This is a genomic window from Chryseobacterium sp. Leaf394, assembly GCF_001424105.1.
Lineage (GTDB): Bacteria > Bacteroidota > Bacteroidia > Flavobacteriales > Weeksellaceae > Chryseobacterium.
On record NZ_LMQH01000004.1, the window covers coordinates 261030 to 318700 of the forward strand.

Genomic DNA, 57671 nt, shown 5'->3' on the forward strand with positions numbered 1-57671 from the left:
AAAGGTTTTTTCGTCAGGATTGGTTTTCGGTAGATTATCCTTATGAAAAAGGTTTGTTAGACGATATTATTGTTTTTAGAATGTTTGATTTCTAAGAACGACCACACGAAAGGATTCGTGCGGCAACGGGGTGCCAGCGAGGGGAATAGTCACGGATTGCAAATCCGCGACATCGGTTTATTTTATAGAATGCAAAGAAAGCTTAGGTAAGGGTGTTTTAAATAGTGGCAAATTTGAAAATCAGATGTTGAAATATCTTGAGAAGAAAAACTCAGATTTTATGAATTTAGGCAATAAAAAAGTAGTTGTGGCAGTAAAAAGTATGGGAAAAGGTGTTAATCTGAAAGATCCTAATCTTAAAAGACTTTTTGAGCTAGCAAAAAAAATAATATCGAATTGGAGTTTATAACAAATATTAATCAAATTAAAAGACTAAAATAATGGCACACTCATTAGACGTTTTAAGTAAAACATTTTTAAATAAAAACGAAATCATAAGTAAAATGCGGATTATCTCGCAAAAACAAGGAAACAATTTTTCTATTGAAGAGGATAATCGGGTAGATATCTGGAAAGCTGAAAGCTATACTTTAGAAATTCATTTTTTAACTCAGGATAAGTTTAGTGAATTAAAGGAAGATGATTTTTGGGGTAAAGAGTACGCTGTATTATTTTATATTACTATTTATGGTATAGATGACACAGAAGATAGGGTGACTTTTCCTTTTTTAAGAGAGTTACTAAAAGACTATCCAGATTTGTTGGTTTTTAATGAAGAAATAGGTGGTGGAAAACCTTTTGTATATAATAAGATGCATTTAGCTGCTTTTTCTGGTAATTCTTTTGCTGGTATTTTCGCAAAACCACCACAAGATCTAAGTAATTTGGCTTAAAGATAAACTGCTCAATTTTCAGAATGAGCCCCCGCTGCCGCACGAACAATGTCATTAAGTTAGTGATTTAAATTATTGATTTTCAATGAATGATTTTATGGTAAAATGACCAATTCGTTTTCAGATTATGTAGAAGTATATATAGAAAACTACGATCCAAACTACGATTAAATTTTTAGCCGCCTTCGCAAGAGGCGGTTTTTTTTACTTGCAAACAGAAAATTTTTATACCTACACCCGCTCAATCTGGTTAGAAAATTTCGTTTTTAATAAATTTATGGCTGAAAGAAAAAAAAATATTCAAAATTTGGCTGAAAGAAAAAAACAATATAGTGCACTAGTTTGGGCAAAGAACAACCCTAGCTTTGACTTTCGAACTTGTTGGCATGAAAATATTCCTTTCAAAAAAGTTGAAGTCTTTGACCTGCTCATGAAATTAAAAGAATTTTATGAAGTAGATAAATATGAACTTTTAACTGATGATAGGAAAAACAAAGATGGGTGGGAATTATAAGAAGAAGCTTGAGGGCTTCTTCTCCATTAGACCAACAAAAAATATATTATTTACCTTTTAAGAGATTTTTACATATTCTCATAAGAAATTCTTATTACACCCCGCTGCCGCACGAATCCCTTCGTGTGGCTTTTTTCTTTTAACAAAATTTTCTAAAATTGCAATTTTATTTATCTTTATAAAAACATAAAGATGAGCAGAAACTATAAATTCCACAATATCTAAAGTTCATGTGGAACAATTAGTTCATTGGCAAAAAAAATCACATAATACAAATCAAAACGCCGTAGAAGCAGGTCTTGTTTTTCGTGCAGAAGTTTACAAAAACAGTAGTGCGGTAGATTATTCTGATGAAAAAGGTCTGCTTGATTATATTGTTGTTTTCAAAATGTTTGGTTTCTAAGAACGACCACACGAAAGGATTCGTGCGGCAGCGGAGGGGAATAGTCACGGATTGCAAATCCGCGACATCGGTGTCTCATAAGGAATTTCAGATTGCAATAACCAGTGAAAAAGGAGCAAAAATTCTCACTAAATATTTAAAAAAAATAAAAAATATTGTAATAAAATGAAACCTATCAAGAACAGTAAATTTATATTTACCGATACAGATGACGGGATAAAAAAAATTTTTCTTAGAGAGAAATATTTTGAATTTGTATGTTTATTAATTACAGATTATTATCATGAAAAAATTGTAGAAAATGATTTTTATAAGTATTTTGTCAATTTATTAAATGATTTGGATGAAGATTATGGAGTGTTTTTCATTGAACATCATATGCCTCCCCATTGGGCGTTAAGTATTATTCAAAATAAACATACTACAGATGCTTTCGATTATGATGAAAGAATGAAAAAGATCACAACAAAATTTGAGAGAAAAAATAATCTAAAATCATTTGTTATAGATTATAGTATCATGACATAATTATTTAATTTACCGCTTATTAATTTAGCGGTTTTTTTACATTGAACAGCGGAGCTTTCAAAAGAAAGGATTTGAGGTTGTTTTAGCAAACAGAATGAGTAATCCCCACGCTGCCGCACGAACCCCTTCATGTGCCTTTTTCTTTTATAAAACTTGTAAAATTGTATTACTTTTTATCTTTCAAAACATACAATGATAAGTACAAATTACAAATTCCCTCAGCTGCCGCACGAATCCCTTCGTGTGGTCAATTCTACAAACCAAAAATCCTAAGACTAAACTTTAAATTTATCTGAAAAAAGATATAAAAACCAAAACTCAATTATACTTCACCAAATATCTTCCGAATTATTTATCAATTCTTTACAATAGTTCTGAATCTTCATTTTAAACAGAAATTAATTATTGATGCAAGTTATTTAGAATCCTTAAATTTGTGCAAAAGCAAAAAGATTATGTCAACAGCAGAACAAACAAAAGATTCACAATACTTCATCGAGCTCGAAGAAAAACATGGCGCACACAATTACCATCCGCTTCCTGTGGTTTTAGACAGAGGTGAAGGTGTATTTGTCTGGGACGTTGAAGGCAAAAAATATTACGATTTCCTTTCAGCTTACTCCGCTGTAAATCAAGGGCATTCTCATCCAAAAATTGTAGAAGCTTTAGTTAATCAGGCTAAAAAATTAGCTTTAACTTCCAGAGCATTTTACAACTCAAGCTTGGGAGAGTATGAGAAAAAGATCACTACCCTTTTCGGTTTTGATAAAGTTTTACCGATGAACTCAGGAGCCGAAGCGGTTGAAACTGCAGTAAAATTAGCCAGAAAATGGAGTTATGAAGTAAAAGGAATTTCAGAAAACGCAGCGAAAATTGTGGTTTGTGAAAACAACTTCCACGGAAGAACAACAACGATTGTTTCTTTCTCCAATGATCCTGACGCCAATAAAAATTACGGGCCTTTCACTCCTGGGTTTGTGAAAATTCCTTACAATGATTTGAATGCTTTAGAGGAAGTTCTGAAAAATGACGCTCAGAATATTGCTGCATTTTTAGTAGAGCCCATTCAGGGAGAAGCAGGTGTTTACGTTCCGGATGAAAATTTCCTTAAAAATGCTTCAGAACTATGTAAAAAACACAATGTTCTTTTCATCGCTGATGAAGTTCAGACCGGGATTGCAAGAACAGGTAAACTGATCGCATGTCATCACGAAAATGTACAGCCTGATATTTTAATTTTAGGAAAAGCCCTTTCAGGAGGAATGTATCCCGTATCAGCTGTTTTGGCCAACGATGAAATTATGAATGTGATTAAGCCTGGACAGCACGGTTCTACTTTTGGTGGAAACCCGATTGCCTGCGCTGTTGCCATTGCTGCATTAGACGTTGTTGCCGAAGAAAACTTATCAGAAAGAGCCGAAGAATTAGGAAAATTATTCAGATCCGAAATTGAAAAAGTGATTGAAAAATCTGATTTGATTACCAAAGTGAGAGGTAAAGGTTTATTAAACGCCATTTTAATCAACGACACACCGGAAAGTTCTACCGCCTGGAATCTATGTTTAAAATTAAAGGAAAACGGATTGCTTGCAAAACCAACCCACGGAAACATCATCAGACTCGCTCCGCCATTGGTGATCACAGAGGAGCAGTTGTTGGATTGTGTGAAGATTATTGAGAAAACTGTTCTGGAATATTAAACTATTTTAGATTTTGATTAGGAAAACTTTTCAGTATTAATGATATAAATAACACTCTTTTGGGTGTTATTTTTTTGTAAAGGATTTAGTTTTAAAATAAACTGTATTTTTGCTGAAATTAGTTGGTTAAAAATGAAGCTTTCGGTTGCTATTATTACTTTCAACGAAGACAGAATCATCGAAAAAACACTCAGTTCGGTTTATGATATTGCAGATGAAATTGTCGTGATCGACAGTTTTTCGACTGACAGAACGGTAGAGATTTGTCAGAAATTTTCTAAAGTAAAACTGATTCAGCAGAAATTTCCTGGTTTTGGAAAGCAGAAAAATTTTGCTATCAGCCAATGCTCTGGAGAGTGGATTTTGTTTTTGGATGCTGATGAAATTCCGGATGAAACTGCAAAAAAATCAATTCAAAAAATCGCAAATCAGAACCATTCAGATTTTTCGGTATTCAACATTGCATTTAATAACATTTTCCTTGGCAAATCGCTTAAATACGGCGGTTGGGGAAATCTTAAAAGAGAAAGATTATTCAGAAAAAACGCAGGAAAATATTCTGAAGACATCGTACACGAAATGTTTTTAACTGAAGAAAAAATTGGACTTTTAGAAGGAAAATTAAATCACTACACCTACAAAGATATTCATCATCACATCGAAAAATCAAATAAATATACGACGATGATGGCCGAAAAAATGTATAGCCGCGGTAAGAAATCAAGTGTTTTGAAAATTATTTTCAGTCCGATTTATCAGTTTATCAAATCCTATTTTATACGCCTTGGTTTTCTTGATGGCTTGGTGGGTTATTACGCTGCAAAAACTGCTGGCTTCTATACTTTTCTGAAATATCAGAAACTCTACGAATTACACAAGGTTAAAAAGTAATGTTGCTCAATTTCATTAAAGGTATTTTTGGAATAAGGTTTTCCAATGACCTAAGAATTTTAATGTACCATCAGATCATGCCTGAAAAAGACAGGATCGATAACGACATTGTTATTTCGGCAGAAAAACTTGATGAGCAACTGAAATATATTGCGGAAAATTTTGAAACTGTATTTTTCAGCGAGCTTGAAGAGAAAAAAGATGTTAAGAACAAAATTGTCATCACGTTTGACGATGGTTATTACAACAATCTGGTTTATCTAGTTCCGCTTCTTATTAAATATCGACTGAAAGCTACGATCTGCATACCGACCGAACTTATTGAGAAAGATCTTGAAAACATTCCAGGTACTTTTATGAGTTTTGATGAAATTAAATCTTTGCCACAGGAAAATGTAGAAATTGCTTTGCACAGTCACAGTCACAAAAACTACGCTGAAATGAGCCTTGAGGATGCGGAAAAAGACATCAGAGAAAACATCGCAACGCTGGAAAAACACCAGATTCAGTTTACTAATGTTTTGGTTTATCCGTATGGGAAATTTCCAAAAAAGGGAATTCCGAAAAGGAGATTTTTTGAGCTTCTTGAAAAACTCAATATTTCTGCAGGATTGCGAATTGGGAATGATCTCAGTTCTTTTCCGTGGAGGAAAAAGTTTGAGATTAAAAGAATCAATATGAAGGGCAGCGACAGCTTTTCTGTATTTAAAAGAAAACTGCGTTACGGGAAAATAAAACTTTAGGAAAGCAGTTTTTTATACAGATTTTGATAAGATTCTGCCATCGATTTGTAGCTGAATTTCAAAGCATGCTCACAAAGTTTTTGAGGCATTTTAGCATCGTTTTCATATTGTTGAATGCCTTTCAGATATACTTCATTCATTTTTTCAGCATCGAAATTATCGAAATAAAAAGCGAGATTTCCACCGATTTCCGGGAGACTTGTAAAACGGCTGAGAAAAACAGGCTTTCCAAAATACATCGCTTCCACAGGCGGAATTCCAAATCCTTCAGCTAACGATGGATGACAATATGCTTCACAGTTTTTCAGGAAAAAATATTTCTCTTCATTGGTTACATTCTCCAGAATATGAACTCTGTTTTCCAGTTTTAAATCTTTTATTTTAGCTAAAAAACTTTCTTTGTAATCTGACTTCGCAGCAGAGGTAATTAAAACCAAATCCCTGTCGTTATGAGCCATCATATCCAGCAAAACGTTTTGATTTTTCTTTGGATAAAGAACTCCAATCGTAAGAATATATTTTTTTTCAGCTAAATTTAAGTTTTTAACTGAACTAAAAACTTCGTTTTCAGGAAAAACCAGTCCGTTGTAAATCACATCGATTTCGACATCATCTTGAAGCTGAAACAAGTGTTTATTTTTAATAAAATCATCTTTCACAAATTCTGAAATACACACAATTGCATCTGCATTCCCGACATTTTTCTGGACTAAATTTGTAAACTTTTTAACTTTTTTATCCGAACTTTTGTCATGAAGAAAGTTAAGATCGTGCAGCGTAACTACTTTTTTCTTTGATTTTTTAGCGTGAAAATACTCTGAAAGCTGATGTGTCGTATGGATCAAATCAAATTCCGAAGTGTTGACAGGAAGTTTTTTTTGCCAGAATTTCCAGTTGATGATTTGAAAACGTGATTTTGTTGCAGGAATATTTTTTGCCGGTCCGTAAAATGTATAATTCAAATCAGATTTTAACCCGTCTAAGCCCTTGATCAGGGACAAACAGACGTTTGCAATTCCCGATTTCGGATATTTCAGGCGTTCAACGTCAATCAGGATTTTATTTTTCATAGCGAAATACGACTTTGAGCCAAAAATATAAATTTAAACTTTAAAATCTTTACTTTTGTTATATGAAATCGCTACACTCTATAAAGATGAAAACAAACAAATCTTCCGCGATTGCATGTGACCATAAAAAAATAAACAGCTGTACATGAAAATTTGTTTGATCAGTTTTGATTTCTGGCATTATGACGAGCATATCGTAAATAAACTGAAGGAAAAAGGCGTTGATGCGCACCATATCAATATTGGCGCATTCACGCACAAAAATTTGTCTGCGAGATTAAAAAACACCTTCAGTAAAGTTTTTTTAGGTAAAAATCTGAAGAACGGGCAAAGACAAAATTTCATTATTGATTCATTACAGAAGATAGGAAAACAAAACCAGATTCTTGTAATCAACCCTGAAGCTATTGAAGAACGTGTACACCAAGTTATCAGAAGCAGCACAGACCGGAATATCGCTTACCTCTATGACAGCATGCAGAGAAATCCTGCTGAGCATATTCTGCACTATTTTGATCAGGTTTTTTCGTTCGATGACAATGATGTGACGAAATTTGGTTTTGAGAAAATCAACAATTACAACTATTTAAAATACACTCCCGCCGAACAGCAAAATCCCGAACTGGAGCTTTTTTATATTACTTCTTTCGATAAAACCAGAATTGAAAGACTTGTCAACCTCAGCGAAAAGCTTAGAATTTTAAATATTAATTTTAAAGCCATTATCGCCGGAAAAAAGAGCTGGAAAAAACGTTTGCAGCAAATTCTTGACAAAAAACTGGATAAAAATTTTCAGTTCAGAAGAGGAAATATCCCGCAGACTGAAGTTTTGAAACAGTACAGCAAATCCAAAGCGATTTTAGATTTCCAGAGAAACAATCAGGCAGGGCTGAGTTTCAGGGTTTTTGAAGCGATGGCATTGGAAAAGAAATTTGTAACTGACAATCAGGATATTAAAAACTACGATTTTTATAATCCTGAAAATATTTTAATCCTGAACAAAGATTTCAGCAACATCGAAAAGTCTTTTTTTGAAACTGAATATCAAAAGCTACCGGAAGAGATTTACTATAAATACACCTTGGATTATTGGGTGGAAAAAGTTTTTGGGCTATGAAGCAAATCAAAAATATTTTGCTGATTACAAAAGAATTTCAATCTGAATTTCAGGGAAATGTAGGAGGAACTGGCGTTTTTTACAAGAATATTTCAGAAGGTTTGATAGATCGGGGAATCAATGTTTTTGTTTTTGGTTCGGCCAAAAAGCCTTTTGATATTCAGAAAGAAAAATTATCGGTGCACTTTGTAAAGGATTATTTCAAAAAATATTTCCTGATGGAATTACTCCGTTCAGTAACCGGAAAAATTTCATTTCTTGAAAAGCTACACTATAAAATTTATGATTCAGAAGCAAAATATTTAGAGAAAGAACTATCAAAATTTATCGCAGATAAAAACATTGACATTATTGAAACCCACGACTGGGAAGGCATCAGCAGAATTGCGAAAGGATTAAAAATACCTTACGTTATAAGATGTCATGGTTCCTGGTCTGTTCTCAACCGTTTTTTTGGCTACGGAGCTGCGAAAGGTAAAATTTACAGTGAAAAAAAAGCTTTTGAGAATGCTGAAAATATAATTACTGTTTCGCAAAGCAGTCAAAAAATGGTGCGTGAAATTTTCGGAAACAAAGATTATCACTTGATTTACAACGGAATAGATACTGATTTTTATCAACCTCAAAACTCTGAAAAGATCAGTAAATCTATATTTTTCATTGGAAATATTTCGACAGAAAAAGGAGCAGATACTGCATTAAATGTTTTTATAAAAGTTCATGAAAGGGAGCCTGCAACTACGCTGCATTTTATTGGAAAAGATACAGAATTAACAGAACAGCTGAAACGGAAAATTGCTGAAAATCAAATTGAAAGCAAAGTGATATTTTACGGTAAAAAAAACCGGAATGATGTAAAAGATCTTCTTTCAAAAGCTGATGTTATAATTTTTCCTTCGCGCGGAGAAACTTTTGGCTTGGCACTTATTGAGGCGATGGCTTTGGAAAAACCTGTAGTCTGTTCGAATCTTGAAGTATTCAGTGAAATTATTACAGAGGGAATGAATGGTTTGATTGCTCAAAATGAAATCGAGTTTTCTGAGAAAATTTCAGAATTATTCTCCGATAAAAATTCAGCATTAAATTTATCACAAAATGCACGAAAAACAGTGGTGGAAAAGTTTTCTTTAGACCAAATGATCGGTAAAACTTTGCATTACTATCAGAAAATCAGCAGCTAATTTTTAATTTTTGTAAAAGATTTAGTCTCTTTTTTCGAAGCAAACAGATTCAGAAAATTGACACAAATTTTAAGCAGCTTCCACAGAAAGGGATGATTGCTGTGTATGTTTTCAATCTGAAGCATCCGTCTTGAACTTGCAAAATGCAGTAATTTCAGTTCATTGCGAAGGTGCGGGAAATATTCATTGTAAACGGATTCCTTTTCTTCCTGCATGAGCAGTTTATTCCCGTCACTGCTTGATATCCCTGAATTATCAAAGTCACTTACAGTGATGTTAATATGTCTGTACTTCGCCTGATAAATCACTATCGCTTTCAGAAAAAACTCCCAATCTGAAATTATTTTCAGATTTTCGCTGTAAAGACCTGCAGTTTCAAAAAGATTTCGCCTGATAAAACTTGAGGGATGCGGCAAGAAAGAATGAAGAAAATAAGTAAGATCTACACTTTCGGGAGGTGTAAATAATGTTTTGGGAATACCGTTTAAACTGTAAATCAAATTTCCGCTGATAATATCGGAAACATTATCAATAAACGGAAAAACTTTAGCAATTACCTCATTGTCTGCCAAAATATCACCGCTGTTGAGAAAAAGCAGATAATCTCCCGAAGCCATTTTAATGCCCTTGTTCATTGCATTGTATACGCCGGTATCAGGTTCGCTAATCCATTTCTGAACTATTTCACTGTTATGCTCAATTATTTTTTTGCTGTCATCACCGCTGTTGCCATCAATTACAATATATTCAAAATCTCTGCACGATTGCGTAGCTACGCTGTGTAGTGTTTTTGCAAGACCGTTTTGGTTATTGTAGTTGATTGTAATGATTGATAGAGTCATAGCTGCAATTTAATAACTGAGATTTTTAGAAACATTTTTGAATCAGTCTGTCTTTAATCTGAACTTAGGTAAAAACAGAAGGAAAAAACCAATAATCCATTTAAAAAACCTCCATGCAACAGGAAATTTTTTGATGTGAAAAACCTGCTGTATTCTCTTGGCTTTGGATTCCTGACTGAATTTTAAATCTTCCAAAAAAGCTGAAAAATATTTCTGAAGTGTGATTTCTCTCTCTTTAAAATAAACTGCAAGGTTTTCCGGTTTTGCAGAAATTCCTGAAAAATCGTAATAGCAAATGGTCTCTTCTAAGTGCTTGTATGATACATTGTATAAACAAATTGCAACGATAAAGAATTCCCAGTCTGCACAGATTTTATAGTCTTCGTTGTACAAAAAATAATCTGTAAAGAGTTGTCTTTTTATAAATGCCGCCTGATGATTGATACCACCCGAATACATAAAACTAAACGTAATTTTTTTTGGCGGACTTTCAATTCTGTGATAACCTTCGTCATTAAAATAAACTGAATCTCCATAGAGAATATCAGTCTCAGAATCAAAATGAGGTGCTGCTTTTTCGAGAACATTGCTGTCATAGAAAAAATCACCGCTGTTCATGAAAATGATATATTTGCCGGCAGCCATTCTGATGCCTTTATTCATCGCATTGTAAACACCGGAATCTTTTTCGCTGATCCATTTGGTGACATCAGCGTTCTGCTCTGTTAATTCTTTACTTCCATCAGTGCTTCCACCGTCCACAACAATGTATTCGAAGTTTTTCCATGTTTGATTTTTAATGGAATCAAACGTTTTGACCAAGCCTGCTTTGTTGTTGTAATTTATTGTAATTATCGTTAGTGAAACACTCATCTATTTTGCTAAAATTTATTAATTTGCTTTTGCAGCATCTTTGTAAACCTGGAGACACTGCTCGGCAGCATCATTCCAGTCGTATTTTTTTACATGCTCAAGCCCTTTTTTTGCATATCCAGCTCTCATTTCAGGATTGTTGATCAGCTCTTCAATTTTTTCTTTTAAATCATTCTCAGATTCAGAATCGAAATAAATTCCCGCATCTCCGGCAATTTCCGGCAAAGAACCATGTTTTGAAAGTATTATCGGGCAACCACAAGCCATAGATTCTACCACAGGAATTCCGAAACCTTCATACAAAGATGGAAAAACAAAACATTTGGCATTTTTATAAAAATGCCCCAACTCATTTTCTTCAAAACGTTTTTGCACAACCTGTTTTTCAACACCGAGACCTTTCAGAAAAGCAATTTCCTCATCATCGAATTTTCCTCCGCCGGCTGCGATGAGCATTAACGAACTGTCCTTTTTTAATAATGGTTCAACCGATCTGACTAAAAATTTAAAATTTTTATAATTGGGTCTTGCTCCAACATATAAGACATAATTTTCGGGTAAGTCAACTCTTATTCCGCTATCTATTTTTATGGATGTTCCGTGATAAACAACAACAATTTTATCTGGGTTGATGTGAGGATAAACTTTTACAATATCCTTTTTTGTATTGTGTGATACCGCAATAATCTTCGTTGCTTTGTCCAATAATAATGCCTTTCTTTCTACCACCCGAAACTCATCATCTATAAAATACTCAGGGAGCAGCTCGTGAATCATGTCATAAACAGTAAGAACGAAAGGTTTCCCGTTGATTTTTTCTAAAAAATAAGGATTGTAGTAAGTGGGCACCACAACATCATAGTCATTTTCCTGAAATTTGGTTTCCAGAAGCTGATCAGATTTTCTTTTTCTTAAAGATCTTGTGCTGATTCTGAAAAATGACAGTACTTTATACAGAAGATGTAAGCTTTTATTTTTTGCCGGAAGATCTGTTTCTTTTAAATATGCATTATCAGAATTGTAAATAGGCAAAATAACCTCAACTCCCTTCTTTTTTGAAAGTACAGAAAAAACTTCGGTGTAATATCTGGAAATACCGCCGTAAGTCTGCTGGTAAAATATTTGGGGATCAAGTAGTATTTTCATCTATTTTGGCTATAAAACTCAGTGATTTTATCATTGGTAAACTTCAGCTCTCTTTCGTTATAAGCCAACACATCAAAATAAAAAATCGTAGAATGACGGTTTAGTACCTGCGAACGTATAAGATATTCGTTGAGAGTCTTAATCTCTTCAATAGAATCAGTAGTTTTCACGAAGGTTCCGAAATTATCAAATAAACTGAACTGGGTATAACCTAAATCTTTCAATTTTGATAAAGCTTCCAGGTAATTATTATTCATTTCAGTCCGCTGAAGTGTTTTACCTGAATCATTGTTCAGAAAAGTCTGCATTTCAAAAAACACAAATCTAGGCAAGTACTCAGAAGCCTTGCCAAGTTCAGAAAACGTGTTGATCACATCCCAGTCATATCCGTCGGTGTCAATTTTAAGTACATCAAATTTTTCAGCTAAATCTTTTGGAATTTCATTCAATAAATCTTTAAATGAAATGGTATTATCCTGAACCTCCGTTGCACTTATATTAATTGAACCTGTAGAAGATGTTTTATCTTTTTCAATTACGAAAGCCCCTTTACGGGTAGAAATAAATTTCTGCACGCCCAAAAATCTACTGCTGAGATTATTCAGACTGATACTTTCCAGACACTCCTTGAAAAATTCTGCATCTGGCTCTACACCTACAATGAAACAATTATCATTTTGGCTGAAAATCGCTACACTGGTATCTCCAATATTTGCACCGATGTCTACTATCAAACCATCAAAAAAACCGCAGAAGTAAGGTAAAAATCTGTCATACAAAGGATATTGTGCCTGGTATTTCTCCAGCATATGATTATCTTTCAAGACCAGTTTATACTTTCCAACTGCATAATCCACTGTGATATTATCTTCCCGTGTGATTTCTGCTTTTTTCTTCTGCCCAAAAAAACTAAAATTTTTCATTAAGATGTTTTTTGAAATTTGTGATACAAGTTTGAATTATTGATCCTCAGGAGTGCTTTCAATTCTGATTATTCTATCCAATCTCCGATGATCTCTTTGCAAAATAAATTTTAACAGTATTCCTCAGATTTCAGGTAAATTTTTAAATTCTAAACTTGTGCAAATGTAAATATTATCACCAAAAAACCAACATCCAAAACTTCAAACTTTTGAAAACACTTAATTTTCAGTAATTTTGCGCAAAATTAAATTTAAACATGAGCAAAGTAAGAGTACGTTTTGCACCAAGTCCTACTGGGCCATTGCATTTGGGAGGCGTAAGAACAGCATTATATGATTATCTTTTTGCTAAAAATCAGGGTGGCGAGTTTGTATTGAGAATTGAAGATACAGACACGGCAAGATATGTGGAAGGGGCGGAAGATTACATCGAAAAAGCTTTGGAATGGTGCGGAATTATCCCCGATGAAAGCCCTAAAAAAGGCGGAAAATTTGCTCCGTACAGACAGTCAGAAAGAAGAGATATTTATGACAGATATACCGAGCAGATTCTTAAAACAGATTACGCTTACATTGCTTTTGATACTGCTGAGGAATTAGATGCCATCCGTGCTGAATACGAAGCAAACGGTGAAGTTTTTTCCTATGATAACAAATCCAGAAACCGTTTAAGAAACAGCATTGCTCTTTCTGAAGAGGAAGTTCAGAAGTTACTCGACGGGAAAACACCTTACGTGGTAAGATTTAAAATGCCGGTTGACCGCACTTTGGGTCTTGTAGATATTATCAGAGGAAATTCTGCAGTTAATACAGATACTTTAGATGATAAAGTTCTTGTAAAAAACGACGGAATGCCGACGTACCATTTTGCCAACATCATCGACGACCATGAGATGGAAATCACCCACGTAATCCGAGGTGAAGAATGGCTGCCTTCTTTAGGTTTGCACACTTTATTATACGAAGCAATGGGTTGGGAAGCTCCTGAATTCGCCCATCTTTCATTAATTCTAAAACCCGACGTTTCTACATTAATTAACAGAGAAAATATTGACAGCATAACAAAATCTTTTACAGAAGAATTTGTGACAAAAAACAGCCAGTTTTCTTTTGAGGAGTCAGCAGCATTAATAAAATCATTATTTTCAGAGGTGAAGAGTCCGCGATTTAAATCGATGTTGCCAGAAAATGAGAAAGACAGCGAAATAACAGCTTCTGTAAAACAGTTTTTAAAGAAAGGACTTTCAGGAAAACTGAGTAAAAGAGACGGTGATAAATTTGGATTCCCTGTCTTTCCTTTAAATTTTACAGATCCTGCGACAGGGAATGTTTCCAAGGGTTATAGAGAAAGCGGATATTTGCCTGAAGCATTCATCAATATGGTAGCACTTTTGGGATGGACTCCCGCAGATGATAAAGAGATTTTGTCTCTGGAAGAAATGGCTAAAGAATTTGATCTGAATAAAGTTCATAAAGCAGGAGCAAGATTCAGTAAAGAAAAATCTGAATGGTTCAATCATCAGTATATTCAAACGAAATCTGATGAAGAACTGCTTGAGATTCTAAAGAATTCAGATTTAAATTTAAACACTGAAGATGAAAAATTATTAAAAATCATTCATCTGATGAAAGAGAGAGCAACGTTCCCTAAAGATATTTATGAAAACGGAAAGTTCTTCTTTGAAGCTCCGACGTCTTACGATGAGAAAGCTTCAAAAAAAGCGTGGAATGATGAGACTTCTACTCTTTTAACTGAATTTTCTTCTGTTTTAAACGACACTGAAGCATTTACTTCAGAAAATATCAAACAAAAATTACATGATTTTGCCGAAAGCAAAGGCGTGGGAATGGGGAAAGTGATGATGCCGCTCCGTTTGGCTTTAGTAGGAGAATTGAAAGGCCCTGATGTTCCCGATATCTTGGAACTTGTTGGAAAAGAAGAAAGTATCGCCAGAATAAGCAATGCTGTAAATAATTTTAAATAGATTTTCATAATTTTTCATACATTTGAAAGATTTAATTTACTTCAAGAATGGAATATTTAAGTTTCGAACTTCCTATAAAAGAGCTGATGGATCAGTATCAAACCTGTTCATTGGTAGGAGAAGAAAGTGGTGTTGATGTAAAATTAGCATGCAGCCAGATCGAGGATAAGATTATAGATACCAAAAAAGAAATCTATGGCAACCTTACACCTTGGCAGAGAGTACAGTTATCCCGTCATCCGAACCGTCCGTATACTTTAGATTACATCAATGGTATGGTAGACAAAGGAAGCTTCCTTGAGCTTCACGGTGACAGAAATTTTGCTGATGACCCTGCATTGATTGGTGGTTTGGCAACATTGGATGGCCAGAGAATTATGATTCTCGGGACCCAGAAAGGAAGAACGACCAAAGAAAGACAGCACAGAAGATTCGGAATGCCGAATCCTGAAGGATACAGAAAAGCTTTAAGATTAATGAAACTTGCAGAAAAATTCAAAATTCCTGTAATTACTTTAGTTGATACACCGGGAGCCTATCCTGGTCTTGAAGCTGAAGAAAGAGGTCAGGGTGAAGCGATTGCAAGAAACATTTTCGAAATGACCATGCTAAAAACTCCTATTTTCACATACATTATTGGTGAAGGAGCGAGTGGCGGCGCATTGGGAATTGGTGTCGGAAACAAAGTGTACATGCTTGAAAACACGTGGTACACGGTAATTGCACCGGAAAGCTGTTCTTCAATCTTATGGAGAAACTGGGATCATAAAGAAGATGCAGCCAATGCATTAAATCTTACACCAAAAGATGCTTTAAGAGAAAAATTCATCGACGGAATTATTGAAGAGCCACTTGGTGGAGCACATTACGATCCGGAAGTAGCTTATTTAAATTTGAAAGCTTCAATTTTACAGAATATCAAGGCTTTCTCTAAATTTACCGGCAAAGAACTTGAAACGCACAGACAGGACAAGTTTATTGCAATGGGACAGTTTAAGGGATAGATTTAAACTTAAAACATAAAAAAACGCAGCGAAATAATTTTCAGCTGCGTTTTTTTTATTGAGTTTTGAAATATTAATCACTCACACTTAACTCCAGTTCGATGTCTTTTGCAATTCTTTTCAGGGAAGAATATTTTGCATCGCAAACCATTGTAGTCAAAACATATTCGCCTTTATCAACCTGCACGTAATTTTGTCCGTTGGCAGGAACATTGAGGTTGTAGTATTTTTTTCCGGTAATTTTTACGATGAGATTACATTTTGATCTGTTTTTAATATTAATGTAAGCTGTAGGATCAGAATCATCCTGATTAAAAATGTGCGACAGATAATCTGCAGTTCTCTTGTGCTCTTCGCTCGTCCCCGCTTTTTTACTTCCGACACTGGCATAATTTACAGTACGTTTCGGAGCTGAATTGGATGCGACAGATTTACTTGCCAGATCCTGATTTTTGGTGATTTTCTCCACCTTGTCCTTACTCATCGGTGTGATGGTAGGCTTGGCTTCCGGTGAATTGTCTGCCATGATAATTCCAATGAGCTTTCTTTTGAAATATTCCGTTTTTTCGTGTCCCGGATTCTGTTTCAGAAAACCTGCTATAATTCTTGCTTCATTTGAAATCTCGGCGTCCTGCTCTGTGTATATGATCAATGTTTCCTTTTCTGCAACTGCCTTGGCTTTCGTTTTAGATTTTTTCTTCTGAGCAAAACCTAAGCTGAAAAGACAGACAAAAAGGATGAGAAAAATTTTCTTCATTAAAGTTATTATTAAAAATTTATCAAATAAATACTATAACGCAAAAAGTCATTTTTTAGTTTATCATTAAAACATTATCTTTGCGCCACAAAATTTAAACGAATATAAACATTTATAAATTTAAATAAAAAATAATAGATATTATGTCTTATACACCAGTAGCTGCAGACGTAGCAAAATTGAGAAACCAAACCGGTGCAGGTATGATGGACTGCAAGAAAGCTTTAGTAGAAGCTGAAGGAGATTTCGAAAAAGCAGTAGATATCCTTAGAAAAAAAGGACAGAAAGTAGCTGCAAACAGAGCAGACAGAGATTCTTCTGAAGGTGCTGTAATCGCAAGAGTAAACGAAGATAACACTTTAGGTGTTGTAATCTCTCTAAATTGCGAGACTGACTTCGTTGCTAAAAACGAAGCGTTCATCGAGTTGGCTTACGAATTGGCTGAAATGGCTATTTTCGCTGCTACTAAAGAAGAATTATTGGCTACAGATTTCCACGGAATGACTGTTGCAGACAAATTGATCGAGCAAACTGGAGTTATCGGTGAGAAAATTGAGATTGGTGCATTCGAAAGAATCACAGGTCCTTTCCTTGGAGCTTACATCCACGCTGGAAACAAAATCGCTGCAATCACTGCACTTTCTGCTAAAGTAGACGGAGCTGACGAAGCTGCAAAATCTGTTTCTATGCAGGCTGCTGCTATGAACCCAATTGCTCTTGACGAAACTAAAGTTTCTCAGGAAACAATCGACAAAGAATTGGAAATCGAAAGACACAAACTTACTGAAGAAGGTAAGCCTGCAAACATTATCGACAATATCCTTAAAGGTAAAATGCAGAGATTCTACAAAGACAACACTTTGGTTCACCAGGATTTCATCAAAGACAGCTCAATGTCTGTTGCTGATTACGTAAAATCTGTAAACGGAGATCTTAAAGTAACTGGATTTATCAGAGTTAGCTTATAAGAACTTTTTAAGTTTAAAAATATCAGTCCCGATGAAGTTTTTCGCCGGGACTTTTTTATTATCGAATCTGTTATTATATCAAAGAATTATTATATTTAAACTAATCAATTCCCTTCTGAATGAAAACAAATAAAAAGATGTAAAAAATTGATTATTAATATGTAAATTTGCCTCCCTATAATTTCTGTATGAAAAGATTTTTACTAAGTATTTTTGCATTTTTGTGTTTATCCCTTAATGCTCAGCTTGATACCGATCACTGGTTTGCCCCGATGGCAGCAAAGGCAGGAACTGCTAATTTACAGAGCGTACTCTATCTTTCTACTAATGAAACGACGCCATTCAGCGTTCAGATTTATAATAACAATACCGTTTTTACAACAGTCCAGGTGAGCAAAAATAATCCTGCTCAGGTAAGTATTCCCGAAGGATTTATGTTTGCCACCGATCAGGCAGATCTTTTCACCCCTAACTCCATGGGTATTTTTGTGAAAGGAAGTAAAAGATTTTTTGCCAATTTCAGATTTTCTGTAACCAATCACGCGGAAATCATCACTTCGAAAGGTCTTGCGAGTCTTGGAACCACTTTTTATGCAGCTATGGCTCCGCTCACGGGAAACAACTACTACATCAATTCCATGATCGGAATTACAGCTACGGAAGACAATACAAATGTTGTAGTTTCAGGATATAATCCCAACGTACTTTTCAGCGACGGAATTTCGGCACCAACCAGAACATTTACTTTAAATAAAGGACAGTCGTATATCCTGGATGCTGTAAGTTCTGATGCAGCTGAAAACATGAACGGACTTGTAGGAGCAAAAATCGAATCTACAAAACCAATCTCTGTTACCAACGGTAATTTTAACGGGATTTACACCAATAATAATTTCACAAACAACGATATTTTGATGGATCAGGCTGTTCCGGTGGATAAGCTTGGAAAAGATTTCGCTCTGGTAAAAGGCAATGGTTCACTTACAACAGGAATGGAAACGGCTCTGATTGTAGCCACAGAAAATAATACAACATTTACCATTAACGGAACGGCGTCGGGCGTGACTTTAAATGCGGGACAATATTTCCTGCTTCCTGTTAACTATTATATTCTTCAGGGAAATGGAGTGTATAATATGGGAATCACAGCTACCAAAAATGTTTATGTTTATCAGCTGCTTGCCGGTGCGAGTTCCGGAACGGAATATGCTACAGGAGGTTTTAATTTTATTCCGCCATTAAGCTGTTTTATGCCCAATCAGATTGATGAAATTGCTCAAATCAACAGAATCGGCAACACGACTTACGCTACAAAGCTCAATATTCTTACGCAGACCGGAGCAACAGTTACAATAAATGGCGCCAATGTAGCTGCAACGACCGGCCCTTATCCGGTACCGGGAAATGCAAATTGGGTAACTTATTCTGTCCCGAACGTAACAGGTAATATCACTGTAAACTCTACAAAATCTGTTACAGCTGGAATTGCAGCAGGAAGCGGTGCCGTAGGTTACGGTGGTTACTTCGCAGGATTTTCTTCTGTACCGGCGATTACAAAAACAGGAGACTGTTATTTGGGTGTAGTACTTCAGGTAGACAGCAGTTATGATGCTTATCAGTGGTTTTTAAACGGGCAACCTATATCAGGAGCAACATCGTATTCAATAAATCCTGAAACATATGGGCCTGGCAATTACACCTGCCAGATTACTAAAAACAACTGTGAGACAAAGCTGACAGCAATCTACGCCTACACAAGCTGCCCGGCGATTCCTACAGCAACCTACACGATAGGAAGCTGCCAAAACAAACAGATTAGTCCAACACTTGTGATTTCCACTCAAACTATGGTTCCTTCAAGCGTTACTGTGGTTCAGACACCTGTTTCCGGTGCAACATCTGTAAATTCTTCTACAGGACAAATTACTTATACGCCAAACGCAACTTTAACAGCGGATGTGGCAGACAGTTTTATCTATTCAGTTCAGGGAAATGGCAACCCTGCTGACATTGAATATTTTAAAGTCATCATTAACGTTGATGTATTGCAGATAAATAATGCAACATTATCTGTCTGCACCAATGCCAACGGAGCAGGAACTTTTAACCTGAATTCGGCCGTTTTAACTTCGGATACAGGCACCACAACAACCTATTATGCAGATTCGGCACTGGCCATTCCTATCGGAAATGCCAACAGCTACAGCAGCAGTGCAACAACAGTTTACGCGAATGTAACCTCGCAATATGGATGCTCGAAAGTGGCTCAGATTACCCTTGATTTAAATCAATCACCGAATATCAATACAGCAAACTTCAATGCCAATCTGTGTGATGATAATTTAGATGGAATTATTAACGTTAACTTCACAACTGTTACACCGCAAATAGTAACCAACTCAGCCAATTTCACAGTAAAATATTACTTAAGTCAGGCTGATGCAACTGCAGGAAATAATACAAACCTTCCAAACAACTGGACCTACACTGCGAATACTACGGTTTACGTAAGAGTGGAGTCTACAAACGGCTGTCCACCCGCCTTCGGACAGATCAACTTCACCATTGGAACGAAAATTACATTACTCACACAGGATTACAGCACTTTAGTCTGTGACACCAACTGGGATGGGACTGAGAATGTAGATTTAAACAATTTCAAAAATAATTTCACTGCTGATCCTGCTGTTTCTCTTTCTTTTTACAGCACTTTAGCAAATGCTCAGAATGGAACCACTGCGATCAGTTCAAATCAGACAATCGCACCTTCGCAGGTTTTTTATGTGAGATTTCAAAGCACAAACGGTTGCCCGAATGTAGCGAAACTTACTTTAACTTTAGATCAGATTGTAACATCAAATGCTACATTAACTGCTTGTGGTGACGCTGCCGGAAATGCAAGCTTTAACCTTACGACTGCAGTTGTAACAAGTACGGCAGGTACTGCAATTACCTATTTTGGCGATGCCGCACTTACAATTCCACTTTTACCACCTACAAATGTTGTTTCCTGGGGTACGACTGTATATGCCAAAGTAACTTCAACATTCGGGTGTACCAGAGTGGCACAGATAGCTTTAGTCGTTAATCCTTCACCTAACATCAATACCGCCAATTTTAACGGAGCTATTTGCGATGACAATCTTGACGGAACTGTAAATGTGACTTTCTCTGCGATCACGCCTCAGATTGTAACCAATTCAGGAAGTTTTACCGTTAAATATTACCTCACGGCGGCAGCAGCTACAGCCGGAGGAAACAATAATCTTCCAAATAACTGGACGTACACTGCAAATCCAACAGTTTTTGTAAGAGTGGAATCTGCAAATGGATGTCCACCTGTTTTCGGGCAAATTAATTTTACTGTTGGAGCAAAAATTAATTTAATTACGAACAATGTAATCACTCAGGTGTGCGATCTTGATTTAAGCGGATCTGAATCTGTTAATTTAAATGACTACAAAAATCTGTTTACGGCAGATCCTTCAGTTTCATTAACCTTTTACTCAAGTTTAGCCAATGCTCAGAATGGCACGGCTGCAATTAATGCGATTCAGAACATCACCGGTTCACAGATATTTTTTGTAAGATTTACCAGTGCAAATGGTTGTCCTGTAGTTGGTCAGATAAGCATCACAGTGAAGGCAGGAAAAAAATCTGATATTCTGAAAAATCAAATCGTCTGTCCGGGACAGCGGGCTGTTTTGGATGCCGGAGCAGGATTCACTTCATATTTATGGAATACAGGAGCAACCACACAGACAATCTTGGCTGGCGAGGGAAATTATTATGTTGATCTGACATTCAATGGATGCGTTTACAGACAAAATGTAACAGTAACGACTTCGGTTTTACCAACGATCACAGGCATCAATGTAACAGCAGGAACAGCTACAATCAATGTAAGTGGCGGAACACCTCCGTATCTATATTCCATCAATGGATTTGACTATCAGACCAGCAATATTTTTACCGGACTTTCGAGAGGACCATACAAAGCATACGTAAAAAGCGCAGACGGCTGTGAGCCAATCGTAAAAGATTTCCTGATCATCAACCTTATCAACGCCATCACACCCAACGGCGATGGACATAATGATTACTTGGATTACACCGATCTTCAGATAAAACAGAATGTAAGTATTGAGGTGGTGGACAGATACGGCGCACCACTCTACAGATCCACAGGCAAGAATTACAAATGGGACGGAAGAGCCGGAAACAGAAACCTGCCAACCGGAACCTACTGGTATGTGATCAAATGGACAGAGCCTGATACGAAGCTGCCGGTTTCTTATTCTGGATGGTTATTAATAAAGAATCGAGAATAATCTTTAACTTTTTGTTAATATATTTTAATTATATCTTAATTTTTTGTGTTACTTTTGTAGAAATCCTAATTCCAACTCCTATGAAAAAATTTCTACTAAGTTTTGCATTAGTGTTTCTGACGTTTACCAGTCTGTTTGCCCAAAAAGACACTGAGCACTGGATTGCACCATTTTATGACAGTTCCTTAACTTCATATAATCATGCTTTGTATTTTTCAACTGATCAGACAACGCCTTTTGAGGTGAAAATTTACAGCAATAATGTGCAGATTGGTGCTGTTACAATTTCTAAGGGTAATCCCCAGCACTTTAATATTCCGACAGTATCAACTGACATTGTCGAGGTTTCAACTCCTGCAGATGCTTTTGTACCCATAAATAAAGGTATTTATACACAAGGTGATAAAGGATATTTTTTAACCCTGAGAATTTATAATGGTTCGCATGGTGAAATTTTAACTTCGAAAGGAAAAGCCGGTATCGGAAAAACTTTCTATGCAGCGAATGCCCCTATAACCAACACTACTGTATCAAGTTATAATTTCACAACAGGAATTATGGCTACTGAAAACAATACTGCAGTAACAGTGTCAGGTTTTGATCCGGCAGTTAATTTTATCAATAACGGTCCAGTAACCGGCAACATTACTTTCACGCTTAACAAGGGACAGTCTTACATTCTTGCAGGAACAGCAGGCACATCTGCCAATCATACAGGATTCATTGGAGCAAAAATTTCGGCTGACAAGCCAGTTTCGGTAACTAACGGAAATTCTAATGGATTTTACGCAAACGGAAGCGGAACAGACGGATCCGACTTAATCTTAGACCAATCTGTACCTATAGACCGTTTAGGAAAAGAGTTTGCTATGATCAGAACATTAGGCGCACATGGTACGGGATTCAACATGGAGGGCGGTCTTGTAATAGCAACCGAAAATAATACAGAAGTATATTTAAATAATGGTTTAACTCCAGTGGCAACTCTTAACGAAGGAGATTTCTACCGAATTCTGGATTCCGGATATGTACAACAGGGTACTTCCACCCATTACAACATTTATGTGCGAACTACTAAAAATGCTTATCTGTATCAATTTGTTTCAGGAAATAGTAATACAAGAAACAATGGTGGCTACAATTATATTCCACCATTGAACTGCTTCCTACCTAGAAAAATTGAAGAGATTGGAAAGATCACAGAAATGCCGACAAGTGCCCTAGGATCAGGCACTCCAACATCTACGTTTCTTTTAAAACTTAATATTATTACCGAAGCAGGAGCTACTGTTACTTACAGCGTCGATGGCGGAGCACCTATTACTCCGACCGCAGCGCAGGGACCGTACGCACTTTTGGGAAATTCGAACTGGGTAACCTACGATATTCCGGGAATTACCGGTAACTTAACGATCCAGTCTAATAAGGCAGTAACTGCGGGTGTAAACGGAGGATACAGCTCGGCGGGATATGGTGGCTTCTTTGCAGGCTTCAATTCAGTTCCTGTAATCGCAAAGCAAACAGGAGACTGTATTCCGGGGATTATTCTTGAGGTTGACAGTGGCTACGACACTTATCAATGGTACCTGAACGGAGTTGCTGTTCCGGGAGCTACTTCCAACACATACACACCGACAGCATCAGGAAACTATACAGTAACGGTTACAATGGGAACATGTCCACCATTGACGACGCCTATTTATAAAGTGTTTACATGTTTAACGCAAACAGTAAAGAATTTAAACATCTGCGGATCTACAACAATTACTCCTACTTTCTCAAGTTCTACGCAAACGCCGGTAGCCGGTAGTGTTACAATAATTACACAGCCTACTCACGGTACAGCCACGGTGAACACTGCGACAGGAGTTATTACTTATGTACCAACTGCAGGATATTTAGGCCCAGATACCATTGTTTATCAATTTTGCGGAAATGCAGCAGAATTTGTAGACTGTGAAAAGATTACTCTCAATCTCACATTAGTTCCATTTGTTGTGAACGATAAAACCTTAACATCCTGTCAGTATACTGATAAAGCAAGTTTTGATCTAACCACTGCAAATGTTATTGATTACACTGGTGTTACTAAAACATATTATCCAACACTCAACGATCTTAATACAAATCAAAATGTTATTACAGATCCAACGGCGTACCTTTCTGCAGGAGGCTTTGTTTACGTAAAAGTTACTACACCGGAAGGCTGTAAAGCAAATGCAAAAATTACGCTGATCGCTATTCCGATCAAGAAGTCAGCACAATTGGTAGACAAAGTTATTTGTATTGACGGAAGAACAGATCTGGATGCAGGCCCGGGATACAGCAGTTATTTATGGAATACGGGAGCTACTACCTCATCTATTCTTGGAGTTCCGGTAGGAGAATATTGGGTAAAACTTGAAAACAACGGATGTTTTGTACAGCAGTTTGTGAGAGTAATCAAAGCTCAGGAGCCGGTTATCACATCAATTGATATCAACAACACAACAGCTACTGTAAATGTCAGCGGAGGAAAAGCACCTTACAAATATGCAGTTGACGGAGCAGCGGCATGGCAGGATTCTAATGTGTTCACAGGTCTTTCCAGAGGGCAGCATACCTTCTATGTGAAAGATTCTTATAACTGTGCTCCGGTGGCAGTAGAAGTTACAGTTCCTAATCTGATCAACGCCATCACACCTAATGGAGATAATGTAAATGATTTTATAGATTACAGCGCATTGAAATACAAAGAAAACTTAAGCTTTGTTATCTACGATCGTTATGGCAACAAAATCTTTACAGGAGACAAATTCAACAACTATAAATGGGATGGTAAATTCTTTGAAAAAGGCGTGGTAACCGGAACTTACTGGTATCACATCAACTGGAATGAGCCAAATACACAGAAAACGCCAATCAAGTATACCGGTTGGATCTTAGTTAAGAACCGAGAATAATAAATAATAATTTTCTGAATAAAATTAAATGCCGTGGTCTTGATCACGGCATTTTTTTAATGTTCACTTTTTCAGATATTAAATGCTGACTTAAGTTAATTTTTTATTTAAGTATAATAAACTTTATTTAAAATATACTTTGTGTTCAAACCACTTTATTTACAATCATGTTTAAATTTTAAACCTAAAAATTCAATTTTAATCTCGCATTATTTAAAATTAAAAACATATTATTACGGAAAATTCATTATTTTTGCGAAAATCCTAATTCTGCTTATGAAAAAATTTCTACTAATTCTATTATTGATGATCTCCTCGGTCAATCTATTTGCGCAGCGAGATACAGAGCACTGGATTGCACCTTATTATGCAACCACAGCCGTTACCAGACAGTCACTTTATCTTTCTACAGATTCGGTGACACCTTTTCAGGTAACAATATACAGCAACAATGTCGTTTTGGGAACTGTAACAATCAGTAAAAACAATCCGGAAACTTATGTAGTTCCTAATTCAAACATGTCCGCGACAAGTGTAAGTGAAGGTTTTGCAGTAATTAACAAAGGTCTGTACCTTAATGGTACGAAGCCATTTTACTGCACGCTAAGGATGGTGAACGATACACAGCATGCCGAGGTTCTTACCAGCAAAGGTAAGGCTGGAATCGGTACAGAGTTTTTTGTTGCCAGCACTCCATCCACACAATTGGCATCTAACAATTTTTCTGCCGGCGTTTTGGCTACAGAAGACAACACAACAGTCACTGCTACCTGGAGCGCTACCGCGTCATTTACTTTTTTTGGAGCTACTCCTGCAACGAACACACATACTTTTGTACTAAATAAAGGCCAGTCTTTCATTTTTGCGGGGCCAATATCTCCTACTGTTCCATTCATGGGAGCAAAAATTGTATCAGACAAGCCAATTACACTCACCAATGGCAACGTAACAGCAAACTTCGGAAACAATACCAATTCCGGAAGAGATATCATATTAGATCAATCTGTACCTACAAGCAGGCTCGGAAATACCTTTGCTATGGTAAGAACAAGATCTACACTGGCAGACCTTGAAGGGGGTATTATTGTAGCAACAGAAAATAATACTGAAATATATCTGAATGGTTCAGCAACTCCAATAGCTACTTTAAATCAGGGCCAGTGGTACAGAATTTCCGGAAGCAACTATGTTGTGCAGGCAGGAGGATCGCATGCGAATATGATGATCAGCACTACAAAAAATGTTTATTTATATCAACTTGTTTCTGTTGATAATGACAGTGCTACATGCGGATTCAATTATATACCGCCATTAAACTGCTTCTTACCGAGAAAAATAGATGAAATTGGCAAGGTTGGGCAAATGCCTACAGGAGCTTTAGGAGCAAGTGTGATTCCTACCGGGACCATTGTAAAACTGAATATTCTAACTGAAGTGGGAGCTACTGTAACCTATACCGTAAATGGAGGCGCCCCCTTGACTCCAACAGCAGCACAGGGTCCCTTTCCTCTATCCGGAAATACAAACTGGGTAACGTATGCAATTCAACCCATCACAGGAAATATTGCAATTCAGTCGAACAAAGCTGTTACAGCCGGAATTAACGGTGGACACAGTACTTCGGGTTACGGAGGATATTTTGCAGGGTTCTCATCAATACCTTTGATTGCGAAGCAGACCGGAGACTGTATCCCGGGGCTTGTCCTGGAAGTGGATGACGGTTATGATACATATCAATGGTACAGAAATGATGTTGCAATTCCGGGGGCGACTGCTTACTCATATACACCAACAATTGCCGGAAATTATACAGTTAGAATCACAGTAGGCTCATGTGCACCGGCAACTACTCCTGTGTATAAAGTTTTCACATGTTTACAGCAGACTACAGATGCAAAAACGGTTTGTGAAGGGTATTATAATGTTGTACCTCAGTTTACAAGTTCAACACAGACTTATGTACCGTCAACAGTTACAATCGTAACACCTCCAACAAACGGAACGGCAATCATTAATCCAACCACCGGTGTGATAGGATATACTCCGAACTTCGGATACGTAGGAACAGACACAATAACTTATAAATTCTGCGGAAACGACCCTGAATTTGTAGACTGTGAGCAAATTACGCTTACGTTCACAATTTCAGAAAGCCCGACAGTAACTAATGCTACTTTGAGATCTTGTTTCTTACCAAACAATGTTTCTACAGCATTATTTGATCTTACAGCGGCAAACGTAACTCTTCAGACAGGAACATCTAAGAAATACTACCCTTCTTTAACGGATGCTCAGAATCAGACTAATGAAATTACAGTTCCTGATAATTATGTTGCACCAAACGGAGTTGTTTATGTACGGGTGAGCAATACCAACGGATGCTACAGAGTTGCCGTTATTACATTAATTGTACTTCCTCCTGTATATTCTACAGTTTTGGTGGATAAAGAAATATGTATTGAAGACAGAACCACACTTGATGCCGGAGCAGGCTTCGACGGATATGCGTGGAGCAACGGAGATACTACACAAACTATCAGCAACATTACAGTAGGTAATTACTGGGTTGATCTGCAGACAGGTGACTGTACTACAAGACAGAATGTAACGGTTTATCCTACGCAACAGCCTGTAGTTACAAATATTGAAGTGTCAGGTACAACGGTTACTGTAAACGTTGTGGGAGGTACTGCCCCATATCAGTATTCAATTGATAATATCAACTGGCAGGATTCTAATGTCTTCACAGATATTACCAGAGGGGATATAACTGTTTATGTGAAAGACAACTTCAATTGTGTACCTCAACAGGTGAACGTTACAGTACCAAATATTATCAACGTAATTACTCCGAATAATGACGGTGTAAATGATGTTTTAGATTATTCATCATTAGCTCATAAACCTAATCTTACCTTCTCGATCTTCGACCGTTACGGTGTGAAAATATTTGAAGGAAACAAAGACAAAGGTTATAAATGGGACGGAACGGTAGTTGGCAAGAGAATCTCTACCGGAAATTACTGGTTCAGCATTTCATGGAACGAAAACAACAGAACTCAAACTCCTGTGAAATTCTCAGGTTGGGTTCTTGTAAAAAACAGAGAATAGTAATTAATTTTCATCAATAATTAAAAACCACAGTCTTCAGGCTGTGGTTTTTTGCGTTATTTTAAACATTTAATAAAAATTAATTATTAAATTTGTAGAAACCGTATCTCCGATGAAGAAAATTCTATCCTTTTTTCTTTTAATCTTCATATATTCCGTTTCGCTGGCACAGCTTGACCGTGAGCATTGGTTTGCACCGATGGTAGACCGTACCGGAAATCCTAATCCATATCAGACTTTATATCTTTCAACCAGCAGAACTACGCCGTTTCCTGTAACTATTTACAACAACAATACGGTAATCGGTACAGTGATTATCAGCAAAAACAATCCTCAGAAGTTTGATGTTTTACGGAATTATATTATTACGACGGTTCAGACAGACTTATTTACTACTACAACAAAAGGTTTATATCTAAAAGCAGAATTTCCGTTTTATGCCAACTTAAGATTTTCTGTATTTAATCACGGAGAAATTATTACTTCTAAAGGAATTCCTTCTACAGGAACCACCTTTCATGCGGCGAGCGCTCCCATTACTGTCAGCAATGGGATACTCAATTTTATGACGAGTGTACTTGCCACAGAAGACAATACTACGGTAACGATTTCGGGATATAAAACTACTGTGCAGTTCTCCAATGGTACTACCGGCACTACCAATCCCACTTTAACATTTACTTTAAATAAAGGTCAGTCCTACATCATTGACGGAAACGGGACTTTTCCAGGAAACTGGGATGGTTTTATCGGAGCTAAAATACAGTCCAACAAACCAGTAAATGTCACCAACGGAAATTTCAACGGACAGTATGCCGGAAATATTCCGCTGAGTTCAGATATTCTGATGGATCAGTCTGTTCCTGTAAGCCGTTTGGGAAGCGAGTTTGCCCTTGTAAAAGGAAACGGTAGCATCGGTTCAAATATGGAAGGTGCACTGGTGATTGCAACGGAAAACAACACACAGATTTTTGTGAATAATGAAGGGTTACCGCTTGCGACACTTAATACCGGACAGTATTTTGTAGTTCCGAGTTCAAAATATATTTTACAGGGCTCCGGACATTATAATCTCTATTTAAAAACAACTAAAAATGCCTATGTCTACCAGACTTTAGCCGGAAATTCTTCGGCTGCTGATGAGGTAGCTACCGGTGGCTTCAATTTTATTCCTGCATTAAACTGTTATCTGCCTAAACAGATCAATGAGCTCGGATTTATCAATGAAAATTTCGTTCATACCGGAGTCAATCCTTCGGGGATACTAAATATTCCGACAAAATTAAATTTAATCACTGAAAGAGATGCCGTTGTTACCATTAACGGAGTTCCACCACCAGCAGGAACAGGCCCTTTTACCATGACAGGAACTTCAAGCTGGGTAACTTACGGAATTCCCAATGTTACAGGAACACTCACAATAGTTTCTACAAAAGCCATTACTGCAGGAATTAATGCGGGAAGTGACGCCGTAGGTTACGGTGGATTTTTTGCAGGATTTCCCACTCAACCGGTTATTTTAAAATCCGGCACATGTATTCCGGGAGTTGTGCTCACGGTAGATCCTATTATTTATGACACCTACCAGTGGTTCAGAAACGGAACTGCAATTCCAGGTGCTAACGGAACTTCTTATACCCCTGTCCAGTCAGGAAATTACACCGTGTCGGTAACGATGGGTAGCTGTGCTCCTTTGGTTTCAGTGGCTATCCCAATACAAAACTGTACAAAACTGACCAGTGAAAGTTTTAACATCTGTACTGCGAAAATATTTACTCCTGCGTTTTCAAGTTCCACTCAAATGCCGGTTCCATCTACGGTCTCTATTGTTACCAATCCTTCGCTTGGAACAGCAGTACTTAATACTACTACAGGAGTCATCACCTACACCGTTACCAATCCTACAACTGCCGGAACAGACACATTCTCCTATACTTTCTGCGGTAATGACCCAGATTTCCCTGATTGTGAAACAGTGACGGTAACTTTAAATATTGCACCTGTGACTGTGACCAATACGACACTCACAGCCTGCAGTGTAAACGGGATTGCTACATTTGACCTCACTACCGCCAATGTAACCACAAACACACCGGTTGTAAAGACTTATTATACAAGTTTGGCAGCAGCTCAGACAGAGAATCCAGCAGGACTTATTTCTCTTCCGACAAACTATCCCGCATCAGCAGGAACAATTGTCTATGCACTTGTAAAAAATAATGCCGGCTGCAGCAATATCGCACAGATAACACTCAATCATTTTCCCACCATCAATATTATACCTAATCACAACAACGCTCTCTGTGATGAAAATTTAGATGGAACAGTAAATGTTGTTTTATCAGACATCACCCCTATCATCCTTACCAATTCTGCCTATTTTACTAATGTAAGTTACTACGCAAATCTTAGCGATGCGATGAATGGAAACAACAATACTTTGCCAAACAACTGGAGCTATTCTGCCAATACAACAATCTACGTAAGAGTTACATCTCCCGATGGCTGTGGCTCTGTGGTACAGTGGGTTTCTTTCAGTATCGGAACCAAACTTTCATTACTGGCAACATCTGCGAGCCAAAATTATTGTGACGATGATTTAGATGGTTCAAAACAACTGAATCTTTCGCAGTTTGTAAGTCAGTTTACGACTGATCCGTTAGTTGCCGTGAGCTATCATGCAACTTTGGCCGATGCCCAAAATGATGTGTCACCAATCAGCAGTACCGTTATTCTTACAGGAACTCAGACTTATTATTTAAGATTCAAAAAAAGTGGATTCTGTTCAAATGTTGCGTCAATCACATTAACTTTAAAAATTCCGAAAAAATCGGATATTCTGGCTGATAAAACAATCTGCCCTAAAGCAACCACTACATTAGATGCAGGATCTGGTTTTACTTCTTACAACTGGAGCACGGGTGCAACAACACCGGCTATTTCAAATGTTACTGTAGGTAATTACTGGGTGGATCTCACTTTTGACGGCTGTACATACAGACAGTTTGTAAGCGTGTCTGAATCTTCCCCGCTAGTGATCACCTCACTGGATATCAACGGAACAACGGTTACCGTTACTGCAACAGGTGGAAATCCTCCTTACGAATATTCTCTCGATGGTTTCAACTGGCAGGCATCGAATGTTTTCAAAGAAGTGCCTACAGGTAACCATATTCTTTATGTGCGTGATTCTCAGCAATGCGAAGTGGTACAGCAAACTTTTGTGATCATCAATCTGATCAACACCATCACTCCAAACGGTGACTCTGTAAATGATGTAATAGACTATTCAGCTCTGATGAATAAAGAAAACCTTGTCTTCAGAATCTTCGACAGGTATGGAGCCGAACAGTTCCGCGGAACACCGCAAAACAGGTTTACATGGGACGGAATGGTGAAAGGAAGACACGTTTCTACAGCCACATATTGGTATTTCATTTCATGGACTGAAAATAAAATTGTCAATGTGAAATACACGAGTTGGCTGCTTGTAAAAAACCGAAATGACAGCCTCTGGGATAAATAATCCTGCTTAAATAACAATAATTAACAGTTTGCCGCGAAGTTTAATATAACTTTAACCCCTTTTTCGTCTGTATCAGGCAAAAAATAAATATAATGTTATGTAATTTTGCATCATTATATGAAGAAGATTATTACTCTTTTGTTTCTGGGTTTCATCGCTCAGATCAATGCGCAACTCTATTCCGGTGAAGTTTTTTTAAGAGACAATTCGCAGATGTATCTTAATCAGGTATACGTTACCAATCTGAAGACCATGCAGACTGTACTGGCCAACTATAACGGTAATTTTCAGTTATCTGCCAGTGAAGGTGATGTAGTGAGATTTACCAGCATTGTTACCGAAAGAAAAGATATAAAAGTTACAGCCAATATGCTTTCAGGAAAAAATCTTGTCGAACTGATGATTGCGTACTACGACATTCAGGAAGTTGTGATCAGCAGATTCAGACCGACAGGAAATCTGAGGTTTGATGTAAATTCAATCCGGAAAGAAGACAAAAAATACGCACTTAAAAAAGTAATCGGACTTCCCGAGCCTAAAGGTGACGGAACTTCCCCTGAACTTCCTGTTGCAGGATTCCGCGATGGCGGACTTACATTCAGTATCGAAAGTATATTTGACATTCTTTCAGGAGAAAGAAAGAAAAAACAGCGATACGTAGCGTATGAGAGAATGAATTCTTCGGTGAATGAAATAAAAAATGTTTTAGGCACAGACTATTTCACTCGGCTTAAAATTCCTGAAAATTTAATTGATAACTTTCTTCATTTCGTTTATACTTCAGAGAACATTGAAGTTTACGTGCAGACCGGAAATTTTGACGCTATAAAAATGCCGATTGAAAAGTACCTTCCAATTTATCAGAGAAGATTAAAAAATTCTCATTTACAGGATATTATCAAAAATTAGACAGATTTAATTTTTAACAATTTTAATTTTTAGAGATCAAAATCAATAAAACATTAGCTGTAATCAAAAAAACGGAGAATTACAGCACACTGATTAATAACTTTTAAGATTAATTTAAATAATTCGTAAGGGATTGTCACACAACAGTTACTTTTAAAATCCTTATTTTTGAAAAAATTTGAAGCAAAAAAATCATTCAAAAACATGAAACATCTTTTTATTTTTCTTTTAACGCTATCCTTTTCAGGATTTTCGGCACAAAAAAAAGGAAAAGACTACAGCAATATTCTCAAAAGTAAAAGCATTTACGAAATCAACGCCTTTCTTCGGGATGCCCATCCTGACGATCCTAAGAGGGTAATTCTGAAACCAAGAGTAATGGCCATGATGAAGGAATACATCAGCAGCGCCGCGGATCCCAACGACAAAAAGGTAAAAGAGATGCAGGAAGATCTGGCAATGCTGAAGAGAAAACCTTCCACGAAAATTACGTTTGAAGAATTTAATCAGAAAATCAAAGACAAGCAGATCGCAAAATACCGTGCAATTCTTGCAACCAATAAAGTTCCGGTAAATTATACCAAAAGCAACAGGCAAAATGTTTATGTAACTGCAACTGCTGCGAATGCAAAAGCACCGGTAATTGCCGACACAGAAGCTGATGAATTTAATATGCTGATGGGAATGAGTTCTGCGGAACACAAAGACAAAACAGTAAAAATCCTGAATTCACTTTTTGATAACGACCCGAATTCAAAAGAAGCAATTGTGATGATTGAAAACAAATCAGACTGCAACATTATTGTAAGGATGGAAGGTATCGGCAACACAAAATACAGACTTGCCGTTCCTGCTCACGATGATAATTCTGTGGTAGTGGCAAAAGGCAATTATCTATTTACCAGTATTGTCTGCGGGGCTCAGTATGCATCGCAGAAGACGATCCAAAAGCCACTGATGGTAGCATTGGGAAGCTCAAAATAATCGGATAAAAATCTTAATATCAACTTAAAGAGACGCTTGCTGTCTCTTTTTTTGTATTTTTGCACCTTTGAAAAATGAAATATGGGCAAAAATAAACTAGCAAGATTTGCAGAAAACAAAACACTTCCAAACGTCGTGCAACCCACAAGAGAAGAAGCTCTAAACGGTTTTTCGCTGAAAGGAAACTGGAATAAAGATTTTTTTAAAAACGACAATCCTATCATACTTGAACTGGGCTGTGGCAAAGGCGAATATTCTGTAGGTCTCGCAAAAACTTTTACCGACAAAAATTTCATTGGAATAGACATCAAAGGAGCCAGATTCTGGTTTGGTGCGAAAGAAGCAGTGGATAATAATATGCACAACGTTGGTTTTCTGAGAAGTCAGATTGAGCTGGTAGAACATTATTTTGCTGAAAATGAAGTGGATGAAATCTGGATTACCTTCCCCGATCCACAAATAAAATACCGCAGAACCAAACACAGACTCACCCACCCCGATTTTCTGGAACGCTACAAAAAATTCCTTAAACCAGGCGGAATCATCCATCTGAAAACAGATTCAGAGTTTCTGCACGGCTATACTTTAGGCTACCTTCAGGGTGCAGGGCACGAAATCATTTCTGCCCATCATGACATCTACGGAGCGGCAGAATACGATCCGAACACTCCGCATCTGCGGGACATTAAAACTTATTATGAGGAACTTTTTTCTGCAAAGGGAAAAACGATAACCTACATAAAATTCAGGTTAAAAAAATAATTTCAAAAAACACAAATCCGATGAAGAAAATTCTGTTTCCGCTTGTTTTCTTCAGTCTCATCATTCAGTCATGTGTTACCAATGAGCACAGAGACAGCATTTTAAACAGTACAAATATAGCTGAGATTGAAGATTACATTTCAAAAGCACATCCTGAAGACCCTAAAAGAAGGGTTTTAAAACAACGCGTTATCGCCCTCAAAAATGCCGATTGGGTAAAAGGCAGAAAAGATGCAAAACCAATGGCCGCCAGACCAGTTATTCTTGATTTGCCTTCCAAAAATTCATTCAGAAAAAACTCTCCGGAGTCTGAAGCCATTTTTAAAAAGCTTTTAGCAGAAACTCCGGAAGAACACATGCTGAAAACAACAGAGCTTCTGAATGCTGTTTTTAATCAGGATATTACGAACAATGAAGTGATATTACTCCTGAAGAATAATTCAGACTGCAATCTCGTTCTTGAAATCTCAGGAAAGAAATTTTACAATCTTCCAGTTCCTTCCAAAGGCGAAAATTCTGTGGTTTTGGATAAAGACACCTACACCTTATCCGGGACGGTGTGTGATGTACCTTACAAAAGTGTAAAGCAGTTCAGCAAAGGAGCGGTTATCATCCTGAGCAATCCGGAAACAGTTAAAAAAGAAGAAATCCATACAGAAGTAGAGAAAACATCTGTTCCTAAGAAAAAGAAAACTTCAAAAAAGAAAAAATAACATTCTGACAATCTTCTTTAAAAAAAGTTTAAAATTTAAACCCTTTCACAATGCCTGTTGTAAAAGGGTTTTCGTTTTTTATTTTATCATATTGATATAATAAGCTGATTTTATATGATTTATATTTAATTAAATATTACATTTGATTAAAATTTCGCACAGCCATGCCCAGTCTTACACCCAAAACCAACGCGCTCGGTTTTTCTAATGCGTATCATCTTTTGAGACGTACAACCTATAATTTAACCAAAGCAAGAATTGTTGAGTTTTCTACAAAAACTCCTCAGGAAGCCATCACTGCGCTCTTCACGTTTGCAGCTCCAAGTCCGCCATCTCCGTTAAATAATGTGGGAGAAACAATTGTTCCGACAGCCGCAAATCCTACAATTACAGATACTCAGGCAACGGCAAACAGTGTGAGAAATGATTTGTACTGGTGGCTGCACAGTGCGCTGAAAGACTTATCGGCACAGCATAAAATAGTTTTTTTTCTTCATCTGCTTTTTGTAACTGATGACGACACTTCGTACTGGACTAATTTTGATTATAAAGAACTTTTAAGATTCCATGTGAACGGAAGTTTAAAAGATCTCGCTGTAAGAATAACCCAAAATCCGCGGATGTTGGTTTACCTGAATAATAATGTAAATCAGAACAACAGTCCGAATCAAAACTATGCCCGTGAATTTCTCGAACTTTTTACCATTTTAAAAGGACCTCAGATAGCAACAGGAAACTACACCAATTATACTGAAACAGATGTGCAGCAGGCAGCGAAAGTACTCACCGGATTTTCACTTACCTCCAGCATTCATCTGGATAAAAACGCCAGACTCAGTTCGCTTGATCCTGTGACTAACATCACGAGAGGTGAAATAAAACTTAACAGGCACGATACCAGCGCTAAGACTTTTTCAGCAGCATTTGGAAGCCAAAGCATCGCAGGCGGAAATACAGAAACAACCATCAGAACCGAGCTTCAAAACTTCGTCAATATGGTTTTTGATAAAGATGAAACAGCAAAAGCATACTGCAGAAGGATCTACCGATATTTTGTAGGAAGAGAGATCACTCCGGTTATTGAAACCGGCATTATTGCGCCTCTTGCAACCGGCTTAAAAGCAGACAACTACAATATTCTTCCTACTCTTACTACGCTGTTGAAAAGCAAACATTTTTACGATGAAGAAGATATTATTATTGGCGATAAAACGATTGGAAGCTTAGTGAGAAATCCAATGGAACTGTTCCTCCACATGTTTTCTTTCTTAAACCTGCAATTACCTCTTTACACAGTAAATCCTTCAGCAATACACAGTCTGATGAATGTGGTGTACACTTATTCCAACAATGCGGGCATGCCAATTTTCAGACCGCAATCTGTGAATGGCTATTCGGGTTATTCCAGCAGTCCGCATTACGATAAAAACTGGATCACAACTTCATCACTCAGAATCAGATACAACAATACGATTGATTATTTCATCAATGGTTTAACGTACAATGGTTTTAATTTTAAACTCAATAATGCTGCTTTCGTAAAAGACAGTGGCTATTTTTCAAATCCGGGAAATGCAGATGTGCTCGTAACCGAATTTCTGCAGATGATGATGGTAGAAGTTCCCGACGGTGACCGCTATATTTACTTTAAAACTGTTTTTCTGAATAATTTAAGTGCTACCAACTGGCTTAATGAATGGACGATTTACATCAATACAGGTGTTGCCACTAATGTAAAAATCCCTATCGACAGACTCGTAAAAGCAATTATCAAATCCCCGGAATTCCAAATAATTTAAAATCATGAACAGAAAAGACTTTCTAAAATTAGTTTCTCTTGCAGGTGTGGGAACTCCGTTTTATCTGAATGGAATGCCATCAAGGTTTATGAATCAGTTTTTGGATCTGCAGATGAACTGTGATACAGTAAATGACAGGGTTTTAGTCATTCTGAGACTTGCCGGAGCCAACGATGGGCTCAACACAGTAATTCCTGTCAGTCAGTACAGTACTTACGCTGCGTTAAGACCCAATATTAAAATTAACAGTTCGGGAACAGGAAGTTATATCCCTTTGGACAGTACGGTTTCTTCGGGAAAATTGGTTGGTTTAAATCCTTCTATGACAGGTTTTAAAGACCTTTACGATTCCGGAAAACTTCTGCTGATGAACGGCGTAGGCTATCCCAATCCGAATTATTCGCATTTCAGGTCAGAAAATTTGATGTTTTCAGGAAAAGACGGCTCTACGAGTGCCGATCTTCTGGATGGAATGTTTGGAAGATATTTGGGTGCACTTTATCCAGGTCTTGCAGGAAATCCAACCACTTTAAGTCCTGATCCATTGGCAATTCAGATGGGAAATCTTAATCCCTGTCTGTTTTATGAACATACAACAGAGAAAAATATTGAATACAATCTTTCAGGTTTTCAAAACCAGATGTTTACCAATTTAAATCTTTTAAATTCAGAATATCAGGATCTTCTCACCTACATCAAAGGTGTTGCAACGAGCATGGATGCTTATTACAACCGTGTAATGTCGGTTTTCAATACGGGTGTGAATTCCACTACCACTTATCCAAATTCATCTTTAGGTAAGCAGCTTAAAACTGTTGCCCGAATGATTCAGGGAGGAAGCAAAACCAAAATATTTCAGGTCAACATCAGCGGATTTGATACTCACGTCAGCCAGGTACAGACCGGAAGCACACATTTGGGAACCCACGCCAATCTTTTGGGTGACATTTCAAATTCCATTGCAGCGTTTCAGGCAGACATTCAACAACTTGGGATTGCCAATAAAATTATGACTGTAACCTTCAGCGAATTCGGAAGACAGGTCCGTGAAAATGGAAGTACAGGAACAGACCATGGCGATTTAGCTCCGTTTTTTGTTATTGGAAATGGTGCTGCGGCAGGAATTTTAGGTGACCATCCTGTATTTACCAATGCTACAAGTTATTATTACAATCAAAACCAAAGAAGGTATGACTACCGTCAGATTTTCGCATCGCTTCTTCAGGATTGGCTTGGAGCAAGCACAAGCTTAATGGTAACTTCAGAGCTCGATTATTATGTTACCGGAGCACAAAAGGTAAATATAATCAAAGATGCCCAAAAAGCAGATGTGGTTTGTGCAACACTGGGAACAAATGAAACAGGAGCCGAAAATGGGATTAAAGTTTATCCTGTTCCTGCAAACCAATATGTTTATGTAGAGTTTGAAAACAGACGGCAGACTGATGTAAATTATCAGATTTTAGATATGAGCGGAAGGATTATCATTCAAAAATCGGAACATGTGGTTTCAAACCGCCTGGAGATTAATGTATTGTCTATTTCAGAAGGAACTTATATGCTGAGAATAAAAAGCAGTTCTGATGAGCTGACGAAAAAGATTATTATTTCTCACTAAACTATGTACGAAAACAAAAATTATTCAGTTTTAAACTTAAAAAGTTTTATGGAAAAATATCTGGCTGTAATGGCGATCATGTCGGCGATTGCGTGCGGAACAAAACCTGTTCTGAAAAAGCCTGTACAACCTCAGTCTTCCAAAAAATACACTTCGGCGCCCGTCAAACAGACAGAAACAGCATATAAGAATTTATCTAAAACAGAAAAACAGGAAACTGCCGAAGTTTTGAATGATATTCTCAACGGATCATCAGACAGTCCAAATACTTCAATAAGTGTGCATAATAAATCCCGTTGTAATATGGTTCTGAGCATCAGCGGACCCAATTTTTCAAAGCAGATCCCTATTCCAGCTGGCAAGACCGGAAGTACAATGGTTCCGAAAAATCAGAAATACAACTTGTCTGGAATGGTCTGTCAGTCGGTTTATAACAACTCCAAATATGTGACGGGTACATACTCAATATCATTATCTGAATAAAAACAAAAGCCGCAGAAAAAATCTGCGGCTTTGATATTTTAAAGATAACCTTCAATTATTCAGCGTCGAAGTCTGCATCTTTATCAGCAGAAACTACTTCACCATCTTCTTTAGATTTTTCTTTATCAGCTTTTCTCTGAGTCTGACCTTCTTTGATAGATTCTGAAACAACGCTCAGGATCATATCGATAGATTTAGAAGCATCATCGTTTCCTGGGATAACGAAGTCTACTTTTCTTGGGTCAGAGTTTGTATCAACAATACCGAAAACAGGGATACCTAATTTCTTAGCTTCAGTTACCGCGATGTGTTCTCTCATAATATCTACAACGAAGATTGCAGAAGGAAGACGCACCATGTCTGAGATAGAACCTAAGTTTTTCTCCAAGTTAGCTCTTTGTCTGTCTACCTGTAATCTTTCTTTTTTAGATAAAGTTTCGAACGTACCGTCTTTTTTCATTTTGTCGATAGAGTTCATCTTCTTTACAGCCTTTCTGATAGTAACGAAATTCGTCAACATACCTCCTGGCCATCTTTCTGTAATATAAGGCATATTAAGTTCAGCAGCATGCTTAGCAACTACTTCTTTCGCCTGCTTCTTAGTAGCTACGAAAAGAACTTTTTTACCTGCAGAAGTTAATTTTTCTAAAGCGCTACAAGCTTCATCCAATTTAACAGCTGTTTTATGTAAGTCTACAATGTGAATACCGTTTTTCTCCATGAAAATGTATGGAGCCATATTTGGGTTCCACTTTCTGGTCATGTGACCGAAGTGTACGCCAGCCTCTAGAAGGTCTTTTACATTTGCTTTTGCCATGTTTTTGTTTTTTGTTAGTTTACTTTCCGCTTTTTAAACAATCAACGCATTCTTTAGATGGGAGAAGCGTTTGGATGCTAAACGTAACGGGCAATTGGCGTTTGGCTTTTTGCTTTTGGCAATTGGCTTTTCGCCGGGATTAAGTTTAAATAAAATTTAATAAATTCCTGTAGCCAATAGCCAGAAGCCATTCGCCAGCAGCAAATCTTAACGTTTTGAGAACTGGAATCTCTTTCTTGCTTTTTTCTGACCTGGTTTCTTTCTTTCCACCATTCTTGCGTCTCTTGTAAGTAAACCAGCTGGCTTTAGAGCTAATCTGAATTCAGCATTGATTTCGCATAAAGCTCTTGAAATACCTAATCTGATAGCTTCTGCCTGACCTGTATTTCCACCACCGAAAACATTTACGGTAACGTCGTACTGACCAACAGTTTCAGAAAGGATGAACGGCTGGTTTAGTTTGTAAACCATCACGTCTGTAGAGAAATAAGTTGCAGCCTCTTTACCGTTTACTGTAATCACACCAGTTCCTGGCTTTACGTAAACTCTTGCTACAGAAGTTTTTCTTCTTCCGATTTTGTGAACTATAGACATAATTTAATTATTTAAATTCGTTAACATTAATTGTTTTCGGCTGTTGAGCTTCGTGCTTGTGCTCAGTTCCTTCATATAAATAAAGGTTTTTAAGCAATGCAGATCCTAATCTGTTTTTTGGAAGCATACCTTTTACAGATTTTTCCAATACTTTTAAAGAATCTTTTTTCTGAAGTTCAAGAGCTGTCATAGACTTCTGACCACCAGGGTAACCTGTATGCCAGATGTAAGTCTTATCGTTCCACTTGTTTCCGGAAAGAGTCACTTTCCCAGCATTCAAAACGATTACGTTATCACCACAATCTACGTGAGGTGTGTAATTCGTCTTGTGCTTACCTCTCAAAATCTTTGCAACCGTAGAAGCTAGTCTTCCTAACGGCTGTCCTTCAGCGTCTACCACAACCCATTCTTTATTTGCAGTAGCTTTGTTCGCTGAAACAGTTTTGTAACTTAATGTATTCACACGTTTTAGTTAAAGATTAAACATAATTTTCCCTTAAAAGGGTGTGCAAAGGTACACTTTATTTTTTGAACAGAAAAATAATATTTAAAATGTCTTGAGAATATCTTTCATCTTCATTTTCACCTCTTTACTTTCGGGAAGCTCTGTTTGATCTGAAACTTGCAATAAAATAATAAGCAACAAAGACCGTAGAAAATTTCAGAATAGACGGAATGGCAAGTTCAACATTAAAGATCAAAACACCCACAACAACTAAAATAATCATCGCTAAAAACGAGAAAGTCATTTTCTGAATCAGTTTAAAATCACCCATATCAAGATAATAGGCCAATCCCCACGCGATCCCGAATGATAAAGCATAATAAACTTCCAACCCTAGATCTTTGGTGTCTGTAAAAAAATAATTAATTAAAAAACTGACAACCGTTCCGAGTGCGAAATATAGTAATGCTTTTTTCATATCTAAAATTATGGCTGCAAAATTAGAGAAATTATTGTGATCAAAATTTAGATAATTTTATTTAACAATGCATTTGCATGTATTATTAAAAGCAGTGTTCCAAAAGAATATCTGGAAAACAATCACATTATTAAAAATTGAACTTTCGTTATTTCTTAATTATTTTTGAATCGTAAATATGGTTTTCCTGATCATCTTTTACATTCAGAAAATAAATTCCGCTGACCAAACCCATCATGTCCAGTTCAAAATTAACCTTGTCTTTACTTATTTTTTTATCTAAAATCACACTACCTGACAAATCGTAAAGTTTAATTTTTAAAAGAGAAGATTTTGCATTGATGAATAATTTATCCTTTACAGGATTAGGATACACATTAATAATATTATAATCAGAATCATGTACAGCGAGATTTCCTGCCCAAAAAATGGCTTTATCACCATTAGGATTTGTTAAAGTAAGTTTAAGCTGATTATTTACATTTTCAATTAAATACGTATTTGTTGGATAAAATCCGTTTGAAGTATTGCTTCCGAAAAATTGTCCAAAATAATATCCTTCAAAAACATTGTATTCATTATTATTAAAATTTGGGCAACTGCCAAGTGTTAAACCCGAGCCGATAAAATTAATCTGATTATTGTTATACGTCACAGTTGCACTCATTGAATTGCAGATAACGGATTGTAATGAGTTTGCAGAAAAAGTTGCTGTAGCATATATTGTAGATACAGAACTGGGAAAAAAATGATCAACATTATTAAGAATCACTTTTTCCAGATTCCATGTATTTCCGGTAAGCGCTGGCTGTTGCGCTTTTACAGAAAATCCCGTAATTAAAATTAATGCGATTATAAAAATGTTTTTCATATTATATTTTTTTACAAAGTTTTTTTGAATCTAAACTTTTCAAATTAAAATTAATTAAAACTACCGGGTGCGATCCGAGTACATATTTGGGAAAAATTCATTATCATATTTAAAACACCAAACTAGAAAAAAAACAGTTTCAATATTGGCAATCATCACCGAACATTTTTAAATTAATATGCTTAAACAGGGATTTGCCAAAAAATCTTGAAACAGCTCAAAAAAATATTATTAAAGCTTGTTTTTCAAAGTTTTTCATAAATATATTTTCATATCAATTCACTCGTTTTCAGTTCTAAAAACTTATTTTCCAAAGATAATATTTGCGATTGACAATAAAGCTAAATCATCGGATTTCAAGTTTATATTTAAGTCAATTTTACATGAAATTAAATAGTTTTAAAATATTTATATTTGAAAACTTAGAAATTTTCTACAAACAATATGGACACCCAAAAATATACTCCAACAAACAAAGTAAGAATTGTAACCGCAGCTTCGTTATTCGACGGGCACGATGCGGCCATCAATATTATGCGCCGTGTGATTCAGGGAACGGGATGCGAAGTCATTCATCTTGGCCACGACAAATCTGCTGAAGAGGTTGTAAACACAGCAATTCAGGAAGACGCGAACGCCATTGCACTGACTTCTTATCAAGGTGGTCACAACGAATATTTTAAATACATCTACGACCTTTTAAGAGAAAAAAACTCTCCGCAAATTAAAATTTTCGGTGGCGGTGGCGGTGTAATTCTGCCCGAAGAAATCGAAGATATTATGTCTTACGGAATCGACAGAATTTATTCTCCGGACGATGGCCGTGAACTTGGTCTTCAGGGAATGATCGACGATTTGGTGAAAAGATCGGATTTCGCGACCGGAAAAGAAGTGACTGCTGAAGATTTGGATAACATCAGTTTCGAAAACTCGACCAGCATTGCTAAAATCATTTCCGCTGTTGAGAACTTCTCAGAAGAAAAACCGGATTTGGTAAAAGCCATTGACGAAAAATCAAAAGATTTAAATATTCCCATCATCGGAATCACAGGAACAGGTGGAGCCGGAAAATCTTCTTTGACAGATGAATTGGTAAGACGTTTCTTACGTTCAAATCCTGGTAAAAAGATTGCCATTATTTCTATCGACCCTTCAAAAAAGAAAACAGGAGGCGCACTTTTGGGTGACAGAATCCGTATGAACGCCATCAATGATCCGAGAGTTTATATGCGTTCGATGGCGACGAGAGAAAACAACGTTTCTGTTTCTCCGTTCATTCATTCAGCATTAAATGTTTTGAAACTGGCTCATCCAGATGTTATCATTCTGGAAACTTCTGGTATCGGACAGTCAGGTTCTGAAGTTTCAGATTTTGCTGATGTTTCAATGTACGTGATGACGCCTGAATACGGAGCTTCCACACAGTTGGAAAAAATCGATATGTTGGATTACGCAGACTTGGTTGCATTAAATAAATCCGACAAACGTGGCGCGCTTGATGCACTTCAGGCGGTAAGAAAACAGTTCCAGAGAAACCATTTGCTATGGGAAAGTCCGTTGGATGATATGCCGGTGTATGCGACAAAAGCCTCTCAGTTCAATGACCACGGAACTACTGATTTGTACAACAGATTAATTGAAAAAGTTAATGCTAAATATTCTGATTTAAATCTCAAAGGTTTTGTTGAACAGGAAGTCTCAGAAGATATCACGATTATTCCACCAAAAAGAGTACGTTATCTTTCTGAAATTGTTGAAAACAACAGACAGTACGATGCCAATGTTGAAAAACAGGCTGAGTTAGCAAGAAAAATGTATCACATTGAAGGCGTAAAAAGTTTCCTTTCAAACGAAACGTTGGATGCTGAATATCAGAAAGCAGAAAAAGATCTTCAACAGGAAAACATCGACTTCCTTAAAAACTGGGATGACACGAAACAGGCTTTCAAAGCTGAGTTTTACTCTTATTTCGTTCGTGGAAAAGAAATCAAGGTGGAAACCTCAACAGAATCCTTATCTCATTTAAAAATTCCAAAAATATCTCTTCCAAAATATACCGATTGGGGTGATTTGATTAAATGGAAAGGTCAAGAAAATCTTCCGGGCGGATTTCCTTACACAGCCGGAATTTATCCTTTCAAAAGGACCGGGGAAGACCCGACGAGAATGTTCGCTGGAGAAGGCGGACCCGAAAGAACGAACAGAAGATTCCACTACGTTTCTGCGGAAATGGATGCAAAACGTCTGTCAACAGCGTTTGACTCCGTGACTTTGTATGGACAGGACCCTGCCCTACCACCGGATATTTATGGAAAAATCGGAAATGCGGGAGTTTCTATCGCTACATTAGATGATGCAAAAAAATTGTATTCCGGATTTGATTTGGTGAATGCAATGACTTCCGTTTCAATGACCATCAACGGACCTGCGCCGATGTTGCTGGCTTTCTTTATGAACGCGGCCATTGACCAGAATGTTGAGAAGTATATTGCTGAACATCAATTAGAAGCAAATGTTGAAAAAGCTTTAAAGGCAAAATTCGACGACAAAGGTTTAGAAAGACCAAAATATAACGGAGAATTGCCTCCTTCCAATAATGGTCTAGGATTAAAATTATTAGGTTTAACAGGTGACGAAGTGATTCCTGCGGAAGCTTATGCTGAAATTAAGGCTAAAACCATTGCAACTGTTCGTGGTACCGTTCAGGCAGATATTTTAAAAGAAGACCAGGCTCAGAATACCTGTATTTTCTCTACCGAATTTGCCTTGAGACTGATGGGTGATGTTCAGGAATATTTTATCACAGAAAAAGTAAGAAACTTTTATTCGGTTTCAATTTCCGGTTATCACATTGCCGAGGCTGGTGCGAATCCGGTTTCTCAGTTGGCATTTACATTGGCAAACGGTTTCACGTATGTTGAATATTATCTGTCAAGAGGAATGGACATCAATGATTTTGCACCGAACCTATCTTTCTTCTTCTCCAACGGTATCGACCCTGAATATTCAGTAATCGGACGTGTGGCGAGAAGAATCTGGGCAAAAGCAATGAAACTGAAATATGGTGCAGACGAAAGAAGTCAGATGCTGAAATACCACATTCAGACTTCAGGACGTTCTCTTCACGCTCAGGAAATTGATTTTAACGACATCAGAACAACGCTTCAGGCGCTTTATGCCATCTATGACAACTGTAATTCATTGCACACCAATGCTTATGACGAGGCGATTACAACCCCGACTGAGCAATCTGTAAGAAGAGCAATGGCGATTCAGTTGATTATCAATAAAGAATTAGGATTGGCTAAAAACGAAAATCCGCTTCAGGGTTCATTTATCATTGAAGAATTGACCGATTTGGTTGAAGAAGCAGTTTATGCAGAATTCGACAGAATTACAGAAAGAGGCGGTGTTCTAGGGGCAATGGAAACGATGTACCAACGTTCAAAAATCCAGGAAGAATCGATGCATTACGAATGGCTGAAACATACCGGAGAATATCCAATTATCGGTGTAAATACTTTCCTTGGAAAAGACGGTTCACCAACGGTTCGTCCGGGAGAAGTCATCCGTTCGACTGAGGAAGAAAAGCAGGTTCAGATAGAAACGCTTCATAATTTCCAGAAGTCTAATGAAGACAAATCTGAAGCTGCCTTAAAAACTTTACAACACGCTGCCATCAATCAGCAGAATTTATTCAATGTGATGATGGATGCTGTGAAATACTGCTCGCTAGGGCAGATTACCAACGCTTTGTTTGAAGTGGGTGGGAAATATAGACGTAATATGTAAGTCTAAATTATGAAGGATTATGAATAATTCAATAACTGTCACACATCCAGGTAATGGAGATGGATTAATATCTTGGAATATACAACTGATAAGCGATTGGACAAGCGTCAATCAGGTTCGTCAAGTATTTAATGCTTAGGCTCAATTAAAGAACCTCGAAAATTCTATGGACAAAATTGAATTAGAATATTCCGACGGAAGAAAAATTCATTATAAAACCATTCAAACAAAAAGAGGATTAGCAACAAAATCTATTACATGGAAAGAATTATTTGATCGTGGAGGCAAAATTTTTGACTAGATCAAATTTTTAAATTATATATATATCAAACCTCAAGGATTTTCTTTGAGGTTTTTTTGTATTTTTACTATTCCAACAATACCAAATGCTACAAAAAACCATTCTTCTGTCTACAATCTTAATTAGCATTTTTTCATTGGCTCAGAATACAAAAGCGTCAATGCAGATAACCTATCAGATGAATCTGATTTCCGATTCGCTGCAGAGAGAAAAAGTTAAATCTGCCGAGTTTATATTACTTTGTAATACAACAGAATCTGTATTTTACACAAAGGAAGCGAAAGACTATTATGATAATGAATCAGGAAAAAAAGGAAGTTCCACATTGAATTTAATTAATTCCAGTGTAGGCGGCATCCCCAGATTTCCAAAACATCGGGAAAGCGTTCACAGAAATGAAGGGAAAACTATAGTAAACACTGATGTGGGAAAATACATTTTTGCTTACGAAGAACCGGATTTAAAATGGGAAATCCTCAGTCAGAAGAAAGATATTTTAGGCTATACCTGCAGGCTGGCGTCAGCAGTGACAGATACAAACGACACCTTTTTTGTGTGGTTTGCTGAGGACATTTCTATCCCTGACGGACCGTTCAGATTTAAAGGACTTTCAGGACTTGTTCTCGAAGTACATAATACAAACAGAACAATCAAATTTACTGCTGTCGGAATTACAAAATCTGAAGAAACGATTGAGCCTATCTCTTATCCCAACAAAATCATTACGAAGAATAAAGAACAGTATCTGGAAGCAAGAAAAAACTACCATGCAAATCCATCTGCGTACAATGGAAACCTAAGAATTTTTGATGCATCCGGCAAAGAGACGACATACAAAATGCACGAAAGACTAAAAAAAATTAATGTTTTTTTAGATTAATTATGAAACCCAAAGCCATCTTCAACTGGAGCAGCGGAAAAGATTCTGCACTTGCCTTATACAAAATTTTAAAAGAAGATCATTTTGAAGTCACTTCCCTGCTGACCAGCATCAATAAAGATTTTCAGCGAATTTCTATGCACGGAGTTCATGTTTCTTTACTTGAAAAACAGGCTGAAAGTTTAAATTTAGATTTAATTAAAATGGAAATTCCTAAAGAGCCGTCGATGGAAGAATATCAGGACATTATGTCGAAAACGATGAAGGGAATCAAATCCCAGGGGGTAACTCATTCTGTTTTTGGAGACATTTTTCTGGAAGATTTAAAGGAATACCGTGAAAAACAGCTTGAAACCATCGGAATGAAAGCTATTTTTCCTTTGTGGAAGCAAAATACAACCGACCTCATCCATGAATTTCTGGATTTGGGTTTTAAAACCATTATCACCTGTGTAAACGAAACCTATCTAGATAAAAGTTTTGCAGGAAGAATCATAGATGAAAATTTCATTAAAGACCTCCCAGAAAATGTTGATCCCTGCGGAGAAAACGGTGAATTTCACACCTTCACTTTTGACGGACCGATTTTTAAAAATAAGATTGAATTTGAAATCGGAGAAACGCTTATGAAGACGTATCCCAAACCAAAAGCTGACGACAGTGATGCCGGAGAATATGTCTTTTGGTTTTGTGATTTGATTGCAAAATAATTTTGTTTCTGTAATAATTTTTCTATTTTTAGGAAAAACAAATTTGATGCTTTACAGAATATTTCTCATTTCGATTCTTGGATTTTTCTTTTTTTCCTGCGAAAAAGCAGTGCCGCAAAAACCCGTCGACACCAAAGCCATTGCCGATTCGGCAGTTTTAGATTTTAAAAAGAAACTCATTGCTTCACAGATCGATTCGGTTTTCAATAAGTATCAATTCAACGGAAGTGTCGGTATTTTTAAGGATAGTATTGAACTTTACAGAAAAAATGATGGTTTTTCAGATTTTGACAGTCAGACTAAAATTAATCACTCAACCGTTTTCTCTATTGCTTCGATCAGCAAACAGTTTACAGCAGTTCTGATTTTGCTGGAAATGGAAAAAGGAAAACTTAGCTTGGATGACAAAGCCTCAAAATACATCAAAGAATTCCAGAAAAAAGAATACGAAAACATCACAATTCATCAACTTTTGAATCACAGTTCGGGTCTGAATAATTATGGCGAAAAGTTGATGTTTAAAAGCGGTTCGGGTTTCAATTATTCCAATGATGGTTTCAATGCTTTAGGAAAAATTGTGGAAGCTGTATCAGGAAAATCTTTTGATGAAAATATGCTGGATCTGTTCAAAAAAGTGGGAATGAAAAACTCCTCAACAGGAACAGCGTTTCAGGGACAGAATTTTGCCAAAACTTACGTGGGTAATTCAAAATCACAAAAGGTGGTCGACGGAATGCCGAAACGGTTAGATAAAAATGAAATCGGAATTCCTGCAGGCGGCATTTTGTCGACAGTGGATGACCTGCATTTGTGGAATAACGCTTTGTACGGAGGAAAAATTTTAAAACCGGAAACCCTTAAAAAATTTATGTCTAAAAGCACCGAAAGACAGCATCCTGTTCTCGGAACCATGGGTTACGGACTGGGAATTATGACGGATAACAAACCAGTTTCTTATTTCCACAGTGGTTATGTGAAAGGTGCGCCGTCTCTGAATATTTATTATCCCAAAACTAAAACTTCCGTTATTATTCTATCCAATATTGCAGATGAGGAAAAAGGCAAATCTGCGGCTTTCAAACCTCATCAGAAGATTAAACAAATTATTGATCAGCTGGAGAATGTGAATTAACAGACTTTAAAAATTGTTTTGAATCTCAATTAAACTAAAACTTCGCATATCTTTGCAACAATGATTTCAGCAGAGAAAATAATTTTAGGAATTGATCCCGGAACAGCGATTATGGGATTTGGTTTAATATCGGTAAAAAAAGGAAAGATGGAAATGATTTCCATCCATGAACTGATTCTGAAGAAATACCCCAATCACGAAACGAAACTGAAGTATATTTTCGATAAAACCTTAGCCTTAATTGACGAGTTTCATCCGGACGAAGTCGCTTTGGAAGCCCCTTTCTTCGGGAAAAATGTACAGTCAATGCTGAAACTGGGCAGAGCTCAGGGAGTTGCCATGGCTGCAAGTCTTCACAGAAATATTCCGATTACAGAATATTCTCCTAAGAAAATAAAAATGGCAATCACCGGAAACGGGAATGCCAGTAAAGAACAGGTAGCGGGTATGCTTAAAAGTCTTTTAAACTTAAAAGAATTCCCGACAAAATATTTAGATGCTTCCGACGGTCTGGCAGTTGCGGTCTGCCACCACTTTAATTCGGGAACAGTTACTGATACCAAATCCTATTCCGGATGGGACAGTTTCCTGAAGCAGAATCCCGATCGTTTAAAATAAAATATTATTTATACTCTTCGGGAGTAACCGAAAAATCAGTGGTTACTTTACCGTTTTTGTCGTAATACATGTAATCAAATTTTATTTTTTTATCTTTCAAATCAGCCATTTCCTGTGAAGATTTCAGACTTTTCTCAGCTTCAAGCTTTGCTTCGTCTTTGAAAACCTTTATTTCTTCCGCAGTTACATTTTCCTTGACATCTTCTGTAAGCGTGTAATGGTATTTTAAGCTTAAATGTCCGGCAGAAACACTGTCAAGCCTTATTCCATCGCTTAAGATCTGAGGCGTCATCTTGTTCATGTCCATTGCAGCGTCTTTTAATTCTTTATCTACAGGATCTTCGTTTTTACACGAAACCATAAGAAGTGCGACAGAAAGTGCTGAGATTTTAATACCGTTTTTCATAATACTATTTTTTTGTGATGCGCTTACTACTGCAAGAATTATGCAATTAGGAAAAGCTGAAATCACTTACAAATTAAAATACTTGGTAAAACCTATTACTATTTGTAACAATGGTATGTTATTTAATACTAATTTTGTATAAATTTTTATAATGAAGAATACACAAGCTACTCTATATCAAAACAATTACAGGATCAACTGGTTTCAGAAATTTCTGCTGCTTTGCTCCGGTGGCAACATCCATATTTTAAGAAAGACACCAAGCGAGTGGAATAAATTTTCAGGGATAGGCGGTATCGTTTTATTTACTGCAGTTTTTGCAACTTTATCTGCGGCTTATGCAATGTTTACGATTTTCGACGACATCTGGGCTTCTATAGGTTTTGGAATTCTGTGGGGTTTGATGATTTTTAATTTAGACCGATACATTGTTTCCTCAATAAAAAAAACGGGGACATGGTGGAATCAGATCCTGATGTCTATTCCGAGATTAATTTTAGCAACATTTTTAGGAATTATTATATCTAAACCTTTAGAGCTTAAAATTTTTGAAAAAGAAGTCAATAAGCAGTTGAACACAATAATTCAGCGGAACAAAACTGAACTTCAAAAGCAGATGAACGGCAGAATTCTTCAGCAAAGCGGCCCCTTCGAAACAGAAAAAAATCTGATTGCCGAAAAAACAGCTCAGTATCAAAAATCCTACGACTCGGCAGCGGTGGAACTGGAGAAGGAAATTTTAGGAAAACAATCCAACTTAACGAGCGGGAAAGTTGGTTTTGGAACGAACGCCAAAAGAAAACAGGAACTGAAAGAACAGCGCAGACAGGATCTGGAAAACTATCAGAAGCAGACAGCTCCAAGACTGGAATATTTAGACAAAGAAATTTCCAAGGTTTACACTAATCTTGAAACGGAAAGAAAATCTACCGAAACATTTGAAGATAAGTTCAACGGTTTTGCAGCGAGATTGCAGGCTTTGGATGAGCTGGGAAAAAACTCAGCTATTATTGCTACTGCAGCAGCTTTCATTATGGGACTTTTTATCTGTCTGGAAATTTCACCGGTTTTGGTTAAACTAATTTCTTCGGTGGGACCCTATGATTATCTTTTAGAAAAAGCAGAAAATGATTTCAGGCTTTATTCAAAGGAAAAAATAGAGAAAGGAAACGCACAAACCGACTTTAGAATTGATGATTTTAAAGAGAATTTAAAGAATAAAATCTAAAATAAATACCCCTAACAAACTACCTTCCAGTGCATTCCGGAAGGTTTTTTTATGAATTTATGCAAACGAATGAAAAGAAATCTTAACTTAGCATTACAAATTTCAAAACTAATATATCATGAAAAAATTAACTTTGGCAGGTGCCCTTCTTATGGGCATCCTTTCGTCATCACCTGTAAATGCCCAGGCTTCAGATCCTTTTTTAGGTCAGATCGCATTTGTTCCCTACAATTTTGTTCCTAAATTCTGGGCTCCCTGCAACGGTCAGCTTCTCCCTATTGCACAAAATCAGGCATTATTTTCATTGCTTGGAACTATGTATGGAGGAAATGGAACGACTACTTTTGCATTACCTGACATGAGAGGAAGAGTTTTGGTACACGAAGGACAGGCTCCGGGCGGACCTACTTCCTATACTATGGGACAAACCGGTGGTACAGAATCTGTAACATTACTGGTTACCCAGATGCCGGCTCACTCTCACACGGTAAATGCAGTGAGTAGTGAAGGAAATCAAAATTCGCCCACCAGCAATCTTCCGGCAGATACCAAAGCTCTGGATAAAGAGTATTCTGACGCGGCAGCCAATACTACAATGAAGGCAACGATGGTAAATCCTACCGGAGGAACCCAACCTCATGAGAACAGACCGCCGTTTGTTACATTGAAATGCATCATCTCCTTACAGGGCGTTTTTCCATCCCAAAATTAATGCAGTATGAAAACCATACTCGCCTTTTGTCTGGCCATTGGAAGCTCAGCTTTCGCCCAGACGATAACTTTTAAAGGCTGTTACAGCCTTTTTGACAGCAGCAACACTTTTACCTTTACCAAAACCGGTGTAGATTCTTTCGGTAAAAATATTTACATCACCATTCCTGTAAACGGGGATCAGGATTGTGGCGGACTTGGTGTGTGCGAATTTAAAATTCAATGGAACAACTCGCTCAGCAGATGGGAATTTTTAGCTGATACCGGAAATGGAGATTTTGTAAATCCATATTTGATTTATTATAATTCTACAGGAAATAATGTTGTAGCCAATCCACCTGCAAATAACTTCGGGACGTGGGTAGAAAATACTGCTGTAACCACGGGAGCCTGTGGCGGAAATCTTTCTGCTGCCAATTCTACCATGAGTGGCGATGTGCATTCATCTTTTCTTGCGACAGCTGAGAGTCTGAAAAATGCTAAAATTCAGTTATTCCCCAATCCGGTTTCTGATTTTATTAAAATATCTGGCATCACAAAGGCGGAGTCTGTAGAAATCTATAATATTTCAGGGCAGCTTGTGAGAAAAGAAACATTTCAAGAAAGGCTGATTGTTTCCGAATTGAGCGCCGGCACATTTATGCTCAGAATTAGAGATGCTGAAGGTAAAAATTATGAATTTAAATTTATAAAGAAATAAGAGTTACTTTTTTCTTGAAACAAAACCGGCGGTCACAAAATGACCGCCGGTTTCAATATTTTGAATTCTAAAATTTCTACAAAGAATAATTTGGAGCTTCCTGAGTAATAATAACATCATGAGGATGAGATTCTTTCAAACCGCTTCCGGTAATCATCACCATTTTGGTGTCTTTCTGTAAAGCTTCAATATCTTTTGCTCCACAGTAGCCCATTCCGGCTCTTAAACCTCCGGTAAGCTGGAAAACAACATCTTCTATTTTACCTTTGCTTGGCACACGTCCTTCAATTCCTTCAGGAACAAATTTCTTAGCCTCACTCTGGAAATATCTTTCTTTTCCTCCACGTTTCATGGCGGAAAGACTTCCCATTCCCTGGTATGTTTTGAATTTTCTACCCTGGAAGATGATTTCTTCTCCCGGTGCTTCATCTGTTCCGGCAAGAAGTGAACCCAGCATTACTGCTCCTGCTCCACTCGCAATTGCTTTTACGATGTCTCCTGAAAGTTTGATTCCACCATCAGCGATGACCGCTACATTTTTAGACTGAGCATATTCATAAACATTGTAAATCGCAGATAACTGAGGAACTCCAACTCCTGCAACTACTCTTGTTGTACAGATTGAACCTGGACCAACTCCTACCTTTACAACATTCGCTCCTGCATTGATCAGATCCTCGGCAGCTTCGGCGGTTACAATGTTTCCACCTACAATATCCAGATTAGGATAGGATTTTCTGATTTCAGAAATCTTATCTAAAACACCTTTTGAATGTCCGTGAGCAGAATCGATACCGATAATGTCAACTCCGGCTTCCACCAAAGCAGCCACTCTATCCATCGTGTCTTCGCCTACGCCAACTCCTGCACCAACAATCAGACGGCCTTTATGGTCTTTATTTGAGTTGGGATATTCGAGCTGATTGTCGATATCTTTAATCGTAATTAAACCTACCAGTTTATTGTTTTCATCAACGATCGGAAGCTTTTCTACACGGCTTTTAAGAAGAATTTCTTTGGCTTTTTCAAGGTTTGTATTTTTATCAGAAGTGATCAGATTATTTTTGGTCATAATCTCTTCTACCTTCAGATCAAGGTTTTCCTGATATTTTACGTCTCTGTTGGTGATAATTCCGATCAGCGTGTTTTCGGCATCCACTACGGGAAGACCTGAAATTTTATATCTTGCCATCGTTTCTTTAGCCTCAGCCAAAGTGTGATCTTTTGAAAGCGTTACGGGATCAGAGATCATTCCGTTTTCGGAACGTTTTACTCTGTTGACCTGAGCAGCCTGCTCTTCGATGGTCATATTTTTATGAATGAAACCCAAACCACCAACTCTTGCCAGTGCAATCGCCAAATCAGCCTCCGTCACCGTATCCATTGCTGCGGAAACGATAGGAACGTTAAGCGTAATTTTGTCGGTAAGTCTTGATTTTAATGAAACCTGATTAGGTAAAACTTCAGAATAAGCAGGGACTAGAAGCACGTCATCGAAAGTGATGGCTGTCTCTACAATTTTGTTATGAATAGACATCTTTACTTTCTTGCAAAATTAAGACTTTTTACCGGAATACGAAAATGAGTTTAAATAGTTTAAATAAAACTTAACAATACATAAAATAAATGTAAAAATGACCGTCTCAAAAAGACGGTCATTAAAGTTAAATATAAAATGAACTGTTAATCTATTTTTCTCAGACTTCCGCCAGAGACTTTGCTGATGTCTGAATCAATTTTAGGATTTCCCTTATACTCTATAGTTCCTCCTGATGAAGCTCTTGCAGAAAGTTCGTCTAAAATATGGGTTGATATTCTTGCTCCGGAAGTTGACTGAACTTTCAGCTGACCAAATTTAAAACCTTCTGCATTGAAAACCGCTCCGCTGCTCATATCCACCGTACCAAATCTTGCATTGCCTTTAAGGTTCGCAGTGGAACCGCTTGATGATTTTACTGACAGATCATTGGTATTGAGCTGAGAATTCATTACCGCTCCTGAGTTTACTTCAACTACAGTATGTTCTTTGATATTTAACGTACCATTTACAACTGATCCCGAAGAAATATTAAGAGCCAAACGATTTTCATTAATATTATTTATCGAATTAAATATCGCTCCTGAAGAAGTTTTAATCGACTCGATTTTGGGGGCTGAAACATTCACGCTGATGTTTTTGATCTGTAAATTTTTCTTATCCTTGTTATCAATATAAACATTAAGAATCCCATCCTCTACTTTTGTAACAACATACTGCATTTTGTCAGCATCAGCTACCACTCTTACACTGACAGGATTTTCCTGTTTAAAATTAACTACAACTCCCGTAGCTGCACTGATTCCCAAAAACTGGCCTACATTTCTGTCTTCTCCACTCAGGTAAACGCTGTTTTTATTTTGACTTGTATTTTCTTTCTTACCGCTTTTTACAGTCAGCGTATTTTCTGACGAACTGATCATTTTATTCACATCATCCATCTTCATCTTTCCGTTCAGCATAAAAATCACAATCTCATCTTTGGAATCTACATTGAAAATCAGATTTTCAAGAATGCCGTTTTTTGCGTTTTCGGCAAGAAATTTCATTGAGACATCGTCACTTTTCAATGACATTAATTCATTAAGATTAAGATCTGAAAGCAGTTTTGACACCCTTTCACTTTTCTCTTCATTCATTTTGATCTGACCTCTATTTTCAGATTTCAAATGATCGGGAAATGTAATTTTATTAAAAACCAATAATTTCAAACCATCCACATCGCGCATTACAGGCTTAATTTTACCTAAATACTCATCGCTGATATCGATGCTGTTGAGCAAAGCAAACATTGGTTTTTTAATTTCAATTGAAGTCACACCCTTTTTCTGCATATCGTTGAAGAGCTGATCAATTTTTTCATTCTGAGCTGTACAGGTCGTAAAGCTGCCCAGAAAAAAGAGGATGAATAAAACTATATTTTTCATTGTATTTCTATTTTAATATTCTTCTGTAAAACCTTCGTCTTTATTAAAAGAAGCTACCGTTTTCCTGAATTCTTTACCCATTTTCATCAGTGAAAAAGTGGTGACATCCAACGCTTCTTTCTCACTCGAAATTTTTCTTCCGTTTACAATTACATAAGAATCTCTGTACCCGGAGGAATCTTCAGAAACTGCATTCTGGACAAATTTTGGTTTGATCTGTTTTTTCATTCTGGCCTTTTTCGAAAGAATTTCATCCAGTACATCGTTTTCAGCAACCGTGCTTTCAACAAAAACCGAATCTCTCTTTTCTCCCGCTATAGAATCGGAATAATTGACAGCCATCTGATTTTCATGCTCATGATTTTCGGCGACAAACTCATTTTTCTGTTTCAGAACTTCGTTTTTGACTAAATTTTCCTGATTTGCAACTGTGTTTTTATTTAAATTAAAAATTAAGGTCAAACCTAAAACAATCACTGCACTTGCAGCCATCCAAAACCATTTCGGAAAAGAAGGTTTACTGTTTTTTATAGGAATTACAGACTTATCTTCATTACTGCCTTCCGCTTTTTGAAGAAAATCTTCAAAATCCCAGTTCATTTTTTCTTCCTTTAAACTTTGGAAGACTTCGTTATATTTATCTTGAAATTTGTCGTTGCTCATAGCTCATCAATTGTGAGATTTGTTCTTTTACTTTTTGTCTCGCCCGCATAAGATTGACTCTTACTGCGTTTTCTTCCATTTCCAGCATTTCAGAAATTTCAGACACTTCATATTCTTCTACGTCCTTCAAATGAATGACCATTTTCTGTTTTTCAGGAAGCTGGTTGATAAAACCGATAATCTGCTCCTTCATATTGTTTACATCCATGCTGTACAATTCTGACCGGTGAAGCTGTAGATCTGCAAAACCTAACTTAACATCATGATGCTTCAGTCTGTTCAGACATTCATTTTTGACAGATTTTAAAGCATAAGATTTAAAATTTCCAAACTGCGCCAGTTCCTCTTTTTTCTCCCAGAATTTGATCATCAAATCCTGAACTACATCTTCGGCTTCATCGCTGCTCATCACAAACCTTTTCGCAAAACGATACATCTCATCTCTGAGAATAAATACCGTATTCCTAAAAGTTTCATGGGTCATAAATCTGTTTCTATTAGTAAGACAATCTGAATTGGAAATATATTACACTTCAATGAAAAAAACTTCAAAAAAGTTTGAAGTTTTAATTTTTATTTGCTGTAAAACAAATTATTTTGAAACATTAAGATCTATTAAGTTTTTTAGAATTAATAAGTTGAGCTTCGCTTTAAGCCACATGCTTAATTAATATCTTCGGATATTTACTTAAAAAAACTTAACAACTAAAACATTTTAATAGTTCAAATTTCTCCTCAACATTTTTTAATAATTTTCAAAAATATGCTTAAAGATTGCCTTGTCATGCTCAGTTAAAGGCAATTTTCGTCTTGCCATTACTTTTTCAGCGACCTCATAAGCTTTGTCTAATTTAAACCGTTCATCATCTTTAAATCCGCCCCAGGAAAAATTTTCAATTAAATTTGGAGGGAAACCTTCTTTAAAAATGTTGGATGCCACGCCGATTACCGTTCCGGTATTCAATTGCGTATTAATTGCTGTTTTAGAATGATCTCCCATAATCACACCGGCAAACTGCAATCCTGTATCCTGAAAATCTTTGGTTCTGTAATTCCACAATTTTACATTTCCGTAATTATTTTTGAGATTGGATGAATTGGTATCTGCACCCAGATTACACCACTCGCCAATCACCGAATTTCCAACAAAACCATCATGACCTTTATTGGAATATCCGAAAATAATGATGTTGCTCACCTCACCACCCACTTTCGAATGCGGGCCAACCGTTGTAGCACCGTAAATTTTCGCGCCCAAATTGAATTTTGAACCTTCGCAAAGCGCAATCGGACCACGGAGATTACAACCTTCCATTACTTCTGCATTTTTTCCAATGTAAATCTTTCCGGTTTTGGTATTTATGGTTGAAAATTCAACTTCAGCACCTTCTTCAATAAATAAATCTTCTTTATTGCCTAAAAACCCATTTGTAGATGATAATTCCTGTGAAGTTTTTCCTTTAGTCAATAATTCAAAATCGAAATCGATGGCTTCTTTGTTAAAAGTAAAAAGGTCGGTTGGTTTTTTGAAGAAAATCAATTTTTCTTTGATATCGGTCATCTTTTCAATCTGATTCAGAGAAAATCCATTCATATTGATTTTTGCAGCAACAAGTTCATCTTCATAAACCAATGCTTCGCCTTG

50 protein-coding genes (1 of these 50 only partly in view) are annotated in these 57671 nt (G+C 36.9%); 33 read left to right on the plus strand and 17 right to left on the minus strand.

Annotated features, from left to right (window positions below; all coding sequences use genetic code 11):
* The first annotated feature begins 280 nt into the window (after positions 1-280).
* From ASG21_RS20665 to ASG21_RS01975, 8 genes are all read left to right on the plus strand, one after another.
* Complete coding sequence (locus ASG21_RS20665) at positions 281-409, plus strand: hypothetical protein (protein WP_277814168.1); 129 nt, start codon at positions 281-283, stop codon at positions 407-409.
* Between the two features lie 31 nt (positions 410-440).
* On the plus strand, positions 441-893 hold the full coding sequence (locus tag ASG21_RS01950) for a hypothetical protein (protein WP_056075062.1): 453 nt from the start codon (positions 441-443) through the stop codon (positions 891-893).
* A 277-nt stretch (positions 894-1170) separates the two neighbouring features.
* Positions 1171-1407: a hypothetical protein gene (locus ASG21_RS01955; RefSeq protein ID WP_056075066.1), complete on the plus strand. Its 237-nt coding sequence runs from the start codon at positions 1171-1173 to the stop codon at positions 1405-1407.
* Between the two features lie 232 nt (positions 1408-1639).
* Positions 1640-1810, plus strand: a complete 171-nt coding sequence (locus ASG21_RS20145) for a hypothetical protein (protein ID WP_157844501.1) — start codon at positions 1640-1642, stop codon at positions 1808-1810.
* A gap of 165 nt (positions 1811-1975) precedes the next feature.
* Positions 1976-2338, plus strand: a complete 363-nt coding sequence (locus ASG21_RS01960; protein WP_056075069.1) for a hypothetical protein — start codon at positions 1976-1978, stop codon at positions 2336-2338.
* Positions 2339-2793: 455 nt separating this feature from the next.
* Positions 2794-4038 (plus strand): ornithine--oxo-acid transaminase, encoded by a 1245-nt coding sequence (gene rocD, locus ASG21_RS01965; protein ID WP_056075071.1) that lies wholly within the window; start codon positions 2794-2796, stop codon positions 4036-4038.
* 132 nt (positions 4039-4170) lie between these two features.
* Complete coding sequence (locus ASG21_RS01970) at positions 4171-4929, plus strand: glycosyltransferase family 2 protein (protein ID WP_056075074.1); 759 nt, start codon at positions 4171-4173, stop codon at positions 4927-4929.
* Positions 4929-5672 (plus strand): polysaccharide deacetylase family protein, encoded by a 744-nt coding sequence (locus ASG21_RS01975; RefSeq protein WP_056075076.1) that lies wholly within the window; start codon positions 4929-4931, stop codon positions 5670-5672. The genes ASG21_RS01970 and ASG21_RS01975 overlap by 1 nt, the downstream gene beginning before the upstream one ends.
* On the opposite strand, the gene ASG21_RS01980 is transcribed toward ASG21_RS01975, so the two are convergent.
* A complete protein-coding gene (locus tag ASG21_RS01980) occupies positions 5669-6742 on the minus strand; it encodes a glycosyltransferase family 1 protein (RefSeq protein WP_056075079.1) in 1074 nt (357 codons plus the stop codon). The genes ASG21_RS01975 and ASG21_RS01980 overlap by 4 nt on opposite strands.
* A 145-nt stretch (positions 6743-6887) precedes the next feature.
* Here ASG21_RS01980 and ASG21_RS01985 point away from each other — a divergent pair, with 145 nt between their 5' ends.
* Positions 6888-7859, plus strand: coding sequence for a hypothetical protein (locus ASG21_RS01985; protein WP_056075082.1), 972 nt, complete (start codon positions 6888-6890; stop codon positions 7857-7859).
* Positions 7856-9040, plus strand: a complete 1185-nt coding sequence (locus tag ASG21_RS01990) for a glycosyltransferase family 4 protein (RefSeq protein WP_056075085.1) — start codon at positions 7856-7858, stop codon at positions 9038-9040. Before ASG21_RS01985 ends, ASG21_RS01990 begins: the two co-directional genes overlap by 4 nt.
* On the opposite strand, the gene ASG21_RS01995 is transcribed toward ASG21_RS01990, so the two are convergent.
* The 4 genes from ASG21_RS01995 to ASG21_RS02010 are packed head-to-tail and all read right to left on the minus strand — an operon-like array spanning position 9037 to position 12824.
* Entirely contained in the window at positions 9037-9882 is an 846-nt protein-coding gene (locus ASG21_RS01995) for a glycosyltransferase family 2 protein (protein ID WP_056075088.1), read from the minus strand. The two genes, ASG21_RS01990 and ASG21_RS01995, sit on opposite strands and share 4 nt — an antisense overlap.
* Before the next feature lie 42 nt (positions 9883-9924).
* Positions 9925-10755, minus strand: a complete 831-nt coding sequence (locus tag ASG21_RS02000) for a glycosyltransferase family 2 protein (protein ID WP_056075090.1) — start codon at positions 10753-10755, stop codon at positions 9925-9927.
* Positions 10756-10773: 18 nt separating this feature from the next.
* The gene (locus ASG21_RS02005) at positions 10774-11901 is read right to left on the minus strand and encodes a glycosyltransferase family 1 protein (protein ID WP_056075093.1); all 1128 of its coding nucleotides are present in this window, start codon (positions 11899-11901) and stop codon (positions 10774-10776) included.
* Positions 11898-12824 (minus strand): FkbM family methyltransferase, encoded by a 927-nt coding sequence (locus ASG21_RS02010; protein ID WP_056075096.1) that lies wholly within the window; start codon positions 12822-12824, stop codon positions 11898-11900. Before ASG21_RS02010 ends, ASG21_RS02005 begins: the two co-directional genes overlap by 4 nt.
* A 257-nt stretch (positions 12825-13081) precedes the next feature.
* Between ASG21_RS02010 and gltX the strand changes: the two genes are divergently transcribed.
* Positions 13082-14809: a glutamate--tRNA ligase gene (gene gltX / locus ASG21_RS02015; RefSeq protein WP_056075097.1), complete on the plus strand. Its 1728-nt coding sequence runs from the start codon at positions 13082-13084 to the stop codon at positions 14807-14809.
* Positions 14810-14856: 47 nt separating this feature from the next.
* A complete protein-coding gene (locus ASG21_RS02020) occupies positions 14857-15813 on the plus strand; it encodes an acetyl-CoA carboxylase carboxyltransferase subunit alpha (RefSeq protein ID WP_056075101.1) in 957 nt (318 codons plus the stop codon).
* A 73-nt stretch (positions 15814-15886) separates the two neighbouring features.
* On the opposite strand, the gene ASG21_RS02025 is transcribed toward ASG21_RS02020, so the two are convergent.
* On the minus strand, positions 15887-16570 hold the full coding sequence (locus tag ASG21_RS02025) for a DUF6759 domain-containing protein (RefSeq protein WP_056075104.1): 684 nt from the start codon (positions 16568-16570) through the stop codon (positions 15887-15889).
* 143 nt (positions 16571-16713) lie between these two features.
* Here ASG21_RS02025 and tsf point away from each other — a divergent pair, with 143 nt between their 5' ends.
* The 12 genes from tsf (at position 16714) to ASG21_RS02085 (ending at position 38716) form a co-directional block, all read left to right on the plus strand.
* A complete protein-coding gene (tsf, locus tag ASG21_RS02030) occupies positions 16714-17538 on the plus strand; it encodes a translation elongation factor Ts (protein ID WP_056075108.1) in 825 nt (274 codons plus the stop codon).
* A 188-nt stretch (positions 17539-17726) separates the two neighbouring features.
* Entirely contained in the window at positions 17727-21869 is a 4143-nt protein-coding gene (locus tag ASG21_RS02035; protein ID WP_056075111.1) for a T9SS type B sorting domain-containing protein, read from the plus strand.
* Between the two features lie 80 nt (positions 21870-21949).
* The gene (locus ASG21_RS02040) at positions 21950-24811 is read left to right on the plus strand and encodes a gliding motility-associated C-terminal domain-containing protein (protein WP_056075114.1); all 2862 of its coding nucleotides are present in this window, start codon (positions 21950-21952) and stop codon (positions 24809-24811) included.
* Positions 24812-25087: 276 nt separating this feature from the next.
* Positions 25088-27922 (plus strand): T9SS type B sorting domain-containing protein, encoded by a 2835-nt coding sequence (locus tag ASG21_RS02045; protein ID WP_056075255.1) that lies wholly within the window; start codon positions 25088-25090, stop codon positions 27920-27922.
* A 112-nt stretch (positions 27923-28034) separates the two neighbouring features.
* Positions 28035-31448: a T9SS type B sorting domain-containing protein gene (locus ASG21_RS02050; RefSeq protein ID WP_056075117.1), complete on the plus strand. Its 3414-nt coding sequence runs from the start codon at positions 28035-28037 to the stop codon at positions 31446-31448.
* 117 nt (positions 31449-31565) lie between these two features.
* The gene (locus tag ASG21_RS02055) at positions 31566-32357 is read left to right on the plus strand and encodes a hypothetical protein (protein ID WP_056075118.1); all 792 of its coding nucleotides are present in this window, start codon (positions 31566-31568) and stop codon (positions 32355-32357) included.
* 204 nt (positions 32358-32561) lie between these two features.
* Entirely contained in the window at positions 32562-33341 is a 780-nt protein-coding gene (locus tag ASG21_RS02060) for a DUF6759 domain-containing protein (protein WP_056075121.1), read from the plus strand.
* A gap of 81 nt (positions 33342-33422) precedes the next feature.
* Positions 33423-34103: a tRNA (guanosine(46)-N7)-methyltransferase TrmB gene (trmB, locus tag ASG21_RS02065; RefSeq protein ID WP_056075126.1), complete on the plus strand. Its 681-nt coding sequence runs from the start codon at positions 33423-33425 to the stop codon at positions 34101-34103.
* A 20-nt stretch (positions 34104-34123) separates the two neighbouring features.
* Complete coding sequence (locus ASG21_RS02070; RefSeq protein ID WP_128414188.1) at positions 34124-34816, plus strand: DUF6759 domain-containing protein; 693 nt, start codon at positions 34124-34126, stop codon at positions 34814-34816.
* Positions 34817-34980: 164 nt separating this feature from the next.
* Positions 34981-36615: a DUF1800 family protein gene (locus tag ASG21_RS02075; RefSeq protein ID WP_056075130.1), complete on the plus strand. Its 1635-nt coding sequence runs from the start codon at positions 34981-34983 to the stop codon at positions 36613-36615.
* A gap of 4 nt (positions 36616-36619) precedes the next feature.
* Positions 36620-38233, plus strand: a complete 1614-nt coding sequence (locus ASG21_RS02080; protein WP_056075133.1) for a DUF1501 domain-containing protein — start codon at positions 36620-36622, stop codon at positions 38231-38233.
* Between the two features lie 48 nt (positions 38234-38281).
* The gene (locus ASG21_RS02085) at positions 38282-38716 is read left to right on the plus strand and encodes a DUF6759 domain-containing protein (protein WP_128414189.1); all 435 of its coding nucleotides are present in this window, start codon (positions 38282-38284) and stop codon (positions 38714-38716) included.
* Between the two features lie 55 nt (positions 38717-38771).
* On the opposite strand, the gene rpsB is transcribed toward ASG21_RS02085, so the two are convergent.
* The 5 genes from rpsB to ASG21_RS02110 form a co-directional block, all read right to left on the minus strand.
* On the minus strand, positions 38772-39533 hold the full coding sequence (gene rpsB, locus ASG21_RS02090) for a 30S ribosomal protein S2 (protein WP_056075138.1): 762 nt from the start codon (positions 39531-39533) through the stop codon (positions 38772-38774).
* Positions 39534-39740: 207 nt separating this feature from the next.
* Positions 39741-40127: a 30S ribosomal protein S9 gene (gene rpsI, locus ASG21_RS02095; protein WP_056028995.1), complete on the minus strand. Its 387-nt coding sequence runs from the start codon at positions 40125-40127 to the stop codon at positions 39741-39743.
* 7 nt (positions 40128-40134) lie between these two features.
* Entirely contained in the window at positions 40135-40590 is a 456-nt protein-coding gene (rplM, locus tag ASG21_RS02100) for a 50S ribosomal protein L13 (protein WP_056075141.1), read from the minus strand.
* A gap of 127 nt (positions 40591-40717) precedes the next feature.
* On the minus strand, positions 40718-41050 hold the full coding sequence (locus ASG21_RS02105; protein ID WP_056075144.1) for a hypothetical protein: 333 nt from the start codon (positions 41048-41050) through the stop codon (positions 40718-40720).
* A 148-nt stretch (positions 41051-41198) separates the two neighbouring features.
* The gene (locus ASG21_RS02110) at positions 41199-41921 is read right to left on the minus strand and encodes a T9SS type A sorting domain-containing protein (protein WP_056075146.1); all 723 of its coding nucleotides are present in this window, start codon (positions 41919-41921) and stop codon (positions 41199-41201) included.
* Between the two features lie 444 nt (positions 41922-42365).
* Between ASG21_RS02110 and ASG21_RS02115 the strand changes: the two genes are divergently transcribed.
* The 6 genes from ASG21_RS02115 (at position 42366) to ruvC (ending at position 49354) form a co-directional block, all read left to right on the plus strand.
* A complete protein-coding gene (locus tag ASG21_RS02115; RefSeq protein WP_056075149.1) occupies positions 42366-45713 on the plus strand; it encodes a methylmalonyl-CoA mutase family protein in 3348 nt (1115 codons plus the stop codon).
* Between the two features lie 166 nt (positions 45714-45879).
* On the plus strand, positions 45880-46014 hold the full coding sequence (locus ASG21_RS20670) for a hypothetical protein (RefSeq protein ID WP_277814169.1): 135 nt from the start codon (positions 45880-45882) through the stop codon (positions 46012-46014).
* Positions 46015-46099: 85 nt separating this feature from the next.
* Positions 46100-46894 carry a GLPGLI family protein gene (locus ASG21_RS02120; protein ID WP_056075151.1) on the plus strand — a complete coding sequence of 265 codons (795 nt, stop codon included), beginning with the start codon at positions 46100-46102 and terminating at the stop codon, positions 46892-46894.
* Positions 46895-46896: 2 nt separating this feature from the next.
* The gene (locus ASG21_RS02125; protein ID WP_056075155.1) at positions 46897-47604 is read left to right on the plus strand and encodes a diphthine--ammonia ligase; all 708 of its coding nucleotides are present in this window, start codon (positions 46897-46899) and stop codon (positions 47602-47604) included.
* Between the two features lie 46 nt (positions 47605-47650).
* The gene (locus tag ASG21_RS02130; RefSeq protein WP_056075259.1) at positions 47651-48736 is read left to right on the plus strand and encodes a serine hydrolase domain-containing protein; all 1086 of its coding nucleotides are present in this window, start codon (positions 47651-47653) and stop codon (positions 48734-48736) included.
* 63 nt (positions 48737-48799) lie between these two features.
* Entirely contained in the window at positions 48800-49354 is a 555-nt protein-coding gene (gene ruvC / locus ASG21_RS02135; RefSeq protein WP_185113698.1) for a crossover junction endodeoxyribonuclease RuvC, read from the plus strand.
* 4 nt (positions 49355-49358) lie between these two features.
* Here the strand turns inward: ruvC and ASG21_RS02140 are convergent, their stop codons facing one another.
* On the minus strand, positions 49359-49760 hold the full coding sequence (locus ASG21_RS02140) for a hypothetical protein (protein ID WP_128414190.1): 402 nt from the start codon (positions 49758-49760) through the stop codon (positions 49359-49361).
* Between the two features lie 151 nt (positions 49761-49911).
* On the opposite strand from ASG21_RS02140, the gene ASG21_RS02145 reads away from it, so the two are divergent.
* The 3 genes from ASG21_RS02145 to ASG21_RS02155 all read left to right on the plus strand — a co-directional run bounded on the left by ASG21_RS02145 (position 49912) and on the right by ASG21_RS02155 (position 52399).
* Entirely contained in the window at positions 49912-50988 is a 1077-nt protein-coding gene (locus ASG21_RS02145; RefSeq protein ID WP_056075164.1) for a DUF4407 domain-containing protein, read from the plus strand.
* A 118-nt stretch (positions 50989-51106) separates the two neighbouring features.
* Positions 51107-51700 (plus strand): tail fiber protein, encoded by a 594-nt coding sequence (locus ASG21_RS02150; protein WP_056075167.1) that lies wholly within the window; start codon positions 51107-51109, stop codon positions 51698-51700.
* 6 nt (positions 51701-51706) lie between these two features.
* Complete coding sequence (locus ASG21_RS02155; protein WP_056075169.1) at positions 51707-52399, plus strand: T9SS type A sorting domain-containing protein; 693 nt, start codon at positions 51707-51709, stop codon at positions 52397-52399.
* 76 nt (positions 52400-52475) lie between these two features.
* On the opposite strand, the gene guaB is transcribed toward ASG21_RS02155, so the two are convergent.
* From guaB to ASG21_RS02180, 5 genes are all read right to left on the minus strand, one after another.
* Positions 52476-53936, minus strand: coding sequence for an IMP dehydrogenase (gene guaB, locus ASG21_RS02160; protein WP_056075172.1), 1461 nt, complete (start codon positions 53934-53936; stop codon positions 52476-52478).
* A 146-nt stretch (positions 53937-54082) separates the two neighbouring features.
* Positions 54083-55363: a DUF4252 domain-containing protein gene (locus ASG21_RS02165; protein WP_056075176.1), complete on the minus strand. Its 1281-nt coding sequence runs from the start codon at positions 55361-55363 to the stop codon at positions 54083-54085.
* Positions 55364-55375: 12 nt separating this feature from the next.
* On the minus strand, positions 55376-56026 hold the full coding sequence (locus ASG21_RS02170; protein ID WP_241773432.1) for a hypothetical protein: 651 nt from the start codon (positions 56024-56026) through the stop codon (positions 55376-55378).
* A complete protein-coding gene (locus ASG21_RS02175) occupies positions 56001-56510 on the minus strand; it encodes a sigma-70 family RNA polymerase sigma factor (protein WP_056075179.1) in 510 nt (169 codons plus the stop codon). Before ASG21_RS02175 ends, ASG21_RS02170 begins: the two co-directional genes overlap by 26 nt.
* 261 nt (positions 56511-56771) lie before the next feature.
* Positions 56772-57671: the 3' portion of a GlmU family protein gene (locus tag ASG21_RS02180; protein WP_056075182.1), read on the minus strand. 261 nt of this gene lie beyond the right edge of the window; the window shows 900 of its 1161 coding nt (coding positions 262-1161); the start codon falls outside the window, past its right edge; it ends in the stop codon at positions 56772-56774.

What these genes read in the sequence shown, in the direction of transcription:
- ASG21_RS01990 (WP_056075085.1), top strand. Translation starts at nt 7,856, where the DNA reads ATGAAGCAAATCAAAAATATTTTGCTGATTACAAAAGAATTTCAATCT.
- ASG21_RS02085 (WP_128414189.1), top strand. Translation starts at nt 38,282, where the DNA reads ATGGAAAAATATCTGGCTGTAATGGCGATCATGTCGGCGATTGCGTGC.
- ASG21_RS01985 (WP_056075082.1), top strand. Translation starts at nt 6,888, where the DNA reads ATGAAAATTTGTTTGATCAGTTTTGATTTCTGGCATTATGACGAGCAT.
- rpsI (WP_056028995.1), bottom strand. Translation starts at nt 40,127, where the DNA reads ATGTCTATAGTTCACAAAATCGGAAGAAGAAAAACTTCTGTAGCAAGA.
- ASG21_RS01970 (WP_056075074.1), top strand. Translation starts at nt 4,171, where the DNA reads ATGAAGCTTTCGGTTGCTATTATTACTTTCAACGAAGACAGAATCATC.
- gltX (WP_056075097.1), top strand. Translation starts at nt 13,082, where the DNA reads ATGAGCAAAGTAAGAGTACGTTTTGCACCAAGTCCTACTGGGCCATTG.
- ASG21_RS01955 (WP_056075066.1), top strand. Translation starts at nt 1,171, where the DNA reads ATGGCTGAAAGAAAAAAAAATATTCAAAATTTGGCTGAAAGAAAAAAA.
- ASG21_RS02050 (WP_056075117.1), top strand. Translation starts at nt 28,035, where the DNA reads ATGAAGAAAATTCTATCCTTTTTTCTTTTAATCTTCATATATTCCGTT.
- ASG21_RS01960 (WP_056075069.1), top strand. Translation starts at nt 1,976, where the DNA reads ATGAAACCTATCAAGAACAGTAAATTTATATTTACCGATACAGATGAC.
- ASG21_RS02110 (WP_056075146.1), bottom strand. Translation starts at nt 41,921, where the DNA reads ATGAAAAACATTTTTATAATCGCATTAATTTTAATTACGGGATTTTCT.
- ASG21_RS02120 (WP_056075151.1), top strand. Translation starts at nt 46,100, where the DNA reads ATGCTACAAAAAACCATTCTTCTGTCTACAATCTTAATTAGCATTTTT.
- tsf (WP_056075108.1), top strand. Translation starts at nt 16,714, where the DNA reads ATGTCTTATACACCAGTAGCTGCAGACGTAGCAAAATTGAGAAACCAA.
- ASG21_RS02170 (WP_241773432.1), bottom strand. Translation starts at nt 56,026, where the DNA reads ATGAGCAACGACAAATTTCAAGATAAATATAACGAAGTCTTCCAAAGT.
- ASG21_RS02150 (WP_056075167.1), top strand. Translation starts at nt 51,107, where the DNA reads ATGAAAAAATTAACTTTGGCAGGTGCCCTTCTTATGGGCATCCTTTCG.
- ASG21_RS01995 (WP_056075088.1), bottom strand. Translation starts at nt 9,882, where the DNA reads ATGACTCTATCAATCATTACAATCAACTACAATAACCAAAACGGTCTT.
- ASG21_RS20665 (WP_277814168.1), top strand. Translation starts at nt 281, where the DNA reads ATGAATTTAGGCAATAAAAAAGTAGTTGTGGCAGTAAAAAGTATGGGA.
- ASG21_RS02155 (WP_056075169.1), top strand. Translation starts at nt 51,707, where the DNA reads ATGAAAACCATACTCGCCTTTTGTCTGGCCATTGGAAGCTCAGCTTTC.
- guaB (WP_056075172.1), bottom strand. Translation starts at nt 53,936, where the DNA reads ATGTCTATTCATAACAAAATTGTAGAGACAGCCATCACTTTCGATGAC.
- rocD (WP_056075071.1), top strand. Translation starts at nt 2,794, where the DNA reads ATGTCAACAGCAGAACAAACAAAAGATTCACAATACTTCATCGAGCTC.
- ASG21_RS02115 (WP_056075149.1), top strand. Translation starts at nt 42,366, where the DNA reads ATGGACACCCAAAAATATACTCCAACAAACAAAGTAAGAATTGTAACC.
- ASG21_RS02165 (WP_056075176.1), bottom strand. Translation starts at nt 55,363, where the DNA reads ATGAAAAATATAGTTTTATTCATCCTCTTTTTTCTGGGCAGCTTTACG.
- ASG21_RS20670 (WP_277814169.1), top strand. Translation starts at nt 45,880, where the DNA reads ATGGACAAAATTGAATTAGAATATTCCGACGGAAGAAAAATTCATTAT.
- trmB (WP_056075126.1), top strand. Translation starts at nt 33,423, where the DNA reads ATGGGCAAAAATAAACTAGCAAGATTTGCAGAAAACAAAACACTTCCA.
- ASG21_RS01980 (WP_056075079.1), bottom strand. Translation starts at nt 6,742, where the DNA reads ATGAAAAATAAAATCCTGATTGACGTTGAACGCCTGAAATATCCGAAA.
- ASG21_RS02125 (WP_056075155.1), top strand. Translation starts at nt 46,897, where the DNA reads ATGAAACCCAAAGCCATCTTCAACTGGAGCAGCGGAAAAGATTCTGCA.
- ASG21_RS02105 (WP_056075144.1), bottom strand. Translation starts at nt 41,050, where the DNA reads ATGAAAAAAGCATTACTATATTTCGCACTCGGAACGGTTGTCAGTTTT.
- ASG21_RS02175 (WP_056075179.1), bottom strand. Translation starts at nt 56,510, where the DNA reads ATGACCCATGAAACTTTTAGGAATACGGTATTTATTCTCAGAGATGAG.
- ASG21_RS02055 (WP_056075118.1), top strand. Translation starts at nt 31,566, where the DNA reads ATGAAGAAGATTATTACTCTTTTGTTTCTGGGTTTCATCGCTCAGATC.
- ASG21_RS02145 (WP_056075164.1), top strand. Translation starts at nt 49,912, where the DNA reads ATGAAGAATACACAAGCTACTCTATATCAAAACAATTACAGGATCAAC.
- ASG21_RS02060 (WP_056075121.1), top strand. Translation starts at nt 32,562, where the DNA reads ATGAAACATCTTTTTATTTTTCTTTTAACGCTATCCTTTTCAGGATTT.
- ASG21_RS02020 (WP_056075101.1), top strand. Translation starts at nt 14,857, where the DNA reads ATGGAATATTTAAGTTTCGAACTTCCTATAAAAGAGCTGATGGATCAG.
- ASG21_RS02000 (WP_056075090.1), bottom strand. Translation starts at nt 10,755, where the DNA reads ATGAGTGTTTCACTAACGATAATTACAATAAATTACAACAACAAAGCA.
- ASG21_RS02040 (WP_056075114.1), top strand. Translation starts at nt 21,950, where the DNA reads ATGAAAAAATTTCTACTAAGTTTTGCATTAGTGTTTCTGACGTTTACC.
- ASG21_RS02080 (WP_056075133.1), top strand. Translation starts at nt 36,620, where the DNA reads ATGAACAGAAAAGACTTTCTAAAATTAGTTTCTCTTGCAGGTGTGGGA.
- ASG21_RS02035 (WP_056075111.1), top strand. Translation starts at nt 17,727, where the DNA reads ATGAAAAGATTTTTACTAAGTATTTTTGCATTTTTGTGTTTATCCCTT.
- ASG21_RS01975 (WP_056075076.1), top strand. Translation starts at nt 4,929, where the DNA reads ATGTTGCTCAATTTCATTAAAGGTATTTTTGGAATAAGGTTTTCCAAT.
- ASG21_RS02005 (WP_056075093.1), bottom strand. Translation starts at nt 11,901, where the DNA reads ATGAAAATACTACTTGATCCCCAAATATTTTACCAGCAGACTTACGGC.
- ASG21_RS02140 (WP_128414190.1), bottom strand. Translation starts at nt 49,760, where the DNA reads ATGAAAAACGGTATTAAAATCTCAGCACTTTCTGTCGCACTTCTTATG.
- ASG21_RS02010 (WP_056075096.1), bottom strand. Translation starts at nt 12,824, where the DNA reads ATGAAAAATTTTAGTTTTTTTGGGCAGAAGAAAAAAGCAGAAATCACA.
- ASG21_RS02070 (WP_128414188.1), top strand. Translation starts at nt 34,124, where the DNA reads ATGAAGAAAATTCTGTTTCCGCTTGTTTTCTTCAGTCTCATCATTCAG.
- rpsB (WP_056075138.1), bottom strand. Translation starts at nt 39,533, where the DNA reads ATGGCAAAAGCAAATGTAAAAGACCTTCTAGAGGCTGGCGTACACTTC.
- ASG21_RS02045 (WP_056075255.1), top strand. Translation starts at nt 25,088, where the DNA reads ATGAAAAAATTTCTACTAATTCTATTATTGATGATCTCCTCGGTCAAT.
- ASG21_RS01950 (WP_056075062.1), top strand. Translation starts at nt 441, where the DNA reads ATGGCACACTCATTAGACGTTTTAAGTAAAACATTTTTAAATAAAAAC.
- ASG21_RS02025 (WP_056075104.1), bottom strand. Translation starts at nt 16,570, where the DNA reads ATGAAGAAAATTTTTCTCATCCTTTTTGTCTGTCTTTTCAGCTTAGGT.
- ASG21_RS02075 (WP_056075130.1), top strand. Translation starts at nt 34,981, where the DNA reads ATGCCCAGTCTTACACCCAAAACCAACGCGCTCGGTTTTTCTAATGCG.
- ASG21_RS02130 (WP_056075259.1), top strand. Translation starts at nt 47,651, where the DNA reads ATGCTTTACAGAATATTTCTCATTTCGATTCTTGGATTTTTCTTTTTT.